Source organism: Hydrogenophaga sp. (assembly GCF_030373245.1).
Classification (GTDB): domain Bacteria; phylum Pseudomonadota; class Gammaproteobacteria; order Burkholderiales; family Burkholderiaceae_C; genus Hydrogenophaga.
The window spans coordinates 447,671-504,462 of the sequence record NZ_JAUCZF010000001.1 but is presented as its reverse complement, the minus strand read 5'-3'; the positions used below and the strand labels follow the sequence as shown (position 1 = coordinate 504,462).

Sequence of the window (56,792 nt, the reverse complement as noted above, 5' to 3'; positions counted from 1 at the left end):
GCGTGGCTTCATCTGAAGCGCCGCGTCGGGGTCGTGCCTTAAGGGATTCCTAAGGGTTTGGGCGTCCACTGAATGCCCATTTGGCCCCAGCTTGAGGAACCCCCGTGAACCACGACATCCTGCCCTCGTTCCACTTCCCTGCCGGCACCCGTTTTGCCCAGTCGAAACCAACGACCGCAGAGAGCGTCACCCTGGCCTCGCCAGCGCTGTCGGTCATGACCGACCTTGCGTTGGTGCGTGCGGCGACGGTGCGGCCAGAAGAGTCGCTCCTGATGGCGCGCGAGCACATGATCCACCAGGGCGTGCGCTTGCTGTTCGTGGTGAGCGAAATGCCGTGTGTGGACGGGCTCATCACCACCCTCGACCTGGACGGCGAGCGGCCGATGCAGGTGATTGCGCGACGAGGGGTGCTTTACGACGATCTGGTGGTGGGCGATGTGATGTCGCCGCTGAGCTCGCTCGACGCGGTGGGCATGGAGCAGCTGCGCCATGCCACGGTGGCCAAGGTGATCGCCACCATCCGGCACCTGGGTCGGCGTCACATGCTGGTGGTCGATCATGGGCAGGACGGGCAGACCCCGGTGCTGCGCGGGGTGATTTCGCAGGCGCAGATCGAGCGCCAGCTCGGGCATCCAATCGACGTGGTCGAGCACGCTCACAACTTCGCTGAGATCAGCGCATCGCTGTCGAGGTGAATCGCTTCATGCAGTCAGTTCGTGCCTAACCGGCGTCGAGTTCCTTGAACGACTGCAGCTTGGCCAGTGAGGTGAACTGGCCAGCACGCTTGTCTTTCAAGGCCACGATGGATTCGCGCACATGCTGGTTGCTCCAGATCGCACCCTGCAGCCAGCCCATCTGGCGCAGGCTGTCCTCCACCGAGTGGTCCCGTGCGTAGGTCACAGCCTGTTTGGTGCCCCAGATCGCGATCGGGGGCTTGCTGGCGATCTCTTTGGCGCATTGCAGCGCGGCGCTCAGCATCGCTTCAGGCGTTTCGAACACCTCGTTGACCAGGCCATAAGCCAGCGCCCTGCTCGCGGGCAACCGGCGCCCGGTGTAGGCGAGTTCCTTCACCACCGCGAACGGGATCAGCTTGGGCAGGCGCTGCAGCGTACCCACGTCGGCCACCATGCCGATGTTGATTTCCTGGATGCAGAAAAAGGCGTCGGCCGTGGCGTAGCGGATGCAGGCCGCGGTGACCATGTCGACCGCGCCGCCGATGCATCCGCCCTGGATGGCGCAGATGACCGGGATGCGCAGGGCCTCGATCTTGCTGAACGTGGACTGCATGTCGGTGAGCATGTCGAACATCGCTGCTCGGCCCTCGGGGCTCTGGTCGTCCATGGCGATGGCGCCAGCAAACGTCTCGAGCGCCATGCCGGCGCTGAAGTGCTTGCCGGTGCTGCTGATGACCAGCGCGCGCGCCGAGCCATTGCGGTGCAGCTCGCTCAGGATGTCGTCGAGCTCGCGCCAGAAGGTCGGGTGCATGGTGTTCATCGCCTCGGGGCGGTTGAGCACCAGATGGGCCACCTGATCGGTGGAATCGAGGGTGAAACACGTGGGGGTCATGGCAAGGCTTTCAGGATCGTGACGATTCGGGGGATGCGACCATTGTGTTCAAGATCGCGCGTCGCGATCTGTCTCATTCGCGCCAATAGATTCTTGCTATCTACTTGATTCATCAAGTTTTGACGGGTGAGGTCGAAGCAGGGTGAGTGCCGTGACGCGAAGCCGTCAGGGCACTTCCAAGCGTCGAGATCATGGGGGTCCCGTGCGTTCCGATCCTTTCAAATTGTTCACGGATTCCAACATGACTTTCTTCAGTTCCATGACGGTGGCCAAGCGCCTTTACCTGGGCTTCGGCCTGATGCTGGCGATTCTGATGGGGGTGGCCCTGGTGGCCATTGCCAAGGTCTCGGCCATCAACGGCGCGCTGCAAGCCAACAGCGGCGAACACGCTGCCCTGCAGCGCCACGCCATCAATTTCCGTGGCTCGGCGCACGATCGCGCGATCGCCGTGCGCGACGTGGTGCTCAGCGCTTCCAGCGCCGACCGAGCGAAGGAGGTCGCCACCATCGAAGCGTTGGCTGGGTTCTACGCCAAGTCCGCCGGCCCGCTGGAGGCCCTGGTGCAGAAGTCGGCCGATGTGGCCGAACTGAACGTGCTGTACGGTGCAATCAAAGACATTGAAAACCAGTCTGTTGCCACCACCCAGGCGGTGATTGCCAAGGTGGAGGCGAGCGACAACGCGGGAGCCCAGGCGCAGCTGTGGAACGAAGCCAAGCCGCAGTACGTGGCCTGGCTCGGCGCCATCAACAAACTCATCGACTATGAAGAGTCGCGTATTCAGGCCATGAACAGCGTCGCCATGGATCAGGCGAGCAGCTTTCTCTACGTGATGATGGCGGCCCTTGCGGGCGCACTCGGCTGCGGCATGGTGCTGGCGTGGATCATCTCCCGCAGCCTGGTTCAGCAACTGGGTGCCGAGCCAGCCGAGCTCGGACAGGTGGCGCAGCGCGTGTCACAGGGTGATCTGAGTCCGGTGCTTGGTGCCAGCGGTGCGCCCGCGGGCAGTGTGCTGGCATCGCTGGGCGCGATGCAGGCCAGCTTGGCGAACGTGGTTGGGCAGGTGCGAAATGCCTCCGACTCCATCGCGACCGGTTCGTCGGAAATTGCCAGTGGCAATGCCGATCTTTCGTCGCGCACCGAGCTTCAGGCCAGCAGTCTGCAGCAGGCTTCGAACGCCATGGCGCAAATGAACAACACGGTGCAAGGCAACGCCGACACCGCGCGCCAGGCCGCCCAGCTGGCCGGCGCAGCGAGCGGTGCCGCGGTCAAGGGCGGTGAGGTGGTGGGGCAGGTGGTGGCGACCATGGACGACATCACGACCAGCTCGCGCAAGATCGGCGACATCATTGGTGTGATTGATGGCATCGCTTTTCAGACCAACATCCTGGCGCTCAACGCGGCGGTCGAAGCCGCTCGCGCCGGCGAGCAAGGCCGGGGCTTTGCGGTGGTGGCGGGCGAGGTGCGCAGCCTGGCCCAGCGCAGCGCCGAGGCCGCCAAGGAAATCAAGGCGCTGATCGGTGCCAGCGTCGACAAGGTCGAGGCGGGATCGCGCCTGGTGAGCGACGCGGGCCGTGCCATGGAAGACATCGTCAGCCAGGTGCGTCGCGTGTCCGATCTGATCAACGAAATCAGTGCGTCAACCATCGAACAGACCGAGGGCATTGGTCATGTCAGCGAGTCGGTGACCTCACTGGATCACAGCACGCAGCAAAACGCCGCGCTGGTTGAGCAGAGTGCTGCCGCTGCGGCGAGCCTGGAACAGCAGGCCGCCAGGCTGACCGACGTGGTCAAAACCTTCCGCCTGGCCCACAGCAGCTGAATCAGAACAGCCACGCGTTGAGCGTCTGCTGCTCAGCGTCCGGATCTGCCTCGCTGGCCTGACCCTCAGCAGCAGCCCCTGGCTTGACCAGTTTGCCCACGCGCACGCCCAGCAGGCGGATGCGCCGGCTCAGGTCCACCCGTTTCAGGCACAGCCCGGCCTGGCGCCGTATGGTGGCTGCATCGGCGGTGAAGCTGTCGATGGTGATGTCTCGCGTGACGCTCTGAAAATTGTCGTAGCGCAGCTTGATGCCAATCGTTTTGCCCGCGTAGCCTTTGCGCTGCAGGTCGGCAGCGACCTGTTCGCACAGGCGGGTAAAGATGGCGCCCAGCTCGTCGCGGTCGCGCACCGCGTGCAGGTCGCGTTCGAAGGTGGTTTCCCGGCTCATGCTGACCGGCTCGCTCTCGGTCACCACCGGGCGCTCGTCGCGGCCCCAGCTCACCTCATGCAACCAGGCGCCGTAGCTTTTGCCAAAGTGCTCGATCAGCCAGCCGCGCTCGCGCTCGGCGAGCTCGCCAATGGTATGGATGCCGTGGCTTTGCAGGCGGGCGTCGGCCTTGGGCCCCACGCCGTTGATCTTGCGGCAGGGCAGCGGCCAGATCAGCGTCTGCAAGTCCTCAGGCATCACGATGCTGATGCCGTTGGGTTTGTTGAATTCACTCGCCATCTTGGCGATCAGCTTGTTGGGCGCAACCCCGATCGAGCAGGTGATGCCAGTGGCCTGAAATATGCCGCGCTGGATCAGTCGCGCCAGTGCCCTGCCGTTTTCGCGCTGGCCACCCGGTACCTCGGTGAAGTCGATGTAGACCTCGTCGATGCCGCGGTCCTCCATGACAGGCGCGATTTCGGTGATGGTGCTCTTGAACAGGCGCGAGATGCGGCGCACCTCGTCGAAATCGACCGGCAACAAAATGGCCTGCGGGCAGAGTTTGGCGGCCTTCATCAACCCCATCGCCGAGCCGACGCCAAACTGCCGAGCCGCGTAGGTGGCGGTGGTGGCCACGCCGCGACCGGTGTAGCCAGCCAGGCGGGGAAAAAAGTCGACCGGTATGCGGTCCAGTGTGGTCTCGCTCCAGTCGCGCTCGGGGTAGGTCTGGCGCAGCTGCGCCAGCAGGTCGTCGGCGCGCCGCCGGCCGCCGCCGATCACCACCGGCAGGCCCTTGAGCTGCGGGTAACGCAGCAGCTCGACCGACGCAAAAAACGCGTCCATGTCCAGGTGGGCGATGCGCCGGGGCGGGTGTTCAAGGGTGGCCACGGCACAAGCATACGGCCAGGCCAAGCGCATGGCCTAGAGCAGGAAATCCAGCCAGTCCGAGAGAGGTGCGGTCAAGCGCATGAGTCGCAAGCTGGTGGCGTCGGCATCGCCCATGAGCGCCTCCATGCCACCGGGCGAGGGGCCACCGATCACCGCCTTCGAGTTGGCGATGCGCGTCTGCATGCTGACCTTCATGGCGCTTGCCAAGTCGGGGTTGCCGCGGCAGATCACAATCAGCTCTGAGTTCAGGTTGGCTGAACGTGGGTCGATGTTGTAGGTGCCCACGATCACGGTGTCCTCGTCAAAAACAGCGCGCTTGGCGTGCACACCCCAGCGCTGCGACGACCCGGGCCGGTGATGGATGCCCGCGCCTTGGTACGCCCAGGCTTGCAGGCCCGGCAGTTGCAACTGCTCTAGGTGACTGGCCAGGTGCGAGACGGTGTAGAACGCATCGGTGGAGTGCAGGCTGTTGGTGAGAAAGCGCAGCTGCACGCCGCGCGCCAGCACGCTGCGAACCACATCCACCCCGTCGTCGAGCAAAACCAGGTAGGGGGTTTCAACCGTGATCTCGCGCTGCGCCTCCAGCGCGAGCTTGCTCACCGCCGTGAACACCTTGCGCCGCTCCACGCCCGAGCCTGGGTAGTCGGTGATGAACTCCATGTCGTTGCAGGTGGAACTCCTGAGATCGGACTGGTGCTGTGCCAGTTCGCGCGACAGCTCGGTCTCGGTGAGACTGAGCTCGGCGAGCAGATCTTGAGTGGCCGGGGCACTATCGGGCAGTGTGTTGGGGTGGGTGACCCATGCCGAGTTCCAGTAGAGATCAAAGCTGTCGGTGATGGCGCCTGCGATCGGGCCTTGAAGCGCAAGATCACTGTCGAGAAAGTTGTAGTGCGGCGAGAGATCAAAGTACTCGTCGCCGATGTTGCGCCCGCCGACGATGGCGCGATCGCGGTCGGCCACCAGCAGCTTGCGGTGGGTGCGGTGCTGGGCTGCAAAAATGCGCTGAATGCCCGCGGTGTTGTAGTAGCGCACCTGCACCCCAGCGGCCTCCAGCGTTTTCACATACTGCGGCGCCAGCTTGAAAACTGGCATGGCGAAATCCACAAGCATGCGCACCTGCACACCCTGCTGCGCCTTGCGAGCAAGCGCCTGGGTGAGCAAGCGACTGGAGGTGTCGATCTGGTAGATGAAAAACTCGAGTTCAATGCTTTTCTGCGCCGACTCGATCAGCCGCAGGCGCTCGGCCAGAGAATCGAAGCCCACATCGAGCAGTGCCACGCGGTGCGGCGCCTTTGAACGCGCTGCAATTGCTTCGCTCTCCGGGGCTTTTCCCAGCCATTGGCGTTCGGTGGCTTCTTGAATGCCCAGAAACACCAGAGCAAAGACCAGTGGAATGCCCACCAACACCACCGCCAGGCCGATGCCCAGCCATTTGAACAGCCGCCTCACCAGCCCACTTTTGACAGCCATGCTTGCCTCTCCACCCCGCATTTTTGCGATGCGCGCAAGGGTACTCGAAAGGCGGGTCGGTTGTTGTCGGTTGGAGCGCTGGCCTCGGCAGACATCGCTTGATCCGCGTGGCCCGCTCTGCGCAGCAAAGCACAGCACAGCGAAGGGATAGCACCCTCGCTTAGGGTTGCCAGCTTGTCACGAGCAGGTCCACCCGAGGGGGCTAAACTCCCCTCACAACGCGGCGTGTTCGCTGGCAGCAGCGCCGCCCAGACCGGGAGCACTCCACCATGAACCACATCGCCCGTTTTCTCACCGCCCTGCTGGTTGCCGCGGGCATCGCCATCGCCGGCTTTGCCGTCAGCCAGGGCCTGGAGCGCTTTCGCATGGCCGACCGCTCGGTCACCGTCAAAGGCCTGGCCGAGAAGGATGTGGAGAGCGACTTCGCCATCTGGACGCTGAGCTTTCGTCGCGCGGGCGCTGAGTTCAGTGGCGTGCAGCAGGCCCTGGCTGCCGACCGAGAAAAGGTGCTGACGTTTTTGAAGGCGCGCGGCTTTACCGATGCGGAACTGGAGGCGCGGCCGTTGCAGGTGCAAGACCTGCTGGCGCGCGAGTACGCGCAAGGCAATGTTCCGTTCCGCTTCAACGGCACTGGCCAGGTGCTGGTGAAGTCGGCCCGGGTGGCTGAGGTGGAGCAAGCCGCGCTGGCGGTGGACCCGCTGATCCAGCAGGGCATTCAGCTCGGTGGTGAGAACGAGGGTGGGCGCAGTGGCCCGCGCTTTCAGCTGCGCGGCTTCAACGACGTGAAAGCCCCGCTGCTGGCGGAAGCTACCCGCAACGCGCGCGAGCAGGCCGAGAAGTTCGCTGCCGAAGCCGGCGCCCAGCTCGGCCCGCTGAAGAACGCCAATCAGGGTGTGATCCGCATCACGGGCGATGACGGCAACGACTTTGATGACGGCAGCTCACGCGGCAAGCGGCTGCGGGTGGTGAGCACGTTCGAATACGAGCTGCGCTGAGACCCCTGCTGCTCAGATCGATTTCTGCACCCACCAGCCCTTGAACAGCCAGGGCAGACTGGGGCCGGCGCCGGCGGGTACGCCACCCTTGTTTTCGGCGCTGATCGCGAGTTGCGTCACGTGCTTGAGGTCTGTCTCGGCCACCGGCATTTCCAGCGTCTGGTACTTGCTGGTGATCACGCCGAGCGAGCGCGGGGCATCTTCACCAGCCAGGGCCCAGAGCTGCATGCTGTCTTCACGCCCTTCGCGCACTTCATTGAGCCGCTGCAGCAACAGCTTGCCCTGTTGCGGGTCGTGCGTGACCAGCATGGCGGGCCGTTGTTGATCATCCAAGAGCACCGCCACCTGCCGCACCTGCGGTACCTGGACCAGCCGACCCTGCAGGTGGGTGATCTGGGCTTTGAGTTGCTCGGTCATGCTGGCGCTGGTGGCCCAGCCCAGCAGCAGGGCGATCAACAGCAGGATGGACAGGGCGCGCCACCACGGGCTGACGCGGCGATCGCGGGGAACAGAGGTCTCGGTCATCGGGGGCAGGTCAGGGGCAAAGCATCAGGTTGGGTAGGTACCGGGGAGGAGTATGCCTTTGTCCACCGTGCGGATGTCGGTGTGGCCGCAAAACGCCATGGTCACGTCCAGCTCCTTGTGGATGATCTGCAGCGCTTTCAACACGCCTTCTTCCCCCATGGCGCCCAGGCCGTAAACCATGGCGCGCCCGATCATGGTGCCGCGCGCGCCTAGAGCCCAGGCCTTGAGCACGTCTTGGCCGCTGCGGATGCCGCCGTCCATCCAGACCTCGATCTGATCGCCCACCGCAGCCACGATGGCGGGCAGCGCATCGATGCTGCTGGGCGCGCCGTCGAGCTGGCGGCCGCCGTGGTTGCTGACCACGATGGCATCGGCCCCGCTGGCCACAGCCAGCTTGGCGTCTTCCACGTCCATGATGCCCTTGAGAATGAATTTACCGCCCCACTGCTGCTTCACCCAGGCCACGTCTTCCCATGACAGGCGGGGGTCGAACTGTTCGTTGGTCCAGGAGGCGAGCGAGGCCATGTCGCTCACGCCTTTGACGTGGCCGACCAGGTTGCGGAAGGTGTGTCGGCGCGTGCCCATCATGCCCAGCACCCAGCGCGGCTTGGTGGCAATGTCGACCATGTTGCCGAGCGACGGGATCACCGACGCGCGCATCTTGTTTTTCAGGTCTTTGTGGCGCTGGCCAATCACCTGCAGGTCAAGCGTGAGCACCAGCGCGCTGCACTTGGCGACCTTGCAGCGCTCGATCATGCGCGCCATCGCTTCGCGGTCACGCATCATGTAGAGCTGGAACCAGAACGGCGCCGTGGTGTGCTCGGCCACGTCTTCAATCGAGCAGATGCTCATGGTCGAGAGCGTGAAAGGAATGCCGAAGCGCTCGGCCGCTTTTGCTGCCTTGATTTCTCCGTCTGCGCTTTGCATGCCGGTCAAACCCACGGGCGCAATGCACACCGGCATCTTCACGGCCTGTCCAACCATCTCGGTGGCGGTGCTGCGGTTTTCCATGTTGACCGCCACGCGCTGGCGCAGCTTGATCTTCTGGAAGTCTTCGCTGTTGGCGCGGTAGGTGCCCTCCGTCCAGGAGCCGGAATCGGCGTAGTCGTAAAACATGCGCGGCACGCGCTTTTTCGCCAGGACGCGCAGGTCTTCAACGGTGGTGATCACGGACATGGTGGCTTGTCTCCGGGGGTGTTGGAATGTGTCGATCTGCGACGATGTTAGCGAGAGCCGGCGCCGCTGGCTTGTGAAACCCCGCCGAAGGGGTTTGAAATTTCTTGGTGTCGCCGTCAGTCTGGCGTGGGCCAGCATTGGGCGCGCTCGGCCTCGTTCAGCGGTTCGACCCAGCCCAGCTGTTGTTCCAGGACGCTCAGCGTGGCCTCAGAGGCATCGCCGCCACTCGCCTGGCGCGCGGCGATGCGCTCGCGCAGCACGGCGACCGAGGCCTCGGGTGCGAGGATGTGAAACGGACATGCGATGGACTGGGCCAGCGCTGCGAAAGCCTGGCGCTCGGCGTGGCGCAGAAAGGCCGCATCCACCAGCACCGTCCAGCCTTCGCCCAGCAGCATGCGCGCCCGCGAGAGCAGCGAAGCGTAGGTCTCGCCATGGGCCTGGGCACTGTAGAGGCCGGCGTTCAGCCCTGAGCCGCTGCTGGCCAGCGCGCTCAAACCATGCAGGCGTTTGCGTTCCACGTCCGAGCGCAGGCGGATCACGCGACCGCTGGGCTCGGCCTGCAGCCAGCGGCTCGATGCCCAGGTTTTGCCGCTGCCCGAAAGGCCGTGGGTGATGAGGAGTTGCGGTCTGGGCGGGTGGGCCATGTCCTGCATCAGTGCCAGGTAGCGGCGCGCTTCGGCCAGGCTGGCGTTGGCTTCGGGCGAAGCACCGGCGCCGCCCAGCTGCCCCAGGCGGATCGCCGCCACCTTGGCGCGCACGCCGGCGCGGTAGCAGGCGAAGAAGGTCCACACGGTGGGCGCCGACACATCGCCGCTGGCATCGAGCCAGTCGCTCAGCAGCTGGTTCGCCAGCCCGGGTTGGCCGTGGTTCAACAAGTCCATCCAGGCAAAAGCCATGTCGTTGGCCACATCGATCCAGCGCAGCTCGTCGTTGAATTCGATGGCGTCAAACGGCAGCACTGCGCCGTTGATCAGCACCGCGTTGGCCAGGTGCAGATCGCCATGGCCCTCGCGCACCCGACCCTTCTGGCGGCGGCGCGAGAGCAGCGGCTCGATGGCGCTGAATCGCTGCTCGGTCCAGGCCGACAGCGCCTCCAGCAGGGCGGCATCGGCCGGATCGACAAGCGCAGTGCGCAGTGTGCTGAAGTTGTCTCTTGGCCAGCGCATGGCGGCTGCAGCATGGCCCCAGCGGCTCTCGGCGCCGGCGGTGGCGACGCCGGCCTGGAACGCCGCCATGCGCCGCGCCAGCGTGGTGATGTGAGCTGCCGCGAGCGCGCCGCGCTGGCACAGGTGGTCCAGGCGGGCTGCTTCGTCAAAACGGCGCATCTGCACCGCGAACTCGATGGCGCGGGCGTCGTCTGAGCTGCCCGGCTCGCCCCAGCGCGGCTGGCTGGGCGTGCCCACGATGGGCCGCACGCCCAGGTACAGATGGGTGGCGGGCTGGTCGGGCAACTGGAAGCGCCGGTTCACCCGGATCTCGGTCTCGCAGGCCCGATGGCGCAGCGCCAGGGTGCTGAAATCCATGAAGGCAAAGCGCACCGGCTTCTTGATCTTGTAGGCAAACTCGCCCGCTAGCAGCACCCAGGCGCCGTGCGTCTCGACCAGCTCCACCTGGTCCACCGGGTCTGGCTGCAGCCCGGCGTAGCGACCCGGGTCCAGCAGGGCGTCGATCAGGGGAGGCAGCGCGTCGGTCATGCCGCTCACTGTAGTGGGGCACACCCCCAAGCAGCCTGACGACCGTCAGCGACAGCGGCCGGACCTGTGAAAATCAGGTCACAGTAGCTCAAGTGATCGACACCGCCCGACGGAGACCCCATGAACCTCGCCCACCTGCTGGAGCGCGCCGCGCAGCAGCACCGCGCACGGCCTGCTCTTTTCAGCGGCAGCCAGTGTGTGGCCACTCACGGCCTGTGGGCAGAGCGCGCTGCGCGAGTGGGTGCGCATTTTCTGACCGCCGGTCTGGTGCCGGGTGACCGCGTCGCGCTCTTCATGCGCAACCACCCGCGTTACCTGGAGCTGCTGTTTGGCGCTTGGTGGGTCGGGCTGGTGGTGGTGCCGGTCAATGCCAAGCTGCACCCTAAAGAGGTGCAGTGGATCGTGGACAACGCCCAGGCGCGCTGGGCTTTCGTGACCGGCGACGTGCTGCCCGACCCCGAAGCGCTGACGGGGCTGGACGGCGTGATCGATGCCGACTCACCCGCCTGCACCGCCTGGCTGGAAAACGGCGCGGGTCTGCCCGCCGTGGCCGAGCGAGCGCCTACCGACACCGCCTGGCTGTTCTACACCAGCGGCACCACCGGCCGCCCCAAGGGCGTGATGATCACGCACCGCAATCTGATGACCATGGGGCTGACCTACTTCAACGACGTCGATCAGGTCGATCCACAAGATGCCATCGTCTACGCCGCGCCCATGTCGCACGGCGCCGGTCTCTACGCCATTCCCCACCTCATGGCAGGCGCGCGCCATGTGGTGCCGGCCTCGGGTGGATTTGATGCGGCCGAACTGTTCGACCTCGGCCGGCAGATCGGGCCGCTCTCGCTCTTTGCCGCGCCCACCATCGTCAATCGCATCGTGGACGAGGCCGAGGCGCAGGGCCTCACGTCCGAGCAGTGCGGCCAAAGCTTCAAGACCATCGTCTACGGCGGCGCGCCCATGTACGCCGCCGACATCCGCCGCGCGCTGCGCACCATGGGCCCGCGCTTCGTGCAGATCTACGGCCAGGGCGAAAGCCCCATGACCGGCACCGCCCTCGGCCGTGCCCAACTGGTTGACACCGCGCACCCGCGCTTTGAAGCGCGCATCGCCTCCGTCGGTGTGGCGCAGACGCCCGTGCGCATCCGCGTCGCGGGGCAGGACGGCCTGCCACTGCCTGTGGGCGAGGTGGGCGAAGTGCTGATCCAGGGCGACAGCGTCATGGCCGGCTACTGGCGCAACCCCGAGGCCACCGCCGCCGCCATCCGCAACGGCTGGCTCTGGACAGGCGATATGGGTGCGCTCGACGTCGACGGCTTCCTGACCCTCAAGGACCGCAGCAAGGACCTGATCATCAGCGGCGGCAGCAACATCTACCCGCGCGAGGTGGAAGAGGTGTTGCTGCACGCCCCCGGCGTGGCCGAGGTGGCCGTGGTCGGCGCGCCCGATGCCGAGTGGGGCGAAATCGTCGTGGCCTTCGTGGTGCCACAGCCCGGTGCGGAACTGGATGCGAAGACACTCGACGCCTTCTGCCTGGACCAGATCGCCCGCTTCAAGCGGCCCAAACGCTACGAATTAGTCGAGGCGCTGCCCAAGAACAACTATGGGAAGGTGTTGAAGACGGTGTTGCGGGAGCGGGTCTGATCCCCTCTGGGACCTGGCCCCGTCAGGCCGCCTGCGTGCCCAAATCCTGGATCTGCTTCACCCAGCGATTCACCTGTTCGGGCTTGGCCTCGCTGGCTGGCCCGAGGTGCGTCAGCCTGGTGGGCTTGAGGCCGATGAACTCCAGGATCTGCCGGCGCAGCTGCCAGATCAGGGCATTCTTGTAGGCCAGCCGCATGAACCAGCCCGGGGTATCGGAGGTGATCACCACGCGCGCGCTGCGCCCCGTCAGCATCGGCAGCGGCAGGCCGAGCAGGCTCTTGTTGCGGGTGTCGAAGGCCCGGCCGGGAAGCAGCGCCCGGTCAAACAGGCCCTTGAGCTTGGCGGGCAGCCCACCCCACCACATGGGCGTGGACATCATGAAGTGTTCGCTCCACGACAGGTCTTGCAGCAATTGCTCCAACGCGGGCTCCAGTGGCTTGGGCTGCTCGAAGTTGACCCAGCCGAAGTCGGCATCGAAGTGCAGATCGTGCAGGTGGGTGAGGCGAACCTCGTGCCCGGCCTGGCGCGCGGCGTCGGCATAGGCCTCCACCAGGGTGCGGGACAGCGAGCGTTCGGCCGGGTGACCGTTGAGAATGAAGATGCGTTTCACGGCGGTGGTTCCTATAAAATTGACCGGAGTCAAATTTATAGGTCAAAAAATGACCAAGGTCAATATAAATTGACTGAGGTCAGTTTATGATCACCCGGGCACCATGAAAAAAGCCGTCCAGCAGCGAACCCTGGAAACCCGTTCCCGACTGACCTCGGTGGCGGACGAACTCGCCGCCGAAAAAGGCTTCGAGGCCCTGCGCATCGAAGAGGTTGTGCAGCGCGCAGGCGTGGCCAAAGGCACGTTCTTTGCGCACTTCAAGGACAAAGACGAGCTGATGGACCTGCTCGTCGGCGAGCGCATCAACACCTTGCTCGACCGCATGGCGGCCGGCCCCGCGCCGAGTGACGCCGACCAGCTGGCCCGGCGCTTGATGCCGCTGGTGGAGCTGATGTCGTCCGAGCGCTATGTGTTCGACGTCATCCTGCGCCGCTCGGGCGCGATGGCCGTGGAAGAGATCGGCCCCATTGCCAGCACCTTCGGCCGGCTGGCCGAACTCATGGGCCAGTGGCTGGCCCAGGGAGCGTTTCGCAAAGACGTGCCGCTCGAGATCCTGGTCGAGGGCGTGGAAGCTTTTCTGGTGCAGACCCTGGCGCTGAACTTCTGCGCCTTGCACAAAGACAAGTCCATGAAGGCCCGGTTGCAGCCCTATCTGCGCGCTTGGCTGGCGCCAGGGGTGGGATGAACTGGCAGTAGACCGGGGAACAAGGGCGTACTCGACGCCGACATCGTCCTCGACCTCAAGGACCGCAGCAAGGGACTGCTCATCAGCGGCGGCAGCAACACCTACCCGTGCTGTCAGCTGCAGCTCACGCTGCCGCACCCGCTCATGCTCGCGGGCCGGATCACCGAAGGGTCAGCCAGGGTTTCGGTGGTGGTGTCGAAGCCCACCTGCTGCAGGTGTTGGGCCAGGCCGGCGTCCATGCTGGCGGCGTGTTGCGGGAACCATTCGGCCAGCGCCTCGGCCAGCCGGGTGATGATTTCCGGGTCGTCGTTCTCGAAGAGCGGGATCACCGCGTGCATGGTGTCCAGGATGGTGGCGTGGTGGCTGGCGTGGCAGTTGTCGGTGGCAAAACCCGTGGCCAGCATCCAGCGCTCCTCTTGCGCAAAGTGCTCCACCGTGTGCGCCAGGAATTCGCGGTACAGCGGCAGTTGCTGGTCCACCGGGGTGGCGAGCAGGGCGTTGAGCTGGTCGACGAATTCGGCGTGGGTCTCGTCCATGCGCGCATCGCCTACTTGAAGCTGGTCTGTCCACACCAAGCTGGCGGCGGGTGCTGAAAGGGTTGTTGAGGAGGCGGTGGGGCTGTCGGTGTGCATGGGCTGGGAGCTTAGCGGCGGGCGGGGCGGTGGGGCTTGACGCACGTCAAGCGAGGCGGTAGCTGGTGAAGTCGGGCTGGCGCACGGCCTTCACGTACTCGGCGGTGAAGCCGGGAAAGATGGCGACGATCTTGCCGCTGTCCATGCGGTACCAGCTGCGGCACTGGCTCCAGACCGAACCATCCAGGCGCAACTGCAGTTCGCGGTTGTAGGCCACCATGGCTTGCTGGGTGACCTCCACGGTGCGGTACCCGCCGGCGCGCACCGCCTGCATGCAGGCGATGGCGTGTTGCACCTCGGGCTCGATGTAGAGCAAGGTGGAGGTGTGGCCGGTGGCGGTGTTGGGGCCGAGCATGAGAAAGAGGTTGGGGAAGCCCGCCACGCTCACGCCCTGATAGGCCTCGGGGCCGGCCTGCCAGGCCTGCGACAGCGTCTGTCCGCCGCGCCCGGTGACGGTGATGCTGGACAGCAGATGCTGGGTGTCGAAGCCGGTGGCGCAGACCAGCACATCGATTTCGCGCTCGGTGCCGTCGGTGGTGACGATGCCGGTTTCGGTGAAGCGCTCGATGGGTGTGGTGACCAGCTCCACATGTGGCTGGCCCAGCGCGGGGAAAAAGTCGTTGGAATAGATGATGCGTTTGCAGCCCAGCGGGTAGTCGGGCGTGAGCTGGGCGCGCAGCGTGGCATTGGGTACCTGGCGCTTGCGGTGCGCGGCAGCGGTCTTGAGCATGCCCTTGCGCGCCAGCGTGCCGTCGTCGAAGCCGCGACGGCCCCATTCGAGGAGGTGCATCCAGCTCCAGCGCGTGATGCGGTTGTACAGCGTGAACTGAGCCAGCGCGCGGTCGAGCGCGCCGTAGCGGCGGTCCAGCCGCGGCATGACCCAGTTGGCCGTGCGCTGGAATACAAACAGTTGCTTGGCCCGCCCGGCCACCGGGGCAACAAGCTGCGACGCGGTGGAGCCAGTGCCGATGACGGCCACGCGCTGGCCCGCCAGCGGCACCGCGTGGTCCCATCGCGCGGAGTGCAGGCGCCGGCCCTGGAAGCTGTCCAGCCCGGGAATGTCGGGCCAGCGCGGCTGGTTGAGCGGGCCGGTGCTGCACACGAAGAAGCGCGAGCGCAGCTGGCGCCCGTCTTCGGTGGTGAAGTGCCAGCGGCCGCTGGCTTCGTCAAAACGCGCCTCGGCCAGCCGGGTGCTGAAGCGGATGCGCTCGGTGAGGCCGTGGCGCTCGGCGAGCTGCTGCATGTAGGCCTGGATTTCGGGCGCTGAGGCGAAGCGGCGCGTCCAGCCCGGGTTGGGCGCGAACGAAAACGAATAGACCGGCGACGGCACATCCACATGCGCGCCGGGGTAGGTGTTGTCCCACCAGGTGCCGCCCAGGCCGGGCTGTTTTTCCAGGATGACGAAGTTGTGCATCCCGGCCTTCTGCAGCTGGATCGCCATGCACAGGCCGGACATACCGGCACCGAGGATGACGATCTCGTGTTCGGCTGTACCGTTCGCCTCGAGCGGCAGGTGCGCATGGGCAAAGCTGGCCAGGCGCAAGATGGCCTCGTCCGCGCTCTTGAGCACGCCGCCGTGCAGCTGGAACACGTGCCAGCGGTGCTGGGTGATCTCGCAACGTACGTGCACGCCAGCGGCCACCAGGGCGGTTTCCAGCGCCAGCGCCTGGTCGTGCAGCAGCTCGTCGGTGCCGGCCTGGATCAGCGTGGGTGGCAGGCCGTTCAGGTCGCCACGCAGGGGTGAGATGCCGGGCTCGGCGGCGCTGTGCTGGCCGCGGTAGAAGTCCACGCAGGCTTGCGCCCAGGCGGTGCTCAGCATGGCTTCGCCGGGCGGCGGCACCGGCAGCGGGTCGGGCGTGACCGCATCGCCCAGAGGCGAGAGCAGCAGCAGCGAAGCGGGTCCGGGCTCGTCTGCGTCGCGCAAGGCCATCGCCAGCGCCAGCGCCAGGCTGCCGCCGGCCGAGTCGCCACCGACGATCACCGGGCCTTCTGTGCGCAGCGCACGGAAGACGGCGAGCGCATCCTCCAGAGCAGCGGGGTAGGGGTGTTCGGGCGCGAGCCGGTAGTCGAGCGCGAACACCGGCAGGCCGCTGGCCAGGCTCAGGCGCGCGGTGAGCGAGCGGTGGGTGCGCGGCGAGCCGATGCAGAAAGCACCACCGTGCAGGTAGAGGATGGCGGCGGGTGGAGTGGTGTTGCTGCTGTTGCGCAGGCGCAGCCATTCGCCCGGCACACCGCCCACCTGGTCGGCTGTGGCCACCGCGGCGCGCGGTACCGGCAACGAGAGCCTGGCGAGCAGCGACAGCCAGCGGCGCTGAAAGCCGATCGAGAAGCGTGGCGAAAACACCGGCTTGATCAGCGCCTGCAGCAACAAGCGTTGCAAGCCGGCCAGCAGCTTTTCCAGCCAGCCCTCGGGGGTGAACACCTGCATGGAACGGCCCTCTTGAATCGAGGGGGCAGTTTAGGGCCTGCTCACAGCAGTTTTCTGAGATGCGATGCAGATCAGCAAGGCCACGCCGCTTTGCGAAGCCTGGCCATCGGCTGCGAAGGCCAGCGCGGGCGAGCGGCTTACTGCGCCCGGGGTGCGTTGTTCAGCATCAGCTGCAGCGCGGTTTGCAGCTCGGGCGCTTGCAGGGCGGCGTTGAGGCCGGCAAGCGCGGGGTGGGCGAGGCAGCTGCGCAGGTGGTGGGTGTCGGGGCCGATGTCTTGCGCGGCGTCGTAGTTGGCCAGCCCAGTCTGCTGGCCCAGCGCCAGCCGCTCGCCCAGGCGCGCACACAGGTAGCCCAGCGCCAGCCGCGGCAAGCGCGCCGGGTCGACGCTGGCCACCGGCGTGACCAGCAGGCGGCTCATGTCGCCCACCTCGTCGATGAGGGCCTCTGGCAAGGACCACGACTGGAGCAGCAGGCTTCCGATTTCGCTGGCGTTCAGGTCCATTAGGGCCTGCTCGTGTTCGGTGCGCTCCACGCGGTTGCGGGTCAGCCAGCCCTCCAGCTCAGCGGGCGGCATGAGCGAGGCGGTGGCGAGGTGGCCGACAAAGCCGAGCACCACCTGGGTGGCCAGGCCGCCCTGGTCGGGCAGGTTCAAGGCCTTGCTCAGGCGAACGCTGAGTTCGCTTGCGATGGCGCTGGCTTTCCAGATCTCGTCAAACACCCGCTGCGAAGAGGCCAGGCGCGGTTTGAACGCTTCGGCCAGCATGTATTGCAGGCAGATGTTGCGCACCGTGTTCATGCCCAGAAAAGTCACGGCCTGACCGACGCCATTGACTGGACGGTGCAGACCGTAAAAAGGCGCATTCACCGTGCCCAGCACCTTGGCGGCGATCAGGGGTTCGGCCATGACGAGCTCGCTGAGTTCGGTCGAGCCGGCACGGGCCACAAACTCGGGCGAGAGCAGCTGCTGCAGCGAGCCCGGCGGACGGGGGATGCCGCTGACGGTGGCCAGCAAGGTAGCGCGCCGCGGCGCCTCCAGATCGGCTTCGCGCCGCCACACCAGCGCGGCCAGCTCGGGAGGCACTGGCTCGGCAGGTGCAGCGGGGGCCTGGGTCGTAAGCGGTGCGGGGATCGGGCGCGCGGCGCGGGGTGCGCGGGTGGGCTGGGGGGAAAAAGCGGTCAGGGTGGAGGCTGGAGCCGACATCGGGCGCGACGCCGGGCGCCGCCAGGCCCACCAGCCCAAGGCGGCGGCAAACACCAGGGCGATCCAGAGGTAGAGGGTTGACACGCGGAGACTCCAGTTACAAAAAGGGCACCAGGGCAGGGCAAGCCTGGGTTCTCCTCATGTCATCGGCTCGCCGGGCCCGATCTTGAGTCTGAAAAGGGGCGGTTTCAGTCCCGTTTGCGTGCCTCGGCGAGGGGTTCAGGCCAGACGCTGGCGGTGGCGCTGGATCTGAGCCCTGACCTGCACCGGTGCCGTACCCCCTAGGGTGTTACGGGCGTTTAGGCTGCCGCGCAGGCTCAGGCATTCGTACACGTCTTTTTCGATGCTGGCGTGAAAGCCTTGCAGCACCGCCAGCGGCAGCTCGGACAGGTCGCACTGGTGCGACTGCGCAGCCTTGACGGCGTGGGCCACGGTTTCGTGGGCGTCGCGGAAGGGCAGGCCTTTCTTGACCAGATAGTCGGCCAGGTCGGTGGCGGTGGCGTAGCCCTTCTTGGCGGCCTCTTCCATAGCGATGGCGTTGACGGTGATGCCGCCTTCCTTCTGCCCGGTGGCCGGGTTGAGCTGGCCGCCCACCATTTCGGCAAAGATGCGCAGTGTGTCCTTCAAGGTGTCCACGGTGTCGAACAGCGGCTCCTTGTCTTCCTGGTTGTCCTTGTTGTAGGCCAGTGGCTGCCCTTTCATGAGCGTGATCAGCGCCATCAGGTGGCCGACCACGCGACCGGTCTTGCCGCGCGCGAGTTCGGGCACGTCGGGGTTTTTCTTCTGCGGCATGATGGAACTGCCGGTGGTGAAGCGGTCGGCGATCTTCACGAAGCCGAAGTTCTGGCTCATCCACAAAATCAGCTCTTCGCTGAAGCGGCTGATGTGCACCATGCACAACGAGGCAGCCGCGGTGAATTCGATCGCGAAGTCGCGGTCGCTCACGCCGTCCAGGCTGTTCTGGCAGACCTGTGGGTTGCCTTGCTCATCGACCATGCCCAGCGTGCGCGCCACGCGCTCGCGGTCCAGCGGGTAGGTGGTGCCTGCAAGGGCCGCCGAGCCCAGCGGCAGGCGGTTGGTGCGGCGGCGCACGTCGGCCATGCGCTCGGCGTCGCGGCTGAACATCTCCACATAGGCCAGCAGTTGGTGGGCAAAGCTTACCGGCTGGGCGACCTGCAGGTGGGTGAAGCCGGGCAGGATCACGTCCACGTTTTTGTCGGCCACGTCCACCAGCGCCTTTTGCAGTTCTGTCAGCAGGTCCGAAATCAGGTCGATCTCGCCGCGCAGCCACAGGCGCACGTCGGTGGCGACCTGGTCGTTGCGGCTGCGGCCGGTGTGCAGGCGTTTGCCCGCGTCGCCCACCAGCTGGGTCAGGCGCGCCTCGATGTTCAGGTGCACGTCTTCCAGGTCGAGCTTCCACTCGAACGTACCGGCTTCGATTTCCGAGCGGATCTGCGCCATGCCGCGCTCGATGTCGGCGCGGTCCTTCGCGGCGATGATGCCCTGCGCGGCCAGCATCTCGGCGTGGGCCAGGCTGCCGGTGATGTCGGCCAGCCACAGGCGTTTGTCAAAGAAGACACTGGCGGTGTAGCGCTTGACCAGCTCGCTCATGGGCTCGGAGAACAAGGCGGACCAGGCTTCGGATTTCTTGTCGAATTGGTTGGGGTGGCTCATGTTGGAATCGGTATTCGGCGCCGCGGGGTCAGGCGGGTGTGTGAGGATCGGGTCGGCGCAATCGTCGGTCAGTGGCCCCTTGGTCCAGGGGATGTGTTTCAAGGTGCGTCGACGCGGCTGGACGCGCGGCGCGGTGCGCCTATAGTGTGCAGCCATGAAGGATTCGAAGATTTTATCGAGCTACCAGGACCTGCACCCGACGATTGGCGCCCTGCCGCTGTCGGACATGCCGCAGGTGGTGCGCGAGCTGGTGTTCGACACTTGCAAGGTGGGCGTGGTCCTGCGCGCGGTGCTCTTCGTGCAGGCGGTGGTGGCGGTGGCTGCGCTGTTTGGTGCGCCAAGCGCCTGGGGCTGGCTGACGCAGATGGCGGTGCTGACCGGCGCCGCGCTGCCCGCCACGCTGGCCTGGCTGCTGAGTGCTTGCGCGGTGAAAAAGCCCATCAGCCGGCTGCCGCTGCCGGCGCAGTGGGCGGTGGGCATTGGCCTGGGTCTGCTGGCGGGGTTGTACGGGTGTGGCCTGCTGAGCTGGATGGGCCTGGTCGACCCGGCGCCCTGGCTGGCGAGTTCGGCCGCGGGGGCCCTGCTGGCTGCGGTGCTGGTGGCGGCGCTGGTCTGGCGCGCCAAGGCGCGCATGCCTGCCGGCACCACGGCGCAGCTGGCCGAGCTCCAGGCCCGCATCCGACCGCACTTTTTGTTCAACACGCTCAACACCGCGATCGCCCTGGTGCGCGAGGAGCCTGCCAAGGCCGAGAGCCTGCTCGAAGACCTGAGCGAGCTGTTTCGCCACGCACTGGCCGATACCCAGGAATCCGTGCCGCTGTGGCAGGAGCTGGAGCTGGCCGAGCACTACCTGGCGATCGAGCAGGTGCGCTTTGGCGATCGGCTCAAGGTGGAGTGGAGCGTGGATGAGGCCGCGTCGCGGGCCAAGCTGCCGCCGCTGATCTTGCAGCCGCTGGTGGAAAACGCGGTCAAGCACGGTGTCGAGCCCAGCCCGGGCGGCGCCATGGTGCGCATCAGCACCAAACGGCGCGGCGGCGTGGTGATCATCAAGGTGACCAACACCGTGCCTGCGGGCAGCGGACGGCGCGGCCACGGGCTGGCGCTGGACAATGTGCGCCAGCGGCTGACCTTGCTGCACGATGTGCAGGGGCGTTTTCAGAGCGCGCTGGTCAAGGATGTTTTCCAGGTGCGCCTGGAAATCCCGGTATAAGGTGCATGTAAGACGGCAACGGAGCACGGTATGACACTGAGGGTATTGATCGTTGACGACGAAGCGCACGCGCGAAGCCGCTTGCGCACACTGCTGAGCGAATGCACCGAACCGCGTGCCGACGTGGTGGCCGAGGCGGCCAATGCGGTGCAGGCGGTGGAACAGATGCAGCGCACGGCCTGTGACCTGATCCTGCTCGACGTGCGCATGCCGGGAGTGGACGGTGTGCAGCTCGCCAGCCGTCTGCGCGAAATGGGCGCGCCGCCTTCCATCGTGTTCGTCACCGCCTACGCGGAACATGCGGTCGAAGCGTTCGAGCTGGAGGCGATCGACTACCTCACCAAGCCCGTGCGCCGCGAGCGCCTGCAGCAGGCGCTGCAAAAGGTGCAGCGGGCCCGCAGTGCATCCGAAAGCGGCACCGACACCGGCGGTGCCACTGAGCACCTCATCATCCAGGAACGCGGTCGCAGCGAGCGTGTGGCCCTGACGGAAGTGGTCTACCTCAAGGCCGAACTCAAGTACATCACCGTGCGCACCGCCGACAAGGAACACATCTACGACGGCGCTCTGAATGACCTGGAGCAGCGCTACGCCCACCTGTTTGTGCGGGTGCACCGCAACGCCCTGGTGGCCCGCCGCGCCGTGCGCGCGGTGGAGAAGCACAACGACCCGGTGGAAGGCGAGGGCTGGACCGTGCGGCTCGATGGCGTGGACGAGCGGCTCGCTGTCTCACGGCGGCAACTGGCGGCGGTGCGGGAAGCGTTGATGACCTGAAGTAGTGACCCCCCGCGCCGCCTGCGGCGTCACCCCCCAGGGGGCAACGCTGGCCGACCGGCAGAGCCGGATCGGCGGCGTTCTGAGCTGAGACATTGCGCGCCGGAAACCAGCCTCGTGAATCGAAGGGAAGCCTTTCAAGGGCACCGCGGAACTGGCTTTGCCAGGCCGCCAGTGCCGCCCCCTGGGGGTGACGGCGAAGCCGGCGCGGGGGGCAACTAAATCTCCGCAGCTTCCACCAGAAACCGCACCCGTCGCTGACCCTGCCACTCATCTGCGTCGAGCCGGAAAGCGAGCCTGACGCGCTCGGGCAAGGGATCGGTATGGCCAAACCAGATGCCGTCGACCGGCTCGCCCTGGTGCTTCATCTTCAAGGCCAGGTGTTTCTCGCCGACCAGGCGCTGGCTGACGATCTGCAGCTCTTCGCAGAACACCGGTGGCGCAAAGCCCTGGCCCCAGACCTCCTTGTGCAGGGTGTCGACCAGATCGGTTCGGCGGTACTGCTTGTCGAGCACGCCATCGGCCTCCAGTCGGCGCTGGAGCGTGGCCGCGTCCAGCCATTCGTGGGCCACCTGCTGCAGGGCAGCTTCGAAAGTCTCCAGGTGCTCTTCTTCGATGGTGCAGCCCGCGGCCATGGCGTGGCCACCGAATCGCAGCAGCACGCCCGGGTGGCGTTTGGCCACCAGATCGAGCGCATCGCGCAGGTGGAAGCCGGGGATCGAGCGACCCGAGCCCTTGAGCTCGTGTTCCTTGCCCTCGGCGCGGCTGGCGGCGAAGACGAAGGTGGGGCGGTGCAGCTTGTCCTTGAGGCGCGAGGCCACGATGCCGACCACGCCTTCGTGGAAATCGGGGTCGAAGACGGTGACCGCTGGCGGTGGCTCTTCTGAGGCGTCGAACAGGTCTTCGGCCAGCGCCAGTGCCTGCTCGCGCATGTCGCCCTCGATGGCCTTGCGCTCGCGGTTGATGCCGTCGAGCGTGCGGGCCAGCTCGTCGGCGCGCAGCGCGTCGTCCGTGATCAGGCACTCGATGCCCAGCGTCATGTCGGCCAGGCGGCCCGCGGCGTTCAGGCGCGGGCCGAGCGCAAAGCCGAAGTCGAAGCTGGTTGCCATCTCGGGCCGGCGCGCGGCCACGTTGAACAAGGCCCTCATGCCGGGCGGCATGGCGCCGACGCGCACCCGCTTCAGGCCTTGGGCCACCAGTCGGCGGTTGTTGGCGTCGAGCTTCACCACATCGGCCACGGTGCCCAGTGCCACCAAAGGAAGCAGTGCGTCGATTTTGGGTTGAGTTTTCAGATCGAACACAGCGCGCTCGCGCAACTCGGCGCGCAGCGCGAGCAACACATAAAACATCACGCCCACACCGGCGATGCTCTTGCTCTCGAAGTCGCAGCCGGGCTGGTTCGGGTTGACGATGATGCAGTCCTCGGGCACAACCACCGCGCCGTCTTGCAGCGCGGGCAGGTGGTGGTCGGTCACGATGACTTGCAGGCCGAGCTCACGCGCAGCGCTCACACCAGCGAGGCTGGCGATGCCGTTGTCCACAGTGACCAGCACGTCGGCGCCGCTGGCCTTGACGCGCTGCGCGATCGAGGGCGTGAGGCCGTAACCGTCGGTGACGCGGTCGGGTACCAGGTAGCGCACCCGGTCAAAGCCCAGGGGCGCTCCCAGCAGTCGCAGGCCACGCACGCCCACGGCGCAGGCGGTGGCGCCGTCGCAGTCGTAGTCGGCCACGATGCAGACGGTTTTGTTCGCGGTCACGGCCTCGGCCAGCGCTCGGGCAGCTTCTGCCGCGCCTTTCATGGACGCGGGCGGCAGCAGCAGCGACAGCGCGTCGTCGAGCTGTTCTTTGGCGGTGATGCCGCGCGCCGCAAACAGGCGCGCCAGCAACGGGTGCACGCCGCCTTGCTCAAGCGCCCAGGCCGCGCGCGGGGGGACATCTCGGGTGATGATTTTCATGAGACTTGATTCACAGGGGTTCAAGGTGTTTCCAGGCGGACGGTGCACCGCCCAGCCACTGCATGACAAGGCGGACGCGCTGACCCAGGCTGCGCGGTCGCCAGGCCCATTGCGTCCAGCCGCGTTCGCCGCACAGGGTGAGGGTGACGGGCTCGCCGGCGCGCGCGCGCGCCAGCAGTTCGGCGATGGGGCCGCTGTCCAGCGCCTCCCAGGCGCGCTGCCAGCTGGCCCAGTCGCCGAGCAAAGCGGCTTGGCGCAGCGCATCGGGTTGCGTGGGCCAATGGGGCTTCGCGATGGGTTGCGAGAGCGCGCCTGCGCCGTGTACCCAGAACCCGTTCACGATGGGCTGGCGCGCGGCCTCGCGGCGGTCGTTCACCGGGTGGGTGTAGAACAGCATCTGCGCTTCGCTTTGCAGACGGGTGATGAGGGGGTGGCGCCCCTGGGCGGGCGTCCAGTCGGCCACCGATCGGCCGCTGACGCGGTCCAGGCTGGCGCACGCCAGCTCGCGCAGCGGCTCACCGGTGGCGCGCCAGCGGGTGGCCGATTCGTAGAGCAGCTCAATGCCGTCTTCCGCAGCAAAGGGCGCGAGCGCGTCGAACAGCGGGCGCGCATCGGTATCCGCCAAAGCCAGCCGGTCGCCTGGCAGCAGCGTGACCTGATCCATGCCGACCTGGAAGTGGCTGGGCGTGAACCAGGCTTGAGGCTGCAGTGGCTGCTCGCTGGCCGCAGCGGCCCAGGGATAACGTCCTGGGCGAGCCTCGCCGGAAGCCTGCAGGCCTATGGCCAGCGCGAGCGCACGCTCGTGCGGTGCATCCAGGTGCTGATCGTCACCGATTTCACTGGCTACTTGCGTCAGTTCGGCCAGCAGGGCGGTCAGACCGGGCAGGGCCAGACCGCTGAGCAGGGCGCGGCATTCAGGCGCGCTGGCGGTGGCGAAGGGAACCAGCAGGTGGTGAGCGGACTCAGGTGCTGGGTGGGAAGCGGGCATGACGCGATTGTCGGGGATGCCACAATCTCTTGGCTCAACCCCATTTATGCAAACTCCCTACGAACTCATTCTCGGCTGGCGCTACACCCGCGCCGGCCGCGCCACCCGGCGCAACGGCTTCATCTCCTTCATCTCGGGCGTGTCCATGCTGGGCATTGCGCTGGGCGTGGCGGCGCTCATCATCGTGCTCTCGGTGATGAACGGCTTCCAGAAGGAGGTCCGCGACCGCATGCTGGGCGTGCTCTCGCACATCGAAGTGTTTGAACCGGGCGGGCAGGCCATTCCCAACCTGGCGACGACGCTGGCCACCATCGAGCGCCATCCCGAGGTGCTGGGCGCCGCGCCCTTCGTCGGCGCGCAGGCGCTGATTGCGCGCGGGGAAGATATGAAGGGCGCGCTGGTGCGCGGTATCGACCCCGCACTGGAGCCGCGCGTGACCGACCTGGTGCGCGAGATGGCGCCCACGCTGCTGCCCCAGCTGGCGCCCGGCGCATTCAACATCATCCTTGGCGGCGAACTGGCGCGCAGCCTGGGCGTCATCCCGGGCGACACGGTGACGCTGATCGCGCCCAGCGGCCAGGTCACACCGGCTGGCGTGGTGCCGCGCATCCGCAGCATGACGGTGGTGGGCACCTTCGACTCCGGTCACTTCGAATACGACTCGGCGCTGGCGCTGCTGCACCAGGACGACGCCGCGCGCATCTTCCGGGTGGAAGGGCCGACCGGCGTGCGCATCAAGATCAAGGATTTGCACGCCGCGCGCGAGGTCGCGATCTCGATCGCCGCCGACCTCGACCCCGGTCTGCTGGTGCGCGACTGGACGCGCCAGAACCGCACCTGGTTCGCCGCCGTGCAGCTCGAAAAACGCATGATGTTCATCATCCTCACGCTGATCGTGGCGGTGGCCGCGTTCAACCTGGTGTCCACGCTGGTCATGACGGTCACCGACAAGCGCGCCGACATCGCCATCCTGCGCACCCTGGGCGCCAGCCCGCGCAGCATCATGGGTGTGTTCATGGTGCAGGGCGCGATGGTGGGCGTGATCGGCACCGGGCTGGGCCTGCTGCTCGGCCTGGGCGTGGCCTTCAATATCGATACCCTGGTGCCAGCGCTGGAGCGGATGCTCGGAGCAAGCTTCCTGCCGCAGGATGTCTATCTCATCAGCCGCATGCCCAGCGATCCCCAGCGCACCGACATCCTGCCGGTGGCCATCATTTCCCTGGTGCTGTCGTTCGTGGCCACGATTTACCCGAGCTGGCGCGCGAGTCGCGTGAACCCAGCCGAAGCGTTGAGATATGAATGAGGCCCCCACGCTCCGCCGCTGCGCGGGTCGCTGCCCCCCGAGGGGGCTGATTTCCCTTGGGGCGGCCCGGCGGGAAATCCTCACCCCCACGCTGCGCCGCTGCGCGACTGCGAAATCCGTATGACCGATGTTGTTCTCCAGGCCCAAGGCCTGACCAAGCGCTTCACCGAAGGCCGGCTGGATGTGACCGTCTTGCAGGGTGTCGACCTCATCGTGCGCGCGGGCGAAACCGTGGCCATCGTCGGCGCGTCGGGCTCGGGCAAGAGCACCTTGCTTCACCTGCTGGGTGGGCTGGACGCCCCCACCAGTGGCCATGTGACCCTGATGGGCCAGCGGCTGGACGGTCTCAATGCGTCGAGCCAGGGCGTGTTGCGCAACCAGCACCTCGGTTTTGTCTACCAGTTCCACCACCTGCTGCCCGAGTTCAGCGCGCGCGACAACGTGGCCATGCCGCTGTGGATCCGCCGCCAGCCGCGTGCCCAGGCCAGCGAGCAGGCTGCCAAGGTGCTGGCCCGCGTGGGTCTGGGTGAACGGCTGCACCACCGGCCCGCCGAGCTCTCGGGTGGCGAGCGCCAGCGCGTGGCGATCGCGCGCGCCCTGGTCACGAAGCCCGCCTGCGTGCTGGCCGACGAGCCCACCGGCAACCTGGACCGCAGCACCGCCGACGGCGTGTTCGCGCTCATGCTGGAACTGGCCCGCGACCAGGGCACGGCGTTCATCGTCGTCACGCACGACGAATCACTGGCTGCGCGCTGCAGCCGTGTCTTGCGCCTGACAGCGGGCGTACTGAGCGCAGGCTGAGCCGCTCTGCAGCTTGCGCCGCTGCGCTCACTTCACGCGCACGAACCGCAACGGTGGCTCGCCGCCCGCCAGATGCAGCGTCAGGGTGTCGCCCTGACGCTGCATGCGCTGCGCCTGCAGGAGCGCGGCGAGGTAGCGGCTTTCCTGTTCCATGGCGTCGGGCTGGCAGGCCATCCGGGTTGCGCCCAGCTGGTCGAAGCGCACGCGCTCACCCGAGAGGCTGACCGCGCCAAAGAACCGGTTGCAGGTGCCAAGGCCGGCCACGCGCCCCGCCTCGGGAAACGCCAGCGTGGCCGGTGCCGTGGCCAACACCGGCTCACCTCCCAGCATCTCCAGGCGCCATTCGGTTCCCCAAAGCGCCTCGGCAGTGGGAATTCTGGGCATGGCACAGCTGGCCAGACCCAGCAGCGGTAGGGCCAGGCAAAGCAGCGCCTGGCGGCGTCGAGACAACGGCCATGGGTTTGCGAGGGTCATGAAACGCTTCCTGAAGCAGGGTTGGGAGATGACATGCAGCGCGAGCACACCACCCCTGGGCACAATGGGGAGGATGTGGATCGATACCCATTGTCACCTTGACGCGCCCGAGTTCGGCCCCGATCAAACGCTGGCCGTACAGGCCCGTGAGCGCGCTACCAGCCTGGGGGTGGAGCTGTGCGTGATCCCTGCGGTAGCACGCGCCAACTTCGATGTTGTGCGTCGCCTGGCGCACCGCCTGGGTGATGCCTACGCGCTGGGTATTCACCCTTTGTTCGTGCCGCAGGCGAAAGAAGACGATCTGCTGGCGCTCGACTCCGCGCTCAGCGAACACCGCGACGATCCGCGCCTGGTGGCGGTGGGCGAGATTGGGCTGGACTTCTTTGTGCCAACGTTGTGCGAACCTGCGATGCGCGAGCGCCAGACGTTTTTCTACCGCGAGCAGTTGCGCCTGGCGCGCAAGCACCGGCTGCCGGTGATCCTGCACGTGCGCCGCAGTGCCGATGTGCTGCTTAAGCACATTCGCGAGCTGCCTACCGGGAGTGGCATCGCGCACGCCTTCAACGGCAGCGCCCAGCAGGCGCAGGCCTTCATTGACCTCGGTTTCAAGCTGGGATTTGGCGGTGCAGTGACCTTCGAGCCCGCCTTGAAGCTGCGTCAAATGGCGGTGGATCTGTCGCTGTCGGCGCTGGTGCTGGAAACCGACGCGCCCGACATCCCGCCGCAGTGGCTGTACGCCACCGCCGCCGAGCGCGCGGCAGGTCGGGCGCAAGGGCTCAACACGCCGGCCGAGTTGCCGCGCATCGCTGAAGTGGTGGCGGGTCTGCGCGGCATGGACCCGCATGAGCTGGCGCGAGCCACCCGCGCCAACGCCTGCGCGGCCTTGCCGCGTCTGACGGCCTTGCTGGCCCAGGCGGGCTGAGATGACGCGACTGTTCGGTTTGCCTCCGGTGCTGGACGCAAACACGCGCCTGCTGGTGCTCGGCAGTTTCCCGGGTGTGGCGTCGCTGCGCGCGCAGCAGTACTACGGGCATCCGCAAAATGCGTTCTGGAAGATCCTGGGTGCGCTCTGGTCGCAGGACCTGATGGCCTTGCCCTATGCGCAGCGCATCGAAGCTGCGCAGGCACACGGGCTGGGCATCTGGGATGTGTACCGGGCCTGCGAGCGCGAGGGCAGCCTGGACACCGCCATTCGCCGCGCCGAACTCAACGACTTCGCGCGTGTGCTGCGCGAATGCCCGCTGCTGCAGGCCATCGCGCACAACGGCGGCGAGAGCTTCAGGCACGCGCGCCACACGCAGGCGCTGGGTCTTCCCGTTCACAAACTACCCTCGACCAGCCCCGCCAACGCGAGCTGGTCTTTAGAGCGAAAGCTTCACGCTTGGCGAACGGTGCTCGAAGCCGCAGGCGTTGCAGGGGCACCAGAAGCAGCAGTAATGGCAGTAAGAGCAGGAACTGCAGATGACCCAGGCCGCCAGCGCCGCCACCCGTGAGGGTGACGTGCGAAGCGCGGCGCGGTGGGGGTTACACCGTCCGGTGTGCCACTGGCGTCTCTGGCACAGGGTAGCCGGCCGCACCAAAGGTGTTGACGATGGCTTTGTGGGTGTCGAAGTAGACCTGCCAGTAGTGGTCTGTGTGGGTGTAAGGCCGCACGCAGAGCTTGGGGCCTTCGGGCGTGAACTCCAGGATTTCGATGTCGGGGGCTGGGTCGGTGCGCACGTTGGGGATGGCAGCGATCGCCGGGCGCAGGCGCGCCATGGCGTCTTGCACATCCACGCTGTTGGCGACCTTGGCCACACAGTCCACGCGCCGGAAGGGCTCGGCACTGAAGTTCTGGATGTTGTCGCCAAACACCTTGTTGTTGCCCACCACGGTCAGCACGTTGTCGGGCGTGAGCACAGTGGTGGCGAACAGGCCAAGTTCCTTGACCGTGCCCAGTGTGCCACCGGCGTTGATGAAGTCTCCCACTTTGTAAGGGCGCAACACCTGCAGGAACAGGCCGGCGGCAAAGTTGCCGAGCATGCCGCTCCAGGCCGCGCCGATGGCCAGGCCTGCGCCAGCCAGCAAAGCTGCGAAGGAGGTCGTCTGGACACCGAAGATGCCCAGAATGGACAGGATGAGGACCACCGTCAGGCCCACCGAGACGATGGACTTGAGGTAGGTGATCAGCGTGGCATCCAGCTTGTTGGCGCGCTCCAGGGCCTTGCCCATCAGCCTTGTCGCCAGCCCGATGAGCCAGCGGCCGATGATCCAGGCGACGATGGCCCCTACGATCTTGAGCGCGAAGTCGGCGCCCTGGGTGGTCAGAAAGTTCAAGATCACTTCGGTGTTCATAATTCAGCCTTTCATGGTGACGTTCAACTCTATGTCTCTGTCTGCTGCTATCGGATGCGCTCGCTCAGCTGCTCTACGATGCGATGCGTCAATCGTGGGGTTGTACCCGCGAATGTTGCATTCATGCCATAGACAGGCGGCAGCGTGAAGGCTGGCGCCAACGCGGCAGCTCGGCGGCGCAGCGGTCCGCAGACCCTGCCCGAGGTGACCCTTTCAGAAGATGGCGAGGTCCGCTTTCTCCACCTCGGCACCGAATGGATTCAGGGCTCGATGCTGATCGACGCGCCCTTTGTCATTGAACTCGACTATGTTCAGCGCATGATGGCCTGGCTGCTGTTTGTCGAGCCCGACTCGGTGCCCAAGCGCCGCGCCATGCAGCTCGGGCTGGGCTCTGCGGCGCTCACCAAGTTTTGTTTCAAGGCCTGCCGAATGGATACCACAGCGGTGGAAATCAACCCGCAGGTGCTGGCCGCTTGCCGCGGCTGGTTCAAGTTGCCGGCCGACGGCCCGCGCCTGCGTGTGGTGCTGGCCGATGCGGCAGAGGAGGTTCGAAAGCCCGAGCACACGGGCCGCATCGACGCCTTGCAGGTTGACCTCTATGACCACGAAGCGGCGGCGCCCGTGCTCGATAGCCCTGACTTCTACGTCGACTGCCGCTCGGTGCTGAGCGACGATGGGCTGATGACCGTGAACCTCTTTGGCCGCGACGCCAGCTATGAGCGTTCGCTGCAAAGCATGGCCACCGCGTTTGGCGAAGACGCGCTTTGGGCCTTCAAGCCCACGCGCGAAGGCAACACCATCGTGCTGGCGCAGCGCACGCCCGAGCGCCCCACTCGCATGCAGCTGCTGGCGCGCGCCGAGGCGGTGCAGTTGCGCTGGGGTTTGCCGGCGGTCAAGTGGCTCAAGCTGTTCAAACCGGTATCCTGAGGACTGCATGAAAACCCAAGCCTCTGCCCAAGCCGCCGCCGAAGTCCCCCCGGGTCCGCTGGACTGGCGCATGCTGGTCGACTGGCTGCGCACCGATCAGGTGATCTCGGCCGACGAAGCGCGCCGCACCATCGCGCGCTGTTCGTCCGCCCACAGCGCCCAGCACCCGCTGCAGCGCCTGGCCGTGGTGGCCATGGCACGCGCGGCGGATGGTCGTGTGCTCGACGTCGAATCGCTCACCCAGTGGCTGGCCGAGCGCGCGGGGCTGAGCTATCTGCGCATCGACCCGCTCAAGGTAGACGTCGGCAAGGTGGCCGACGTGATGAGCGCCGCCTATGCCGAGCGCCACAAGGTGCTGCCGGTGCAGGTGAGTCCGACCGAGGTGGTGGTGGCCACGGCCGAGCCGTTCATCCGCGACTGGGTGCCCGAGGTGGAGCGCCAGACCCGCAAGACCGTGCGCCTGATGCTGGCCAGTCCGCTGGAGATCACCCGCTACACCGCCGAATTTTTTGCGCTCGCCAAGTCGGTGCGCGCGGCCAACAAGAGCGGCGGCCAGGCCGGCTTTGGCAGCTTCGAGCAGCTGGTGGAGCTGGGCAAGGCCAACAAGCAGCTCGACGCCAACGACCAGAGCGTGGTGCAGGTGGTGGACTGGCTGTGGCAGTACGCGTTTGACCAGCGCGCCAGCGATATCCACCTGGAGCCGCGGCGCGAGCAGGGCGTGATCCGCTTTCGCATCGACGGCGTGTTGCACCCGGTGTACCAGATGCCCATCGGCGTCATGAACGCCATGACGGCGCGCATCAAGCTGCTGGGCCGCATGGACGTGGTCGAGCGCCGCCGCCCACAGGACGGGCGCATCAAGACCTTGCGCCCCGGCGTCGGCGCGGTCAAGGGCGATGAGGTGGAAATGCGCCTGTCCACCCTGCCCACCGCGTTTGGTGAAAAGCTGGTGATGCGCATCTTCGACCCTGACTCGACGGTGAAGGATCTGAGCGCGCTGGGATTTGCGCCGCACGACGCGCAGCGCTGGGAAGGTCTGACCAAGCGGCCGCATGGCATCGTGCTGGTGACCGGGCCCACCGGCTCGGGCAAAACCACCACGCTCTACGCCACCTTGAAGCGCCTGGCCACCGAAGAGGTGAACGTGAGCACGGTGGAAGACCCGATCGAGATGATCGAGCCTGCGTTCAACCAGACCCAGGTGCAAGCCCATCTGGACCTCGATTTCGCCCAGGGGTTGCGCGCTCTCATGCGGCAAGACCCGGACATCATCATGGTGGGCGAAGTGCGCGACCTGCCCACCGCCGAGATGGCCGTTCAGGCTGCGCTCACCGGCCATCTGGTGTTCACCACGCTGCACACCAACGACGCTCCCAGCGCCATCATGCGGCTGATGGAGCTGGGCATACCGCCTTACCTCATCAACGCAACGGTGCTCGGCGTGCTGGCACAGCGCCTGGTGCGCACCCTGTGCCCGGCCTGCCGCACGCGCGAGGACGAGGCCCAGACCAAGGCCTCGCGCGAGGCACTGGCCGAATTGGTCAAGCCGTGGCAAGTCAGCGGCAAATACAAGCCCTACCGGCCTGTGGGCTGCGTGGACTGCCGCATGACCGGCTTTCGCGGTCGCATGGGTCTTTACGAGCTGCTGGTGGTCACCGAAGAGTTCAAAGACCAGGTCAACCGCGAGCCACGCGTCGAAACCCTGCGCAAGCAGGCGGTGAAAGACGGCATGCGCCCGCTGCGCCTGGCCGGCGCGGCCCGCGTGGCAGAAGGCCTCACCACGCTGGACGAGGTGCTGGCAACCACGCCGCCGGTCAGTTGATGCCCCCACGCTCCGCCGCTGCGCGGGTCGCTGCCCCCCGAGGGGGCTGGGCCTGCCTTGGGGCGGCCCGGCGGCTGGCCCGTTCATTGCCCCCACGCTGCGCCGTTGCGCGGGTCGCTGCTCTACAGTGCGATGTTCTTTCCGACCCGATGCAACCCACCGCATGATCCCCGTCAAAACCGAATCCGCCTGGCGCGGCACCGCCGACTGCCGCAGCTGCGGCATCCGCGACATGGTGCTGTTTGCCGACCTGCACGAAGAAGACTTCAAGCTCATCCACGCGCCCATTGACGACCTGGAGCACCCGGCTGGCCACGCGCTGGTGCGCATGGGCGAGACCGCGACTTCGCTCTACACCCTGCGCGCGGGCGTGGTCAAGCTGGTGCGCAACACCCTGGACGGGCGCCAGCGCATCGTGCGTGTGCTGCGCGCGGGCGACGTGATCGGGCTTGAAGCGCTGATGGCGCCCACCTACGAGTCTGACGCGATCGGCCTGACCAGCATCAAGGTCTGCCGCCTGCCGCTGCAAGTGATCCAGCGCCTGAACCGCGAGACGCCGCGCCTGCACCAGCGCCTGCTGGAGCGCTGGCACCGCAGCCTCAAGGAGGCCGACGACTGGCTGGCCGACCTCAACTTCGGCACCGCCCGCCAGCGGGTGGCCGGACTGATCCTGAAGATGCGAGCCGACCACGACGCCTCGGTCAGCACGCTGTTTTCGCGCGAAGACATGGGCGCCATGCTCGACCTCAAGCTGGAGACCGTGAGCCGCACCCTCAACGCCTTCCTTCGAGAGGGTAGCCTTGAGGCGCTCGACAACCACGGCCGCGTGTACCGGGTGGTGGATGCCGAAGCGCTGGTGGCACCCAAGCCCTGAACGCTGACGCAGGATGGCTGGGCGACAGCCGCCGCGCGATGGACTGCGGATAATCGCGCGATGACCGCCGCCGTGCATGTGCCGCCCTCCCACCTCGCCAGCGGCCTGCTGCTGGCCGGCCTGGGGTCGATCGCGTTCAGCGGCAAGGCCATCATCGTGAAGCTGGCTTACCAGTACGGGGTGGATGCGGTCACGCTGATCATGTACCGCATGCTGTTTGCGCTGCCGCTGTTTCTGGCGCTGGCCTGGTGGGCCAGCCGCGGCAAGCCGCCGCTCACCCGCAGCGACTGGCTGGGCATTCTGGGCCTGGGTTTCACCGGGTACTACCTGGCGAGTTTTCTCGATTTCTGGGGTCTGCAGTACATCACTGCCAGCCTGGAGCGGCTGATTCTTTATCTCAACCCCACGCTGGTGCTCCTGCTCGGCTGGTTCATCTACAAGCGGCGCATCACGCAGCTGCAGGCCACCGCCATGGCGATCAGCTACGCCGGCGTGTTGCTGGTTTTTGGCCATGAAGCTGGCCTGCAAGGGCCTGACGCAGTGGTCGGCGCGATGCTCGTGTTCGGCAGCGCGATCAGCTACGCGATCTACCTAGTCTACAGCGGTGAGCTGGTGAAGCGACTCGGTTCATTGCGGCTGGTGGGGCTGGCCACCAGTGTGGCCTGCGTGCTGGTGCTGCTGCAGTTTGTGCTGCTCAGGCCCATGAGCGCTGCGCTGGTCGCGCCCGAGGTGATCTGGCTCTCGCTGCTCAACGCCACGCTGTGCACCTTCGCGCCGGTGCTGATGGTGATGATGGCGATCGAGCGCATTGGCGCCAGCCTGGCCGCGCAGACCGGCATGATCGGGCCGATGTCCACCATCGCCATGGGGGTGGTCATCCTGGACGAACCGTTCAACGCCTGGATCGTCGTTGGCACCGCGCTGGTGGTGGCGGGCGTGTTCTTGGTCACGCGGTTTGGCAGGGCGCCAGCGAAGTAGCGCTTCAGGTTTTCTCAACTCATTTTTTCAAGGAAACACGATGGATCTCGGCATCAAAGGCAAATGGGCGCTGGTGTGCGGCGCCAGCAAAGGGCTGGGGCTGGGCTGTGCGCAGGCTATGGCGGCTGAAGGCGCCAACCTGGTGATCGTGGCGCGGGGCGCGGGCGACCTGCAGACCGCAGCGGCTGGTCTGCGCGAGGCCAGTCCCGGCGTTCAGGTGATCGCGGTGGCCGCCGACATCACCACCCCGGAGGGCCGCGCAGCGGCGCTGTCGGCACCGCTTGGGCCAGGCAGTTCGTTTGACATCGTGGTCACCAACGCGGGCGGTCCGCCACCGGGCGACTTCCGTGGCTGGGACCGCGAGATCTGGCTCAAAGCGCTGGACGCCAACATGATCACGCCGATCGAGCTCATCAAGGCCACGGTGGACGGCATGGCGCAGCGCGGCTTTGGTCGCATCATCAACATCACCAGCAGCGCAGTGAAGGCGCCGATCGACATCCTGGGCCTGTCCAATGGCGCACGCAGTGGCCTCACGGGTTTTGTGGCGGGTGTATCCCGCAGCGGCCTGGCGGCGCAGGGCGTCACCATCAACAACCTGTTGCCCGGCGCCTTCGATACCGATCGTCTCAAGACCACGCTGGAAAGCGCTGCGACCAAAACCGGTCAGCCGATCGAGGCGGTCATGGACGCCCGTCGCAAGACCATCCCTGCGCGCCGCTTCGGTACGCCCGCCGAGTTCGGTGCGATCTGCGCGTTCCTCTGCAGCGTTCACGCCGGCTACATGACCGGCCAGAACGTGCTGGCCGATGGCGGGGCCTACCCGGGGACGTACTGAGGTTTCAGCGCCGTGAGTTCACCAGGATGCCACCCACGATGAGCGCGAAGCCTGCTGCGTGGTAAAGGCGCGGCGCCTCGCCGAGCAGGGTGGCCGAGAGCACGGCAGCAAACAACGGCGTGAGGTTGGAGAAAAACCCTGCAATGGTTGGTCCCACCCGTCCCACGCCGGCGCTCCAGGCCCGGTAAGCCAGCAGCGACGGGCCTACGGCCACATAGACCAGCGCCAGCAACAGCGGCCAGCCCCAGACGATGTGTGGCTGGCCAGCAGGCGCGGGGGGAAGCACCAGCCACTCGCCAGCGCTCATCAGGCCCGACCAAGCCACGCCGAAGACCACCTGGGCGAGCAGGAAGGCCGCCCAGTCGGCCTTGATTGCTGCAGGCTCGGCGCCAGCAGGCGGTTTGGCGAGCTGCCAGCTGTAGGTGGCCCAGACCAGTGAGGCCAGCAGCATCCAGGCGTCGCCCGGCACCAGCTTCACACCGATCAGTTGCGTCACCTCACCACGCGACAGCACCACCGCCACACCGCTGAGTGAGAGCGCGGCACCGAGCGCGGCGCGGCGCGAAATGGCCACGCCGTAGAACACGCGGCCCAGCAGCAGCATCCAGATGGGGGTGGCGGCCGCGACTAGGGTCACGTTGATGGGGGTCGAGGTCTTCAGGGCCAGGTATTGCAAGGCGTTGTAGAGCCCGGCACCAAGCAGGCCCAACCAGGCGAAACGGCGCCAGTGGGGCCACATGCCGCTGTCGCGGCGCAACACCCAGCCCGCCAGCGGCAGCAACAGCAGCAAGGCCAGCGACCAGCGCGCGAAATTGAGCGTGATCGGTGGGATCACGCCCTGCATCATCCGGCCCACCACCGCATTGCCGGCCCACATCAGGGGCGGGATCAGCAAGAGGGCGGCGGTGCTGGCGGTGAGCTGACCGGAAGAAGGCGAGGACATGGCAGGCACTGTAACAACGCAGCGCCGCGTTCCCACGCCGAGCGCGATGGGTGCTGTCGCACAGGCGCGGCGATTTCGTGGCAGCATGTGGGCCCTTTTCCCCACAACACATTGCCGGACCACCGGCCAGGAGACCTCATGACCCAGACCAGTCGCGCCGTGCGCATCCACGCCACCGGCGGCCCCGAGCAGTTGGTGATCGACAACGTGCCGGTGGGCGAGCCCGCAGCGGGCCAGGTGCGCATCCGCCACCACGCCATTGGCCTGAACTACATCGATGTGTACCAGCGCAGCGGCCTGTACCCCAACACCATGCCGCTGGCGCTCGGCATGGAAGGCGCAGGCGTGATCGAAGCGGTGGGCGAGGGTGTGACTCACCTGAAAGTGGGCGACCGCGCCGCCTACGCCGCCAACCCGCCTGGCAGCTACTGCGATGTGCGGGTGATGCCGGCCATGAACGTCTGCCAGCTGCCCGATGGCATCGATTTCGAAACCGGCGCGGCCATGATGCTCAAGGGACTGACGGTTCAGTACCTGCTCAAGCGTTGCCCGCCAGTCGAGGGCTTGAAGGCGGGCGATTTTGTGCTGTTCCACGCCGCCGCCGGCGGCGTCGGCCTGATCGCCTGCCAGTGGGCCAAGGCCCTGGGCCTGCGCCTGATCGGTACGGCAGGATCAGATGAAAAGTGCGCGCTGGCCCGGGAGCATGGCGCCGAGTTCACCATCAACTACCGGACCGAAGATTTCGCCGCCCGGGTCAAAGAGATCACCGGTGGCAAGGGTGTGAAGGTGGTCTACGACTCGGTGGGCAAGGACACGTTCGACAAATCGCTCGACTGCCTGATGCCCTTTGGCTTGATGGTGAGCTTTGGCAACGCCAGCGGCCCGGTGGCGCCGTTTGCGCCGGGGATTCTGGGTCCCAAGGGCTCGATCTATGTGACGCGGCAGACGCTGTTTTCCCACATCACCAGCCGCGAGCGCACCCAGTCCATGGCCGACGATCTGTTTGCGGTGGTGCTGAATGGTCAGGTCAAGATCCGCATCGACCAGCGATTCCCGCTGACCGAGGTGCAGGCTGCGCACAAGAGCCTGGAGGCGCGCGCCACCACCGGCTGCACCGTGTTGCTGCCCTGACCTGCCTGATCCAGAACAAAGGCCTCGCTGCGGCGGCAGCGAGGCCTTTTCATTGACTGGATGCCGAGGCGTTCAGGCCGACACGGCAGCGGGTGCGACCTCGGCCAGCGCCGTCTCCAGGTGTTGCAGAGTGGTCGGCACGTCGTGCCACTTGTCCAGCCCGAACAGGCCGATGCGGAAGGTACGGAAATCGGCCGGCTCGTCGCACTGCAGCGGCACGCCCGAGGCGGTCTGCAGGCCCACAGCGAGAAATTTCTTGCTCGACTGGATGTCGGGATCGGTGGTGTAACTCACCACCACGCCGGGTGCCTGGAAACCTTTCGCGGCCACGCTGGGGAAACCGTGGCGCTCCACCAGATCGCGCACCCCCTGACCCAGCGCCACCTGCTCTTCGCGTACCCGGGTGTAACCGTAGGCTTCGGTCTCGTTCATGGTGTCGCGCAGGCGGACCAGCGCATCGGTCGGCAGCGTGGTGTGGTACGCGTGGCCTCCACCCTCATACGTTTCCATGATCTGCAGCCACTTCTTCAGATCCATGGCGAAGGTGGTGCTTTGCGTTGCGTCGATGGCTTTTCTGGCCCGTTCGCTCAGCATCACCATGGCGCAGCAGGGCGAGCTGCTCCAGCCCTTCTGAGGCGCGGAGATCAGCACGTCCACACCGGTGGCGGCCATGTCGACCCACATGGCGCCGGAAGCAATGCAGTCCAGCACAAACAGACCGCCCACCGCGTGCACCGCATCGGCCACTGCGCTCAGGTAGTCGTCGGGCAAGATCATGCCGGCCGAGGTTTCCACGTGTGGCGCGAACACCAGTGCGGGCTTTTCCTTGGCAATCGTGGCCTTCACTTCCTCGATGGGTGCCGGCGCCCAAGGGGCCTGTGAGCCCTCGCAGGTGCGGCGCGCTTTCATCACGGTGTGGCTGGCGGGAATCGAGCCCATGTCGAAGATCTGCGTCCAGCGGTAGCTGAACCAGCCGTTGCGGATCACCAGCACGTGTTTTCCGTGCGCAAACTGGCGCGCCACCGACTCCATGCCGAAGGTTCCGCTGCCTGGCACCAGCACGGCTGAGTGGGCCCCGTAAACGCGCTTGAGCATGGCCGAGATGTCGGTCATCACGCCCTGGAAGCGCTTGGACATGTGGTTGAGCGCGCGGTCGGTGTACACCACCGAAAACTCGAGCAGGCCGTCGGGGTCGATCTGGGGCAGCAATCCGGGCATGGGTGTCTCCTGAACGTATGGCGGTCGGGTTGACAGCGCCATGGTGGCTGCATGGCAGCCTGGCCGGTCATTCTGGCACGACTTGGGTGCCGTGCGCCACCCTGCTCACCGGGAACGACGCACCCTCAGGATTTCATCCAGGATGAGGCACATCGCGCCGATGGAGATGCCCACGTCGGCGATGTTGAACGAGGGGAAGTGACCGCCGTGGAAGATGCCGGACAGGAAGTCGAAGTGGAAGTCCAGCCAGTCGATCACGTAGCCATGCACCACGCGGTCAATCACGTTGCCGATCGCACCACCCAGGATGCAGGCCAGGGCGAATGAAAACAGCTTCTGCCCGCTGTGCGACCTCAGCATCCAGACGATGAAGATCGCCGCACCGATGCCGATGGCGGTGAAGAACCAGCGTTGCCAGCCACCGGCACCTGCCAGAAAGGAGAACGCAGCGCCCGAGTTGTGCACCCGAACCACGTTGAAGAACGAGGTCACGTAGGTGCTGTCGCCCAATTGGTAATAGCCCAGGATCAGCGCTTTGGTGAACATATCGGCCAGCAGGATTACCGCTGCCAGGCCGATCCAGGGCCAGAAGCTGCTGTGGTGTTTCGAAGCCATCAGGCGACCTTTCGAACTTCACCCGCGCCGCCGCCTGCCGCTTCGGCCAGGTTGCTCACGCAGCGGCCGCAGATCGTGGGGTGGGCTGGGTCGGAACCCACGTCGTCGCGGTAGTGCCAGCAGCGCTCGCACTTGGTGGCGCCGCTGGGTTTGACGGCCACGGCCAGCTCGGTCCCGTCGTTCACCTCGACCGCCGAGGTGATGGTGACAAAGCGCAGGTCCTCACCCAATGAGCGCAACAGCGCCGCATCGTCGGCGCCAGCGGTGATGGTGAGCGTGGCCTGCAGCGAGGCGCCGACGCCACCGGTGCTGCGCACGGCTTCGATTTCCTTGTTGGCCAGATCGCGGATGGCGCGGATACGCGACCACTTGGCCAGCAGCGCCTCGTTCGGCGACGGCAGTGGCGAGAACGTTTCGAAAAAGATGGAACCCCGGGTCTGGTCGCCTGCCAGCACTGGCCAGGCCTCTTCGGCGGTGAAGCTGAGGAAGGGCGCCATCCAGCGCAGCATGGCGTGGGTGATCTGGTGCAGCGCGGTCTGCGCACTGCGTCGTGCCAGGCTTTTGGGTGCGGTGGTGTAGAGCCGGTCCTTGAGCACGTCGAGGTAAAACGCGCCCAGGTCTTCCGAGCAGTACACCTGCAGCTTGCCCACCACCGGGTGGAATTCGTAAGCGTCGAAATGCTTCAGGATGTCGGCTTGCAGTTCGGCCGCGCGCGCCAGCGCGTAGCGATCGATCTCCAGCATCTGGTCCAGCGGCACCGCGTCTTTGGCCGGGTCGAAGTCGCTCACGTTGGCCAGCAAAAAGCGCAGCGTGTTGCGGATGCGGCGGTAGCTGTCGACGACGCGAGCGAGGATCTTATCGTCGATGTTGAGGTCGCCCGAATAGTCGGTGCTGGCCACCCACAGGCGCACGATTTCGGCGCCGAGCTTGCTGGTCACGCTTTGCGGGTCGACCGTGTTGCCCAGGCTCTTGCTCATCTTGCGGCCCTGGCCGTCAGTGGCGAAGCCGTGGGTCAGCAGGCCTTTGTAGGGCGCGCGGTCGTGCAGCGCACAGCCCAGCAGCAGCGAGCTGTGGAACCAGCCACGGTGCTGGTCGTGGCCTTCGAGGTAGAGGTCGGCCTCTGGGCCGCTGGCGTGGAAGGCCCCGTTGGGGTAAGCCTTGGCGTGGCTGCCGCGCAGCACGTGCCAGAAGGTGGAGCCGGAGTCGAACCACACCTCCAGGATGTCGGTGCTCTTGGTGTAGTTCGGGGCGTCGACGGCGCCGAGGATCTCCTCCGCCGTCACGCGGCTCCAGGCTTCGATGCCGCCCTGCTCCACGATGTCGGCCGCCTGATCGAGGATGGCCATGGTGTTGGGGTGCAGCTCGCCCGAATCCTTGTGCAGGAAAAACGGCACCGGCACGCCCCAGCTGCGCTGGCGCGAGATGCACCAGTCGGGCCGGTTGGCGATCATGTCGCGCAGACGGGTCTTGCCGTTCTCAGGGTAGAAGCTGGTGTGGTCGATGGCGTCGAGCGCGAGCTGGCGCAGGGTCTTGGGCGCCTTGTCTTGGGTGAACACGCCTTCGCCCTCGTCCATGCGAACGAACCACTGCGCGGCGGCGCGGTAGATCACCGGCGTCTTGTGGCGCCAGCAGTGCGGGTAGCTGTGGGTGATGCCTTGGGTGGCCATCAGGCGACCGTGCTCGCGCAGGGTATCGATGATGACCGTGCAGGCCTTCCAGATGTGCTGGCCGCCGAACAGCGGCAGCTCCTCGGCGTAAACGCCGTTGCCCTGCACCGGGTTGAGGATGTCGTCATAGGCCAGGCCGTGGGCGACGCAGCTGTTGAAGTCGTCGACGCCGTAGGCAGGGGCCGAGTGCACGATGCCGGTGCCGTCGCTGTCGCTGACGTAGTCGGCCAGGTACAGCGGCGAGAGGCGTTTGTAGCTGTAGGCGCCAACGCCGCTGTCCAGATCGTGCAGCGGGTGGCGGAACACCTGACCACGCAGCGCTTCGCCATGGACCGTGGCCAGCACGTTGCCGCTCAGGCCGAAGCGCTCCAGGCACTTGTCGACCAGGCTGGCCCCCAGCAGCAGCACGCCCTTGGGCGTGTCCACCAGGGCGTATTCCAGCCCGGGGTGGGCGTTGAGCGCCTGGTTGGCGGGGATGGTCCAGGCGGTGGTGGTCCAGATGACCGCGAAGGCTTGCTTGCCGACCGGCAGGGCGCTCAGGCCGAAGGCTTTGGCCAAGCCAGCCGCATCGTTCGACTCGAAGGCCACGTCCAGCGTGTCGCTCTTCTTGTCGGCGTATTCGATCTCGAACTCGGCCAGCGACGAGCCGCAATCGAAACACCAGTACACCGGCTTGAGGCCACGGTAGACAAAGCCGCGCTCGATCACACGCTTGAAGGCGCGGATTTCACCGGCTTCATTGGCGAAGTCCATGGTGCGATAGGGGCGTTCCCAGTCGCCGAGTACACCCAGGCGCTTGAAGTCTTCGCGCTGTTGGTCGATCTGTTCGGTGGCGAAGGCGCGGCTCTTGGCCTGCATGTCGTCGCGCGACAGGTTGCGCCCATGCAGCTTTTCGATCGCGTTTTCGATTGGAAGGCCGTGGCAGTCCCAGCCGGGGATGTACTGCGCGTCGAAGCCGGCGAGCTGCCTGGACTTGACGATCATGTCTTTCAGGATCTTGTTCAGCGCGTGGCCGATGTGCAGCTTGCCGTTGGCGTAGGGCGGGCCATCGTGCAGCACAAACAGAGGTGCGCCCTTGCGCGCCTCGCGCAAACGCATGTAGAGACCCTGGTTGCCACCGCTGGCGTTCCAGTCGGCCACCCAGGCCGGTTCGCGCTTGGGCAGGTCGCCGCGCATGGGGAAGGCGGTGTCGGGCATGTTGAGCGTGGCGCGGTAGGCGCTCGCTTCGGGCTTGCTGGCAGTGGGTGCAGCCGCGGTGTGTGGTGTGTCGGACATGGGCTCGGCTCGGTGAAGGCTTTGACAGGCTCAGCCCGGTCGCTGGGATAGGGCGGACAAGTGGGAAGAGGGTGAACCGTTCGCCCTGAGCCTGTCGAGGGCGGCGACCGGGCGGACCAACCGGTCTAAATTCGGTCGCGCGTGGTCTGGCGGTGAGTCTGGCCGTAGGCTTGTTCGGGCAGGGTGGCAAAAAACTGGCGCGCTGCATCGCAGTCCTGAGCGATGCCTCGGGTGAGGGCGTCCAGACTGTCGTACTTCAGCTCGTCATGCAGTTTGTGCAGCAGTTCCACGCGGATGATTTTACCGTAGGCCTCTGCGCCGGCCGGGTGCTGCGCCAAGGCTGCTGGCCATTCCAGGCAGTGGGTCTCCAGCAGCACCCGGCCACCGTTGACATCTTGCGGGTCCAGCGAGGGGCGAACACCCAGGTTGGCCACACCGGTCAAGGCCTGGCCGTCGGGCAGCAGTCCGTGCACCAGCACCGCAAAAATGCCGCTGGCTGCAGGCTTCCAGTGGGCGAAGCGCAGGTTGAGGGTGCGAAAACCGTCGCCCGCACCGGTCGCGGTGGCGCCCAGCTCGCGACCGAGCTTGCGGCCGTGCACCACATGGCCACTGATGGCATAGGGCCGACCGAGAAGGGCCGTGACCCGCTCCATGTCGCCACGGGCCAGCGCCTCGCGCACCGCCGAGCTGGAGACCCGCGTGCCGTGCACCTCGTAGCTCTGCATGCGCGCCACATCGAACCCCAGGCGTTGGCCGGCGGCATCGAGCATGGCGTAATCGCCAGCCCGCCTGGCCCCAAAACGGAAATCGTCGCCCACCAGCACGTAGCGCACACCGAGCTGCCCCACCAGGATGTCTTCGATGAAGGCCTGCGGCGACAGGGCGGCCAGCGTGGAGTCGAACGGCATGACCACGCACTGGTCAACGCCGCAGCGAGCCAGCTCTTCGAGCTTGTCTCGCAAGGTGGCGATGCGCGCAGGTGCGAGCTCTGGCTTCTGGTGCAGGGCGGCGAAGTGGTCGCGCGGATGGGGCTCGAACGTCATCACGCAGCTGGGCACACCCCGGTGCCGGGCCTCGTTGTTGAGCAAGGCCAGCATGGCCTGGTGGCCCCGGTGCACACCATCAAAATTGCCGATGGTGAGGGCGCAGCCGGCGCCACCTGGAGAAGGCAGGCCGCGCAGGCCTCGGATGATGTTCATGACCAGAGGGAAATCGCCAGCGAGCGGCGGATGGGCTTGGAAGCACGGTATATTGACACACGCAAATGCCTGCGCCCTGTCACCGGGTCAGCGGGCGGTCGCGAAGACAGATTGTCCGGTTGGTATTCAGTATTCAACATGGAGGTGGGTCTTGAAGGTCTTGAAATTGTCCGCGCAGGGCTTGCCCCAGTCGTGGATCAGCCTGGAAGAAGCTGTGCTGCATTACGCGGCGCAGGAAGTGCGCTGGGAAATGGGCGCCGAGGTGGCCGTTTTCCACGGCGGTCACAACGCGCTCACCGGGCTTCAATCCATCATCACCGTCAACTCCATCATCGGCACCCACGGCGTACCGCGCATCAACCCGTTTGAACTGAGACCTTCGCTCACCAACAGCAAGCTGTTTTCTCGCGACCGCTGCCTGTGCGCCTACTGCGGTGGGCACTTCCACGAAGACGAACTGACGCGCGAGCACATCGTGCCGTTGGGCCAGAACGGGCGCGATCTCTGGATGAATGTGGTCACAGCCTGCAAGTCGTGCAACCACCGCAAGGGCAACCGAACCCCCGAGCAGGCCCACATGCCGCTGCTCTACGCGCCCTATGTGCCCAGCCTGTGGGAAGACTTCATCCTGCGCAACCGCCGCATCTTGGTCGACCAGATGGAGTTCCTGATGTCGCACCTGCCCAAGACCTCGCGGCTGCACGCCTGACCCCCTCGTAAGAACCAAAAGAAAGAACCCGCCTAGGCGGGTTCTTTCATGGGTCAGAGAGATCGAGGAACCGTCACGGCACGCCGTTGGCGGTCACGCCGCACGTGACCACAAAGCTCAGGCTGGAACTTGCCGGGAAGCTGGCGAGGGGCACGCCTGCCGGCGACTGCAGGTTGGCGAGGCTGAGCACGGGTGCCACCGGGCAGACGGCTGCTCCGCCGCTGACGATGCAGCTCACGGCCGTGCAGCTGAGGCCTGTGGCAGCCGGGTCTCTGAGCACGGCGTTGGCCGCAGCAGAAGGTCCGCCGTTGGCCACGGTGATGGTGTAGCTGGTGGTGGTGCCGGCGGTCAGGGTGCCCACCGCATTGGTCTTGGTGATGGTCAGCAGGGTGGTGGCGGTGATCGACACGTCTTCCTGGATGCTGGCGCCTGAGGCGTAGTTGGAGCCTCCCGCTGTGCCGCCGCCGGTGGCGTAGGTCGCGCCCGGCGTGGTGGTGCCATTCGCGACACTGCGCGTGGGGTCGCTGTAGAGGGTGTTGGCCGGGTTCTGGTAGGTGCCTGGCGCGGCGTTGTTGAGGTTGACCACAAAGGTGGCCGTCAGGGTGCCTCCCGGGGGAATGGTGAAGCTGTTGGCGTCGCTGCCGCCCGGGGTGCCGATGATCACGGTGGAGGTGCCCGAAGCGGGTGCCGCAGTGGGTCCGGAGGCGCCTGCGCCCAGCGCCACGGTGGCGGTGCTGCTGGCCAGCGTGAAGGGGACCGGCAGCTCGTCGCTCAGGGAGACGCCCACTGCATCGCCCCCACCCCCCGTGTTACTGACCCTGATGGCATAGACCGCGGTGGGCTGAGCCGGCAGTGTGCGCGTGGGCGTCGAGGTGCTCTTGATCACGGTGAGCGCCGGGAAGCAGCTGGTTGGGTTGGGAAACTGCGTGCCCGAGAAGGTCACGTTGGCCTGGCCACCCGCGCCGCCCGAGGCGCCGAAGGTGTTGGAAACGCCGCTGACCGGTACGTTGACTCCGGCAATACCCCCGGCAAAGGTGGTCGCGCCGACGGTGACGCCGGTCGAGCGGATAAAAGCACCGCCGCCACCGCCGGCGCCAGTACCCTGGGTTTCGTTGCCTCGAAGCGGCAGACCGGTGTTGCCGCCTGCACCGCCAGAAACGTTGACCTGAAGGCCCGGTACCGACGTGGATTCGGTCACCAGCACCACCGTTCCCCCGGCGCCGCCGCCGCCCGCCGCGTCCCGTCCCGCTGGTTGCCCGCTGCCACCGCTGGCGCTGAACTGACCACTGCCGGTGATGTTGCGAGCGCGTACGAAAATCAGGCCGCCGCCGTTGCCGCCGCTGCCTTGCGCCAAGGTCGGATTGTCATTGGCGTTGTTGTTTTCGCCCGCTCCGCCGCCGCCCCCCAGAAACAGGCGGGCCGCGGTAGGCGTCACACCCAGCCCGCCGAACCCGCCCATGGCCCGAGCGCCATCACCGCCACAAGCAAAGAAGCCTGGGCCAAATTGAACACAACCGCCGGTGTTGGTGGTGCTGAAAACAGCAAACGTGTTGCCGCCACGACCGCCAGTACCGGCATTGCCACCGCCACCGCCGCCCGCGTTGTGCTGCGTACCACCGCCGCCTGCATTGCCCGCGGCACCACGTGCGAGATCCAGGCCATTGGGGTAGCCGGAGGTGCCCAGGTTGAGACCGCTGAAGCCAGCGTTGATGACCGTGTCGGAGCGCACAAAGCGAGGGGTGCCGGCGATGCCTTCGCCCTTGGCTGCTCCGAGGTTGGCGGGTGGCGTGCCTGTTGTCTGGGCACTCGCATAGGTGGTGACGTTGCTGCCAGAGATGACGGTCGCATTTTGCGAACCACCGCCGCGAAAACCCGTGGCATTGGCATTGACGGTCGTGCCGTTGAGGTTGAGCACGCCCGACGCATCAAGCACAAACAGGCCACCGGTGCTGCCGTCCCAGGGGGTCACGTTCAACGTGCCGCCCGGCAAGGACACAGAGGCGAACTGCGGTACGCGCACCACCTGGAAGCGGCGATTGCCTGAGGTGGCGTTGGCGCTGGCGGTGGTGTAGGTGTTGGCCAGCGGGCTGTCCAGGGTGATCGAGCCTGCGCTGGCCACAACCACCTGCTTGAACTCGTAAAAGCCCACGCTGCGCAGGTTGGTCGATCCGGTGGCGGGATCGCCGGCGACACCGTCGCCATAGGCACCCGAATCGGTGTTGTTGATCAGTGCGTCCTGCATCTGGATCACCAGGGCCAGATCTCCCGCCGCGAAGGCGGTCGACGCGGCATTGGTGTCGGTTCGCGCTGCGCCGAAGTTCACCACACTCGACCCAGCACTGGCTGTACCGCTGCCCGGGAAGTAGGTGTTGCGGGAGAAATTCACGCCGTCCTTGCCGGGGGCCGCGCAGACCTGTGCCCAGATCGGTGCGGCAAGACCAGACAGGCCTAGCGCCAGCGTGACTAGGCGCAAAGACTTCAGGAAGCGGTGCATCGTGGTCTCTCGGAATCGATCAGGAGCATGCCCAGGCGGGATGAAGCGAGACCGCCAGGATGCATGAATTGGTACTAATGCGAGTGTAGCCGGACCTACAAAAGAATTTGAACCTGAGCCCGATAGGTGCGGAAAAGTACCGGGATAAGCGCTCAAGAACGCTGGCCAAAGACCGAAGACTGAAGGAAAGGCAGGTCAGGCCGGTCCACCCGGACGAAGTTGAAGCCACGTCCAACCAATCAGATCAAGGGGAAGTTCATGTCGGTATCACTCAGCGAATTGCGTGCGGGCGGCATCGTGGTCGTGTTGGGCGCCCTGCTGCTGGCAGGCTGTGGCGGTGGAGGCGAAGAGCTCACCACGCCGGTCGCGAACGACCCTGTTTCGCCGCCCGTGGTCGATTTGAGGCCGACGGCAGACGCCGGACAGCTGGGTTCGGTGGCGAACCGGTGTGGCGTGAACAGTTTTGAGGACTTTGGCGCGACCACCATCAACAGCGGCAGCTTTCTGGCGACGTTCAACGGTCTGTCTCAGGTCGTGGGCTACCTGGCCTCAGGAGACTACTTTGACACGTCGGTGCGAATGGATGTGGCCATTCCCCAGACCGACTTCCGGATGGCCAGCCTCAGCCAGGGGCATGACACCCACCGGATGGGCGTGGCCATGAATGGTCCGTTTCTGGTCGGTGCACTCGCCTGCGTCAAGGGTGTGGGGCGCGTGACCGTGGTGGATGGCCGCACCGAGGTGCACTGGTTCAGCGACGCCTGGCCGCAACTGCCCGTCCAGAGTTTGCCGGGCACACCGGTGGCGGGGCTTGAGTGGTTCGGCAACTTCGAACCCGGCAACCCCACCATCTACTTCACGCTGGACGCCAGTGAAGTTGCACGACCCGAAGCCCTGTCTTTGTGTCAACTGAGCAGCGCAGATGCGTGGACTTGCGAAAGTGTTGGCAGCGTCTACAACGGCGTCAGTTACACATTCTCCTCGCCGGTGACAGGTCATGGTGTGTATGTTCTGACAGAGCTGCAACAGCCCGGCAGCTGATGAGCCATCAGGAGTGCACCTGACCCTGCCAACAAGAAACCCGCCGAGGCGGGTTTTTATTGGCATTGCGCAGGCGGAGCGCTATGGCACACCGGTTGCCGTGACGGTGCATGTCACGGAGAAGCGAACGCCTGAAGAACTATTGATCAGGGGTATGGGAACACCGGGTCCTTGCAGATTGGCAATGGTGAGAGTCGCTGGTGCCGGACAAGTCCCTGCGCCCAACGGTGCACAGGTCACCGCCGTGCAGCTCAAGCCAGTTACTGCGGGGTCTCGCACGACCGCATTGGCCACGTTGGCAGGACCGTTGTTGAATGCGTCAAGGGTGTAGGTAGTGGTCTGACCTGTCGTGAGCGTGCCGACGGCATTCGTTTTGAATACGGTGAGGTTGGCTGCCGGCGTGATGGTGGCGGTCGCGGTACCGATGTTGTTGTTCGGGTTGGGGTCGGTCACCGGCACGGTGATGGTGGCCTGACCCACGTTGGTCAGGGTGCCCGAGAAGGTGTTGCTCAGCGTGGCGGTGACGTTGTAGCGCAGGGTGGCGTTGAGCGACAACGATACGGTGGTGTTGATGTTGCCGGTGCCAGTGGGTGTGGTGCCGCAGCTCGTGGCGACGAGGGTCGCACTGCCTGGGTTCTGAACGGCGCAGGCCCAGCTGGCGTTGGCGACACCGGCCGGAAACGCGTCCTGGATGAGGATGTTCTGCACCACGCCTGGCCCCGGATTGGTTGCGGTCAGGGTGTAGAACACCGTCTGACCTTGCAACGCGGTGGTGGGCGTGACGGTCTTGGTGAACGACAGATCGACCGGGAACGAGCGGGACAGATCGGTCAGACCGTTGTTGGTGGGTCCCACCACACTCGCCGCACCCGTGGTGCTGTTGATGCGCCACAGATCGTTGGTGCTGTTGCTGGCGTAGAGACACGGCGCCGGGGACGCGGCACAGCCCGCACCAGTCGGACCTTCGGCAATGCCGTTGGGCACGCCAGTCAGAGCCAGGTTGGCACCAATCTGGGTCACCGGCACAGCGGAGCCACTGGGAACAGTCGCAAAACTGGCGGCATTGGCCCGGTACAGACGGTAGGTTGCACTTCCGTTGGTGATGGGGGCCACGGAATACAGGTCACCGTTGTTCACGCAGGCGAAGTCGCCGCTGCCGCCGGTGGGCAGGCCCGTCCAGGTCAGGGAGCGAAGCGTCGCGGCGTTGTTGGCGTTGATCTCGAAGAACTGGCCGACGTTGGTGGCTGCGTAGAACCGACCGTCCGGGCAGTGGGTGGCGCGCAAGGTGACGTCGCCCAGCACAGCCGATGCGGCCCCCGTGATGTTGCCGACGAAGGTGTTGGCGCAGGTCAGCGGGTTGATGCGGTAGAGCTTGGGCACGCCGGTGCCATCCCGGTCGATGTAGTAGGCCTGCCCGTCGATGCTGGAGACCGAAACCGCGGTGGACGGGCTGCTGAGTGCGCAGATGTTGGTGGCTGCGCCGGTGGTGGTGTTGATGCTGAACAAGCGGTTGGAGCCTGGGATCGTGATTCCGGCCGTTCCTGCCTGACCAACGCCGTACACCACCTGGGCATGGCCAGTCGACGCGAAGGTGAGCGCAATGCTCAGCGATCCCAGGCCAGTCAGGAGGTGGCGCAACAGGTTGTTCATACAGCGGTCAGCGAGAAATTGGGCACATCAACGTTTCGGGGCAACGCTGGATAAAAAAGTACTCAAATTTTATCTCGAACGCAGCCATTCAAAGGCTGTTTTCGACCGCATGCGCGCCATTTCTCACGCCTTGGGATCCATCGACAATCGCCGGTCGAGGTCTGTCCCAACAGGCTCGGCCTGAGGCCGGGTCGGCATCAGGCCGAGTGCCTCAGGCGAACACGCCAGCGGTGTCCTGCATGCAAGCGCTGACCTCACCGAGGTGGTGCAAGGTGTCGCCAAAGCTCATTTCCATCTGGGTGAGCTTTTTGAAGTAGTGGCTGGCGATGTACTCGTCGGTCACGCCGATACCGCCATGCAGCTGCACGCTTTGTTGCCCGACAAAGCGCATGGACTGTCCCAGCTGTACCTTGGCGCGCGACATGGCGGCGCGGCGCTCCGGCGCAGGGGCATTGAGCTTGAGCGAAGCGTAGTAGCTCATGGAGCGCGCCAGCTCCAGCTGCATCTTCATGTCAGCGACGCGGTGGCGCAGGGCCTGGAAGCTGGCGATGGCCACGCCGAACTGCTTGCGGGTGTTCATGTACTCGACGGTGATCGCCAGCGTCTTGTCCATCACGCCCACCGCCTCGGCGCAGGTGGCGGCGATGCCGATGTCCACCGCGTGTTCCAGCGCGGCTGCACCTTCGAGCGTCACGAGGATGGCGCCTGCCTCGTCGAAACTCACGTCGGCCGCACGGCTGCCGTCCTGGGTGACATAGCCCCGAGCCGAGACGCCTGGGGTCTTGCGGGCGACCAAAAACAGCGCCATCTTGCCTCTTACCTGGGCCGGTACCAGGTAGCCGTCGACCTGGTCACCGGCGGGCACGAGGTGTTTGTGACCGGTCAGATTCCACGCGTCGCCGCTGGCCTGCGCCTGGGTGGTGCAGACATCGAGCCGATACCGGGCACCCCGCTCCTGGTGTGCCAGTGCCACCAGGGCCTCGCCGCTGGCGATTCGGGGGCACCAGTCGGCCTGCACGCCTTCGGGTGCGTAGCCTGCCAGCACCGCGCCACTGATGAGGGTCTGGGTGAGGGGTTCGAGCACGATGCCCTGGCCCAGACCCTCCAGCGTCACCATGGCTTCAACCGGGCCCATGCCCATGCCGCCGAGGGCTTCGGGAATGTACAAGCCGGTCAGCCCGAGTTCGGCCAGCTCGCCGTAGGCCGAGCGGTCGAAACCGCCCGCGGCAACGATGGACCGGCGGCGCTCGAAGCTGTAGCCCTTTTCCACCCACTTGGTGCAGGCATCGCGCAGCTGTTCCTGATCGTCAGAAAAGTCGAAATCCATCTCAGCTCCTTGAGGTCAACCCAGAACGGTCTGGGCGACGATGTTGCGTTGCACTTCGTTGCTGCCACCGTAAATCGTGGTCTTGCGCATGTTGAAGTAAGTCGAAGCCAGTGGCGCATTGGCCACCTCGCCACCAGGGAAGTCGCCCTGCCAGCCGGCTTCCATGGCTTCTTCGATGAAGGGCAGGCTGTAGGGGCCGGCGGCGAGCATCATCAGCTCGCTGTAGCGTTGCTGGATTTCGCTGCCGCGGATCTTGAGCAGTCCGGCGATGTCGAGCGAGTTCTTGCCCGATTTTTCGGCCGACAGCACGCGCAGCACCAGCATCTCCAGCGCCACCACGTCGACCTCCAGCAGCGCGATCTGGTCGCGGAAACGAACGTCACCCCACATCCCTTCGGCCTTGGCGATGCGCTTGAGTCGCTCCAGCTCGCGCTTGGCGCGGTTCACATCGGCGATGTTGGTGCGCTCGTGGCTGAGCAGGTGCTTGGCGTAGGTCCAGCCCTTGTTCTCTTCGCCGATCAGGTTTTCGGCTGGCACCTTGACGTTGTCGAACCAGACCTCGTTGACCTCGCATTCGCCATCCAGCAGTTTGATCGGCCGCACGCTCACGCCGGGCGAGCTCATGTCGATCAGCAGAAAGCTGATTCCAGTCTGTGGTTTGCCTTCGCTGCTGGTGCGCACCAGGCAGAAGATCCATTCTCCATATTGGCCGAGCGTGGTCCAGGTCTTCTGGCCGTTGACGATGTAATGGTCGCCCTGTCGCTCAGCCTTGCACTTGAGCGAGGCCAGGTCCGAGCCCGAGCCAGGCTCGCTGTAGCCCTGGCTCCACCAGACTTCGCCGCTGGCGATGCCCGGGAGAAACCGTTCTTGCTGTGTCTGGTTTCCAAAGGCCATGATCACTGGCGCCACCATCACCGGTCCGAAGGGCACCACCCGCGGTGCACCGGCCAGCGCGCACTCTTCCTCAAACAGGTGTTTCTGCACGGCGTTCCATCCTGGACCGCCAAACTCCTTAGGCCAGCCGTGGCCGAGCCAGCCCTTCTTGCCCAGAATCTTGGCCCATTGCTGCATGTCGTCGCGCGACAGGCGCAGAGCGTTGTGCACCTTTTTGGCGATGTCGGCCGGCAGGTTGGCCTTGACCCACGAGCGAATTTCTTCGCGAAACGCCTGCTCTTCGGGCGTGAATGCCAGGTCCATGCAATGTCTCCTTGTTCGGTGGCCGGCTCGCTTGAGCCGGTATCACTTTCCAGTTTCGCACGACCGTTCGTTTCACTCCTGTCCGGGCTGCGACAGACCTAGTTGTTCGTTCAAGCTTTGCAGCTGGTCCTGCAGGGTGGCGACCTTGTCTTCCAGCGCGGCCACGCGCCGCGTCAGCCGGATCACGTCATCTTCGGTGGCGCTGGTACCAGAGGTGCTGGCCATGGCGTCGGCCACGGTCAGGTCCACCGGTCCACACAGCAGGTGGGCCCAGCGCTGTTCCCGCGCACCGGGCGCACGGGGCAACTTGACCACCAGCGGGCCGCCCTTCTCGTGCGCTCTGTCCTGCAGTTCTTCCAGAAACGCATCGACCGACGCGATGTCGAGAAACTTGTACCAGCGTTCGGTATTGAGCCGCAGCTCGCCCGCTGTTTGGGGCCCGCGCAGCATCAGCATGCCCAACAGCACGGCCGACTGCTCTGGCAGACCCATTGCACGAAGGAAGTTGTGCTCGTAGCGAGTGACCCGGCCACCGCTGCTTTCGAAGACCAGATGGAGTGCGCGCAGGTCGTCCAGGGCTTCAAGCACCGCGGCATCGGGCAACTGCATCACCGGATCGCGACTGGACTTCTGGTTGCAGCCGGTCACCAGCGTGTTGAGCGTGAGCGGGTAGCTGTCGGGAACGGTTCGGGCCTTTTCCATCAGCGTGCCCAGCACCCGCGCCTCGACCGGGGTGAACGGGCGCTGGGAGATGCTGTGCCGGTGCGAGGCTGGGGCGGTGGAGTCTTGGGTCATTACACTTCTGGCCTTTAGAAAGAACTTGCACGCTGGCGCGTGCGCGCTGGCGTGAATAAAAACATCGTGATTCTGATCTCGGGCAGTGGCTCCAACATGGCGGCCATCGTTCAGGCGTCTCGGCGTCAGCACTGGGAAGAGCGGCACGGCGCGCGCGTGGTTGCAGTGTTGAGCAACAAACCCGATGCGCCTGGCCTGTCGCTTGCGCGGGAGCTGGGCCTGGCCACCACCGCACTCGACCACCGAGGCTACCCCAACCGCGAAGCGTTCGACGCCGCGCTCATTGCCGCAATCGATCGCCATGCGCCCACGCTGGTGGTGTTGGCCGGCTTCATGCGCATCCTCACGTCCGGTTTTGTGGCGCACTACGCCGGCCGCCTGATCAACATCCATCCCAGCCTGCTGCCAGCCTTCACCGGATTGCATACCCACCAGCGTGCCATCGACGCGGGCTGCTGCTTCGCTGGCTGCACGGTTCACCGCGTGACCCATGATCTGGATCATGGCGAGATCCTGGACCAGGCCGTGGTGCCGGTGCTGCCGGGCGACGATGCGACCACCTTGTCGGCCCGTGTGCTCAGTCAGGAGCACATCGTCTACCCCCGAGCGATCGAGCGCTTGCTGGCCAACGAAGGGTAGTCCACCGGGAACGCGGCGAAACCGGCTCCGCCGGGCCGCACGCGTTGCCCCCTGGGGGGAGACGCCGCAGGCGGCGCGGGGGGTTACATACTCTTGTGGAACACCAGGCCCGCATGCTCCCGCATCGCGTGGAACTTGATCTTGGGCCAGTTGGCTTCGACCGCACGCAGGGTGGCCGCATGGTCCACCAGCAGAGTGGGCGCATCGACCGCATCCAGCGCCACCCGGTGGCTGTTGGCATCGATGAATTTCTTGAGCTCGATCTCGCCGCCGTCTTCGGGCGCGCAGGTCACCCAGCGCGCCACCTGGTAGGGGCTGTTCATGATGCGGGCCTTGACGCCGTACTCATGCTCCAGCCGGTGCGCCACCACCTCGAACTGCAGCTGGCCTACGGCCCCCAGCAGCAGCACTGAGCCCGCCACCGGACGAAACACCTGGATCGCACCCTCTTCGCCCAGCTGGGTCAAGCCAGCGCGCAGCTGCTTGCTGCGCAGCGGATCGGCCACTTCCACACTGCGAATGATCTCGGGCGCAAAAAACGGCAGGCCAGTGAACTGCAGGCTCTCGCCTTCGGTCAGCGTGTCACCGAGCTGAAGCACGCCGTGGTTGGGGATGCCGATGATGTCCCCAGCAAAGGCCTCGTCAAGCAGTTCGCGGCGCTGTGACAGGAACGACACCACGGTGTTGGGCCGCAGGTCTTTGCCCGAACGCACCACCTTGAGCTTCATGCCGCGTTCAAAATGACCGCTGGCCACCCGCACAAAAGCGATGCGGTCGCGGTGAGCCGGGTCCATGTTGGCCTGAATCTTGAACACCACACCGGTGAATTTGGGTTCTTCGGGGTGCACCACGCGCTGCAGGGCGGGCCGGTCGCCAGGCGGCGGCGCCAGGTCCACCAGCGCATCCAGTACCTCACGCACGCCGAAGTTGTTGACCGCCGAGCCAAACAGCATCGGCGTCTGTTTGCCGGCCAGGAACTGCTCTTCGTCGAACGGTGGCGAAGCACCTTCCACCAGCTCCAGCTCGCCTTTGGCCTGTTCGAACTCGGCACCAAAGCGCTTCACGCTCTCGGGGTTGTCGAGGCCGGCCAAAACGTCTTCATCGCCACCACGGCGGTCATCTCCGGCGGCGAACACGCGCATCTGATCGGTGCGGCGGTCGAACACGCCTCGAAAAGTCTTGCCCATGCCCACCGGCCAGGTGAAGGGCACGACCGTCATGCCCAGCTCGCGCTCGATCTCGTCCATCAGGTCCAGCGGGGCCTGCACCTCGCGGTCCATCTTGTTGACGAAGGTGAGGATGGGCGTGTTTCGCGCGCGGCAGACCTGTAGCAGGCGCCGGGTCTGCGGCTCCACGCCGTTGCCGGCATCGATCACCATCAGCGCCGCGTCCACCGCGGTCAGCACGCGGTAGGTGTCTTCGCTGAAATCCTGGTGACCGGGCGTGTCGAGCAGGTTGATCACGCAATCGCGGTACTCCATCTGCATCACTGAGGAGGCGACCGAAATGCCACGCTGCTTCTCAATTTCCATCCAGTCGCTGGTGGCGTGCCGGGCCGCCTTGCGCGCTTTCACGCTGCCGGCGATGTTGATCGCGCCTGAAAACAGCAGCAGCTTTTCGGTCAGGGTGGTCTTGCCTGCGTCGGGGTGGGAAATGATGGCAAACGTGCGCCTGCGGCGCACTTGGTCGGCAATTTGAGACATAACCCATGATTATCGACTCCCCCTGCGCCGCTGTTCGGCTTCCCCCAGAGGGAGACGACACCAGCGCCCTGGCAAAGCCAGTTGCGCGGTGCCTGCTGGCACAGGCTCGTCCGGCGTGAAGGGTTTTTGTCTCAGAGATGCCGTGGGATCGGCTTGGCCGGGCCACAGGCAATGTCCCCTTGGGGGAAGCCGCGCCGCGGCGCAGGGGGGACAATCCTGTTATGCACCCCAAAGCCCTGATAGAAGCCTGCGCCACGCTCATCGAGCGTGTGTTCAAGTTTGACCACCCCGCCGACGCTGTGGTCGCGCGTTACTTTCGTGAGAACCGATCGCTGGGCCCGCGCGAGCGCGCCACCCTGTCCGACACCGTCTACACCGCGTTGCGTCAGCGCCTGCGGCTGGAATGGTTGGCGCGGTCGGGCAGCGGGTCCAAGTGGCGGCGGCTGGCGATCCTGGCTTTCCCCGGCGATGTCGACTTCCTCAAAAGTGTGCTCACTGATGTGGAAAAAACCTGGCTGGACCACTGTCATGCAGCGACCGACGCCGATCTGCTCGCTCCTCACCGGCACAACCTGCCCGAGTGGCTGGCCAGCGCCGTGCGCGAGCAGCTGGGTGAGGAATTTGATGACTTCGTGGCCAGCCTGGACCAGCCTTCGGTGCTCGATTTGCGTGTCAACACGCTGAAGAAAAAGCGCGAGGCGGTGCTCGCGGACTTGCGCGCGGCGGGTCTGGTCTGTGAACCCACACCTTTTTCACCAGTGGGCATTCGCGTGACCGGCAAGCCCTCGTTGGCCAAGCTGCCTGCATTTGTGCAGGGTGATGTCGAGGTGCAGGACGAGGGCTCACAGCTGCTGGCGCTGCTGGTCGATGCCAAGCGCGGCGAGATGGTGGTGGACTTCTGTGCCGGGGCTGGCGGCAAGACGCTGGCCATGGGCGCGAGCATGCGCAACAGCGGCCGACTCTACGCGATGGACACGTCGGGACACCGGCTTGACGCACTCAAACCTCGGCTGGCCCGCAGTGGCCTGTCCAATGTGCATCCGCTGGCCATTGCCCATGAGCGAGACGAGCGCATCAAGCGTCTGGCCGGCAAGATCGACCGGGTGCTGGTCGACGCTCCTTGTTCGGGCCTGGGCACGTTGCGCCGCCACCCAGACCTGAAATGGCGCCAGACACCTGAGACCGTGGCGGCGCAGACGGCGTTGCAGCGCGCCATCCTGGACAGCTCGGCGCGCCTGCTCAAGCCGGGCGGTCGCCTGGTCTATGCCACCTGCAGCCTGCTGCGGGAGGAGAACGAAGCGGTGGCTGAGGCCTTCGGGGCCGCTCATCCCGATTTTGAGGTGGTCGCCGCTTGCGATGTGCTGGCAGGCGCCCAGGTGCCTGACCCAGAGCGGCTGTGTGCTGGCGAAATGCAGCAATGGCTGCGTTTGTGGCCTCAACGGCACGCTACAGATGGCTTTTTTGCTGCTATTTGGCGGAAAAAGCCTTGAAACCGCAGCGATTGACGCAATGTTTCATACAGTGCCAGGGGTCGACCGACCCCTGGCTTGGTGATTTACACCCCGGCCAGTAAAATTGCGACATCCGTTTCCCTGATCGGAGATGGTCTGCATCCCCATCCGTCCTGAGGGCGGTCGAATAGGAATTTCATGATTGCATCTGATCCCGGCCTTCTGGTCGTTTTCTGGGATGGACTGGTCCAGTTTCTGGCCAACGGTCTGACGGGCGCCACTTGGTGGCAGGCGATGATCGCCGCGCTGGTGATGACGCACATCACCATTGCCAGCGTCACCATTTACCTGCACCGCCATTCGGCCCATCGCTCCCTGGACCTGCACCCGGTAGTGTCCCATTTTTTCCGTTTCTGGCTCTGGATGACCACCGGCATGGTCACCAAAGAGTGGACGGCCATCCACCGCAAGCACCACGCCAAGTGCGAACACGCGGGTGACCCGCACAGCCCGGTGGTGTTCGGGATCAAGAAGGTGTTTTTTGAAGGCAGCGAGCTCTACCGTGCCGAGGCCAAAAACCAGGAAACTCTGGATCGTTACGGTCACAACACGCCAGACGACTGGGTCGAGCGCCAAATCTACACCGGTCGCTCCCGCCTGGGTGTGAGCCTCATGCTCATCCTCAATGTGTCGTTGTTCGGCGCGATCGGTCTGACCGTTTGGGCGATCCAGATGGCCTGGATCCCGATCACCGCCGCCGGCATCATCAATGGCATTGGTCACTGGTGGGGTTACCGCAACTTCGAGGCGGCCGACGCCAGCACCAATGTGTCCCCTTGGGGCATTCTGATCGGCGGCGAAGAGCTGCACAACAACCACCACACCTATCCGACCTCGGCCAAACTGTCGGTCAAGCCCTACGAGTTCGACATCGGCTGGATGTACATCACCATGCTGAAGTCCGTCGGGCTGGCCACTGTGAAGAAGCTTCCGCCCAAGATGGCGTATGGTGCCGTCAAGCCCGTGGCCGACGAGAAGACACTGGAGGCGATCATTGCCAATCGCTATGAAGTGATGGCCGGATA

Annotated in this window: 48 protein-coding genes (1 of these 48 cut by a window edge); 22 read left to right on the top strand and 26 right to left on the bottom strand. The window is 65.8% G+C overall.

Annotated elements, in window-relative coordinates; genetic code table 11:
• The first annotated feature begins 104 nt into the window (after positions 1–104).
• Positions 105–695, top strand: coding sequence for a hypothetical protein (locus tag QUV25_RS02460; RefSeq protein WP_300861048.1), 591 nt, complete (start codon positions 105–107; stop codon positions 693–695).
• Between the two features lie 25 nt (positions 696–720).
• Here the strand turns inward: QUV25_RS02460 and QUV25_RS02455 are convergent, their stop codons facing one another.
• A complete protein-coding gene (locus tag QUV25_RS02455; RefSeq protein ID WP_300861047.1) occupies positions 721–1,566 on the bottom strand; it encodes an enoyl-CoA hydratase-related protein in 846 nt (281 codons plus the stop codon).
• A gap of 241 nt (positions 1,567–1,807) precedes the next feature.
• On the opposite strand from QUV25_RS02455, the gene QUV25_RS02450 reads away from it, so the two are divergent.
• Positions 1,808–3,385 carry a methyl-accepting chemotaxis protein gene (locus tag QUV25_RS02450; protein WP_300861046.1) on the top strand — a complete coding sequence of 526 codons (1,578 nt, stop codon included), beginning with the start codon at positions 1,808–1,810 and terminating at the stop codon, positions 3,383–3,385.
• A 1-nt stretch (position 3,386) separates the two neighbouring features.
• Here QUV25_RS02450 and QUV25_RS02445 read toward each other — a convergent pair whose 3' ends face one another.
• Together QUV25_RS02445 and QUV25_RS02440 are read right to left on the bottom strand one after the other, a co-directional pair.
• Positions 3,387–4,595: a DNA polymerase IV gene (locus QUV25_RS02445; RefSeq protein WP_300861990.1), complete on the bottom strand. Its 1,209-nt coding sequence runs from the start codon at positions 4,593–4,595 to the stop codon at positions 3,387–3,389.
• 78 nt (positions 4,596–4,673) lie between these two features.
• Entirely contained in the window at positions 4,674–6,110 is a 1,437-nt protein-coding gene (locus QUV25_RS02440) for a phosphatidylserine/phosphatidylglycerophosphate/cardiolipin synthase family protein (RefSeq protein WP_300861045.1), read from the bottom strand.
• 269 nt (positions 6,111–6,379) lie between these two features.
• Between QUV25_RS02440 and QUV25_RS02435 the strand changes: the two genes are divergently transcribed.
• Entirely contained in the window at positions 6,380–7,105 is a 726-nt protein-coding gene (locus QUV25_RS02435) for an SIMPL domain-containing protein (RefSeq protein ID WP_300861043.1), read from the top strand.
• 12 nt (positions 7,106–7,117) lie between these two features.
• Here QUV25_RS02435 and QUV25_RS02430 read toward each other — a convergent pair whose 3' ends face one another.
• The 3 genes from QUV25_RS02430 to QUV25_RS02420 form a co-directional block, all read right to left on the bottom strand.
• A complete protein-coding gene (locus tag QUV25_RS02430) occupies positions 7,118–7,630 on the bottom strand; it encodes an anti-sigma factor (protein WP_300861041.1) in 513 nt (170 codons plus the stop codon).
• A 24-nt stretch (positions 7,631–7,654) separates the two neighbouring features.
• Entirely contained in the window at positions 7,655–8,806 is a 1,152-nt protein-coding gene (locus QUV25_RS02425; RefSeq protein WP_300861039.1) for an alpha-hydroxy acid oxidase, read from the bottom strand.
• Positions 8,807–8,922: 116 nt separating this feature from the next.
• A complete protein-coding gene (locus tag QUV25_RS02420) occupies positions 8,923–10,500 on the bottom strand; it encodes a bifunctional aminoglycoside phosphotransferase/ATP-binding protein (protein WP_300861038.1) in 1,578 nt (525 codons plus the stop codon).
• Between the two features lie 120 nt (positions 10,501–10,620).
• On the opposite strand from QUV25_RS02420, the gene QUV25_RS02415 reads away from it, so the two are divergent.
• Positions 10,621–12,144 carry an AMP-binding protein gene (locus QUV25_RS02415; RefSeq protein WP_300861037.1) on the top strand — a complete coding sequence of 508 codons (1,524 nt, stop codon included), beginning with the start codon at positions 10,621–10,623 and terminating at the stop codon, positions 12,142–12,144.
• Between the two features lie 22 nt (positions 12,145–12,166).
• Here the strand turns inward: QUV25_RS02415 and QUV25_RS02410 are convergent, their stop codons facing one another.
• On the bottom strand, positions 12,167–12,754 hold the full coding sequence (locus QUV25_RS02410) for an NAD(P)H-dependent oxidoreductase (RefSeq protein ID WP_300861035.1): 588 nt from the start codon (positions 12,752–12,754) through the stop codon (positions 12,167–12,169).
• A 103-nt stretch (positions 12,755–12,857) separates the two neighbouring features.
• Here QUV25_RS02410 and QUV25_RS02405 point away from each other — a divergent pair, with 103 nt between their 5' ends.
• Entirely contained in the window at positions 12,858–13,439 is a 582-nt protein-coding gene (locus QUV25_RS02405; protein ID WP_300861033.1) for a TetR/AcrR family transcriptional regulator, read from the top strand.
• A 113-nt stretch (positions 13,440–13,552) separates the two neighbouring features.
• On the opposite strand, the gene QUV25_RS02400 is transcribed toward QUV25_RS02405, so the two are convergent.
• From QUV25_RS02400 to argH, 4 genes are all read right to left on the bottom strand, one after another.
• Positions 13,553–14,071, bottom strand: coding sequence for a hemerythrin domain-containing protein (locus QUV25_RS02400; protein ID WP_300861031.1), 519 nt, complete (start codon positions 14,069–14,071; stop codon positions 13,553–13,555).
• 46 nt (positions 14,072–14,117) lie between these two features.
• A complete protein-coding gene (locus tag QUV25_RS02395) occupies positions 14,118–16,499 on the bottom strand; it encodes an alpha/beta hydrolase fold domain-containing protein (protein ID WP_300861030.1) in 2,382 nt (793 codons plus the stop codon).
• A gap of 137 nt (positions 16,500–16,636) precedes the next feature.
• Complete coding sequence (locus QUV25_RS02390; protein ID WP_300861028.1) at positions 16,637–17,785, bottom strand: HDOD domain-containing protein; 1,149 nt, start codon at positions 17,783–17,785, stop codon at positions 16,637–16,639.
• 135 nt (positions 17,786–17,920) lie between these two features.
• Positions 17,921–19,375, bottom strand: coding sequence for an argininosuccinate lyase (gene argH / locus QUV25_RS02385; protein WP_300861026.1), 1,455 nt, complete (start codon positions 19,373–19,375; stop codon positions 17,921–17,923).
• Positions 19,376–19,529: 154 nt separating this feature from the next.
• Between argH and QUV25_RS02380 the strand changes: the two genes are divergently transcribed.
• Together QUV25_RS02380 and QUV25_RS02375 are read left to right on the top strand one after the other, a co-directional pair.
• Positions 19,530–20,585, top strand: a complete 1,056-nt coding sequence (locus QUV25_RS02380) for a sensor histidine kinase (RefSeq protein WP_300861025.1) — start codon at positions 19,530–19,532, stop codon at positions 20,583–20,585.
• Positions 20,586–20,615: 30 nt separating this feature from the next.
• Positions 20,616–21,359, top strand: a complete 744-nt coding sequence (locus QUV25_RS02375) for a LytTR family DNA-binding domain-containing protein (RefSeq protein WP_300861023.1) — start codon at positions 20,616–20,618, stop codon at positions 21,357–21,359.
• Positions 21,360–21,577: 218 nt separating this feature from the next.
• On the opposite strand, the gene recJ is transcribed toward QUV25_RS02375, so the two are convergent.
• Together recJ and QUV25_RS02365 are read right to left on the bottom strand one after the other, a co-directional pair.
• Positions 21,578–23,314 carry a single-stranded-DNA-specific exonuclease RecJ gene (recJ, locus tag QUV25_RS02370; RefSeq protein ID WP_300861022.1) on the bottom strand — a complete coding sequence of 579 codons (1,737 nt, stop codon included), beginning with the start codon at positions 23,312–23,314 and terminating at the stop codon, positions 21,578–21,580.
• 10 nt (positions 23,315–23,324) lie between these two features.
• Positions 23,325–24,302: a phosphoglycerate mutase gene (locus QUV25_RS02365; RefSeq protein WP_300861020.1), complete on the bottom strand. Its 978-nt coding sequence runs from the start codon at positions 24,300–24,302 to the stop codon at positions 23,325–23,327.
• Between the two features lie 46 nt (positions 24,303–24,348).
• Between QUV25_RS02365 and QUV25_RS02360 the strand changes: the two genes are divergently transcribed.
• On the top strand, positions 24,349–25,605 hold the full coding sequence (locus QUV25_RS02360) for a lipoprotein-releasing ABC transporter permease subunit (RefSeq protein ID WP_300861018.1): 1,257 nt from the start codon (positions 24,349–24,351) through the stop codon (positions 25,603–25,605).
• A 120-nt stretch (positions 25,606–25,725) separates the two neighbouring features.
• Positions 25,726–26,406, top strand: coding sequence for a lipoprotein-releasing ABC transporter ATP-binding protein LolD (lolD, locus tag QUV25_RS02355; protein WP_300861016.1), 681 nt, complete (start codon positions 25,726–25,728; stop codon positions 26,404–26,406).
• 27 nt (positions 26,407–26,433) lie between these two features.
• Here lolD and QUV25_RS02350 read toward each other — a convergent pair whose 3' ends face one another.
• Positions 26,434–26,880, bottom strand: coding sequence for an META domain-containing protein (locus QUV25_RS02350; RefSeq protein WP_300861014.1), 447 nt, complete (start codon positions 26,878–26,880; stop codon positions 26,434–26,436).
• A gap of 73 nt (positions 26,881–26,953) precedes the next feature.
• Between QUV25_RS02350 and QUV25_RS02345 the strand changes: the two genes are divergently transcribed.
• Together QUV25_RS02345 and QUV25_RS02340 are read left to right on the top strand one after the other, a co-directional pair.
• A complete protein-coding gene (locus tag QUV25_RS02345; RefSeq protein ID WP_300861012.1) occupies positions 26,954–27,802 on the top strand; it encodes a TatD family hydrolase in 849 nt (282 codons plus the stop codon).
• Position 27,803: 1 nt separating this feature from the next.
• Entirely contained in the window at positions 27,804–28,373 is a 570-nt protein-coding gene (locus QUV25_RS02340; protein WP_300861011.1) for a DNA-deoxyinosine glycosylase, read from the top strand.
• 31 nt (positions 28,374–28,404) lie between these two features.
• Here QUV25_RS02340 and QUV25_RS02335 read toward each other — a convergent pair whose 3' ends face one another.
• Positions 28,405–29,214, bottom strand: coding sequence for a mechanosensitive ion channel family protein (locus tag QUV25_RS02335; RefSeq protein WP_300861010.1), 810 nt, complete (start codon positions 29,212–29,214; stop codon positions 28,405–28,407).
• Positions 29,215–29,358: 144 nt separating this feature from the next.
• Between QUV25_RS02335 and QUV25_RS02330 the strand changes: the two genes are divergently transcribed.
• The 5 genes from QUV25_RS02330 to QUV25_RS02310 all read left to right on the top strand — a co-directional run bounded on the left by QUV25_RS02330 (position 29,359) and on the right by QUV25_RS02310 (position 34,653).
• Complete coding sequence (locus QUV25_RS02330) at positions 29,359–30,141, top strand: spermidine synthase (RefSeq protein WP_300861009.1); 783 nt, start codon at positions 29,359–29,361, stop codon at positions 30,139–30,141.
• 7 nt (positions 30,142–30,148) lie between these two features.
• Complete coding sequence (locus QUV25_RS02325) at positions 30,149–31,963, top strand: GspE/PulE family protein (RefSeq protein ID WP_300861008.1); 1,815 nt, start codon at positions 30,149–30,151, stop codon at positions 31,961–31,963.
• Between the two features lie 163 nt (positions 31,964–32,126).
• Positions 32,127–32,837, top strand: coding sequence for a Crp/Fnr family transcriptional regulator (locus QUV25_RS02320; protein ID WP_300861007.1), 711 nt, complete (start codon positions 32,127–32,129; stop codon positions 32,835–32,837).
• 60 nt (positions 32,838–32,897) lie between these two features.
• Positions 32,898–33,815 (top strand): DMT family transporter, encoded by a 918-nt coding sequence (locus QUV25_RS02315; protein ID WP_300861006.1) that lies wholly within the window; start codon positions 32,898–32,900, stop codon positions 33,813–33,815.
• 40 nt (positions 33,816–33,855) lie between these two features.
• Positions 33,856–34,653, top strand: coding sequence for an SDR family oxidoreductase (locus tag QUV25_RS02310; protein WP_300861005.1), 798 nt, complete (start codon positions 33,856–33,858; stop codon positions 34,651–34,653).
• A gap of 4 nt (positions 34,654–34,657) precedes the next feature.
• Here QUV25_RS02310 and QUV25_RS02305 read toward each other — a convergent pair whose 3' ends face one another.
• Positions 34,658–35,596: a DMT family transporter gene (locus QUV25_RS02305; RefSeq protein ID WP_300861004.1), complete on the bottom strand. Its 939-nt coding sequence runs from the start codon at positions 35,594–35,596 to the stop codon at positions 34,658–34,660.
• A gap of 138 nt (positions 35,597–35,734) precedes the next feature.
• Between QUV25_RS02305 and QUV25_RS02300 the strand changes: the two genes are divergently transcribed.
• A complete protein-coding gene (locus tag QUV25_RS02300) occupies positions 35,735–36,727 on the top strand; it encodes a quinone oxidoreductase (RefSeq protein WP_300861003.1) in 993 nt (330 codons plus the stop codon).
• 72 nt (positions 36,728–36,799) lie between these two features.
• Here the strand turns inward: QUV25_RS02300 and QUV25_RS02295 are convergent, their stop codons facing one another.
• The 4 genes from QUV25_RS02295 to QUV25_RS02280 all read right to left on the bottom strand — a co-directional run bounded on the left by QUV25_RS02295 (position 36,800) and on the right by QUV25_RS02280 (position 42,701).
• Positions 36,800–37,945, bottom strand: coding sequence for an aminotransferase class V-fold PLP-dependent enzyme (locus tag QUV25_RS02295; RefSeq protein ID WP_300861002.1), 1,146 nt, complete (start codon positions 37,943–37,945; stop codon positions 36,800–36,802).
• Between the two features lie 105 nt (positions 37,946–38,050).
• A complete protein-coding gene (gene lspA, locus QUV25_RS02290) occupies positions 38,051–38,560 on the bottom strand; it encodes a signal peptidase II (protein WP_300861001.1) in 510 nt (169 codons plus the stop codon).
• Positions 38,560–41,502 (bottom strand): isoleucine--tRNA ligase, encoded by a 2,943-nt coding sequence (gene ileS, locus QUV25_RS02285; protein ID WP_300861000.1) that lies wholly within the window; start codon positions 41,500–41,502, stop codon positions 38,560–38,562. The genes lspA and ileS overlap by 1 nt, the downstream gene beginning before the upstream one ends.
• A 125-nt stretch (positions 41,503–41,627) precedes the next feature.
• Entirely contained in the window at positions 41,628–42,701 is a 1,074-nt protein-coding gene (locus QUV25_RS02280) for a bifunctional riboflavin kinase/FAD synthetase (RefSeq protein WP_300860999.1), read from the bottom strand.
• A gap of 151 nt (positions 42,702–42,852) precedes the next feature.
• Here QUV25_RS02280 and QUV25_RS02275 point away from each other — a divergent pair, with 151 nt between their 5' ends.
• On the top strand, positions 42,853–43,410 hold the full coding sequence (locus tag QUV25_RS02275) for an HNH endonuclease (protein ID WP_300860998.1): 558 nt from the start codon (positions 42,853–42,855) through the stop codon (positions 43,408–43,410).
• A gap of 73 nt (positions 43,411–43,483) precedes the next feature.
• Here QUV25_RS02275 and QUV25_RS02270 read toward each other — a convergent pair whose 3' ends face one another.
• Positions 43,484–45,904: a hypothetical protein gene (locus QUV25_RS02270; protein ID WP_300860997.1), complete on the bottom strand. Its 2,421-nt coding sequence runs from the start codon at positions 45,902–45,904 to the stop codon at positions 43,484–43,486.
• 258 nt (positions 45,905–46,162) lie between these two features.
• Here QUV25_RS02270 and QUV25_RS02265 point away from each other — a divergent pair, with 258 nt between their 5' ends.
• Complete coding sequence (locus QUV25_RS02265) at positions 46,163–46,945, top strand: hypothetical protein (protein ID WP_300860996.1); 783 nt, start codon at positions 46,163–46,165, stop codon at positions 46,943–46,945.
• 81 nt (positions 46,946–47,026) lie between these two features.
• Here the strand turns inward: QUV25_RS02265 and QUV25_RS02260 are convergent, their stop codons facing one another.
• The 4 genes from QUV25_RS02260 to QUV25_RS02245 all read right to left on the bottom strand — a co-directional run bounded on the left by QUV25_RS02260 (position 47,027) and on the right by QUV25_RS02245 (position 51,914).
• Positions 47,027–48,595 (bottom strand): DUF11 domain-containing protein, encoded by a 1,569-nt coding sequence (locus QUV25_RS02260; RefSeq protein WP_300860995.1) that lies wholly within the window; start codon positions 48,593–48,595, stop codon positions 47,027–47,029.
• 211 nt (positions 48,596–48,806) lie between these two features.
• A complete protein-coding gene (locus QUV25_RS02255; RefSeq protein ID WP_300860993.1) occupies positions 48,807–49,922 on the bottom strand; it encodes an acyl-CoA dehydrogenase family protein in 1,116 nt (371 codons plus the stop codon).
• A 15-nt stretch (positions 49,923–49,937) separates the two neighbouring features.
• Positions 49,938–51,119 (bottom strand): acyl-CoA dehydrogenase family protein, encoded by a 1,182-nt coding sequence (locus QUV25_RS02250; RefSeq protein WP_300860991.1) that lies wholly within the window; start codon positions 51,117–51,119, stop codon positions 49,938–49,940.
• Positions 51,120–51,191: 72 nt separating this feature from the next.
• Entirely contained in the window at positions 51,192–51,914 is a 723-nt protein-coding gene (locus QUV25_RS02245; RefSeq protein ID WP_300860990.1) for a YceH family protein, read from the bottom strand.
• Positions 51,915–51,965: 51 nt separating this feature from the next.
• Here QUV25_RS02245 and purN point away from each other — a divergent pair, with 51 nt between their 5' ends.
• Positions 51,966–52,553 (top strand): phosphoribosylglycinamide formyltransferase, encoded by a 588-nt coding sequence (purN, locus tag QUV25_RS02240; protein WP_300860989.1) that lies wholly within the window; start codon positions 51,966–51,968, stop codon positions 52,551–52,553.
• Positions 52,554–52,636: 83 nt separating this feature from the next.
• Here the strand turns inward: purN and QUV25_RS02235 are convergent, their stop codons facing one another.
• A complete protein-coding gene (locus QUV25_RS02235) occupies positions 52,637–54,256 on the bottom strand; it encodes a peptide chain release factor 3 (RefSeq protein WP_300860987.1) in 1,620 nt (539 codons plus the stop codon).
• 221 nt (positions 54,257–54,477) lie between these two features.
• Here QUV25_RS02235 and QUV25_RS02230 point away from each other — a divergent pair, with 221 nt between their 5' ends.
• Positions 54,478–55,746 (top strand): RsmB/NOP family class I SAM-dependent RNA methyltransferase, encoded by a 1,269-nt coding sequence (locus tag QUV25_RS02230; protein WP_300860986.1) that lies wholly within the window; start codon positions 54,478–54,480, stop codon positions 55,744–55,746.
• 159 nt (positions 55,747–55,905) lie between these two features.
• On the top strand, positions 55,906–56,792 hold the 5' portion of the coding sequence (locus QUV25_RS02225) for a fatty acid desaturase (RefSeq protein ID WP_300860984.1). It continues 340 nt past the right edge of the window; only the first 887 of its 1,227 coding nucleotides appear in the window; it begins with the start codon at positions 55,906–55,908; its stop codon lies beyond the right edge, outside the window.

Bases quoted from the DNA above. Each gene is read 5' to 3' on its own strand.
- QUV25_RS02375 (WP_300861023.1), top strand. From the start codon at position 20,616: ATGACACTGAGGGTATTGATCGTTGACGACGAAGCGCACGCGCGAAGC.
- QUV25_RS02260 (WP_300860995.1), bottom strand. From the start codon at position 48,595: ATGAACAACCTGTTGCGCCACCTCCTGACTGGCCTGGGATCGCTGAGC.
- QUV25_RS02345 (WP_300861012.1), top strand. From the start codon at position 26,954: ATGTGGATCGATACCCATTGTCACCTTGACGCGCCCGAGTTCGGCCCC.
- QUV25_RS02300 (WP_300861003.1), top strand. From the start codon at position 35,735: ATGACCCAGACCAGTCGCGCCGTGCGCATCCACGCCACCGGCGGCCCC.
- QUV25_RS02340 (WP_300861011.1), top strand. From the start codon at position 27,804: ATGACGCGACTGTTCGGTTTGCCTCCGGTGCTGGACGCAAACACGCGC.
- QUV25_RS02245 (WP_300860990.1), bottom strand. From the start codon at position 51,914: ATGACCCAAGACTCCACCGCCCCAGCCTCGCACCGGCACAGCATCTCC.
- ileS (WP_300861000.1), bottom strand. From the start codon at position 41,502: ATGTCCGACACACCACACACCGCGGCTGCACCCACTGCCAGCAAGCCC.
- QUV25_RS02455 (WP_300861047.1), bottom strand. From the start codon at position 1,566: ATGACCCCCACGTGTTTCACCCTCGATTCCACCGATCAGGTGGCCCAT.
- QUV25_RS02325 (WP_300861008.1), top strand. From the start codon at position 30,149: ATGAAAACCCAAGCCTCTGCCCAAGCCGCCGCCGAAGTCCCCCCGGGT.
- QUV25_RS02280 (WP_300860999.1), bottom strand. From the start codon at position 42,701: ATGAACATCATCCGAGGCCTGCGCGGCCTGCCTTCTCCAGGTGGCGCC.
- QUV25_RS02350 (WP_300861014.1), bottom strand. From the start codon at position 26,880: ATGACCCTCGCAAACCCATGGCCGTTGTCTCGACGCCGCCAGGCGCTG.
- QUV25_RS02335 (WP_300861010.1), bottom strand. From the start codon at position 29,214: ATGAACACCGAAGTGATCTTGAACTTTCTGACCACCCAGGGCGCCGAC.
- lolD (WP_300861016.1), top strand. From the start codon at position 25,726: ATGACCGATGTTGTTCTCCAGGCCCAAGGCCTGACCAAGCGCTTCACC.
- QUV25_RS02250 (WP_300860991.1), bottom strand. From the start codon at position 51,119: ATGGACCTGGCATTCACGCCCGAAGAGCAGGCGTTTCGCGAAGAAATT.
- QUV25_RS02395 (WP_300861030.1), bottom strand. From the start codon at position 16,499: ATGCAGGTGTTCACCCCCGAGGGCTGGCTGGAAAAGCTGCTGGCCGGC.
- QUV25_RS02440 (WP_300861045.1), bottom strand. From the start codon at position 6,110: ATGGCTGTCAAAAGTGGGCTGGTGAGGCGGCTGTTCAAATGGCTGGGC.
- QUV25_RS02380 (WP_300861025.1), top strand. From the start codon at position 19,530: ATGAAGGATTCGAAGATTTTATCGAGCTACCAGGACCTGCACCCGACG.
- QUV25_RS02415 (WP_300861037.1), top strand. From the start codon at position 10,621: ATGAACCTCGCCCACCTGCTGGAGCGCGCCGCGCAGCAGCACCGCGCA.
- recJ (WP_300861022.1), bottom strand. From the start codon at position 23,314: ATGAAAATCATCACCCGAGATGTCCCCCCGCGCGCGGCCTGGGCGCTT.
- QUV25_RS02450 (WP_300861046.1), top strand. From the start codon at position 1,808: ATGACTTTCTTCAGTTCCATGACGGTGGCCAAGCGCCTTTACCTGGGC.
- QUV25_RS02405 (WP_300861033.1), top strand. From the start codon at position 12,858: ATGAAAAAAGCCGTCCAGCAGCGAACCCTGGAAACCCGTTCCCGACTG.
- QUV25_RS02270 (WP_300860997.1), bottom strand. From the start codon at position 45,904: ATGCACCGCTTCCTGAAGTCTTTGCGCCTAGTCACGCTGGCGCTAGGC.
- QUV25_RS02425 (WP_300861039.1), bottom strand. From the start codon at position 8,806: ATGTCCGTGATCACCACCGTTGAAGACCTGCGCGTCCTGGCGAAAAAG.
- QUV25_RS02230 (WP_300860986.1), top strand. From the start codon at position 54,478: ATGCACCCCAAAGCCCTGATAGAAGCCTGCGCCACGCTCATCGAGCGT.
- argH (WP_300861026.1), bottom strand. From the start codon at position 19,375: ATGAGCCACCCCAACCAATTCGACAAGAAATCCGAAGCCTGGTCCGCC.
- QUV25_RS02315 (WP_300861006.1), top strand. From the start codon at position 32,898: ATGACCGCCGCCGTGCATGTGCCGCCCTCCCACCTCGCCAGCGGCCTG.
- QUV25_RS02255 (WP_300860993.1), bottom strand. From the start codon at position 49,922: ATGGATTTCGACTTTTCTGACGATCAGGAACAGCTGCGCGATGCCTGC.
- QUV25_RS02310 (WP_300861005.1), top strand. From the start codon at position 33,856: ATGGATCTCGGCATCAAAGGCAAATGGGCGCTGGTGTGCGGCGCCAGC.
- QUV25_RS02320 (WP_300861007.1), top strand. From the start codon at position 32,127: ATGATCCCCGTCAAAACCGAATCCGCCTGGCGCGGCACCGCCGACTGC.
- QUV25_RS02400 (WP_300861031.1), bottom strand. From the start codon at position 14,071: ATGCACACCGACAGCCCCACCGCCTCCTCAACAACCCTTTCAGCACCC.
- QUV25_RS02295 (WP_300861002.1), bottom strand. From the start codon at position 37,945: ATGCCCGGATTGCTGCCCCAGATCGACCCCGACGGCCTGCTCGAGTTT.
- lspA (WP_300861001.1), bottom strand. From the start codon at position 38,560: ATGGCTTCGAAACACCACAGCAGCTTCTGGCCCTGGATCGGCCTGGCA.
- QUV25_RS02420 (WP_300861038.1), bottom strand. From the start codon at position 10,500: ATGACCGACGCGCTGCCTCCCCTGATCGACGCCCTGCTGGACCCGGGT.
- QUV25_RS02235 (WP_300860987.1), bottom strand. From the start codon at position 54,256: ATGTCTCAAATTGCCGACCAAGTGCGCCGCAGGCGCACGTTTGCCATC.
- QUV25_RS02445 (WP_300861990.1), bottom strand. From the start codon at position 4,595: ATGGACGCGTTTTTTGCGTCGGTCGAGCTGCTGCGTTACCCGCAGCTC.
- QUV25_RS02435 (WP_300861043.1), top strand. From the start codon at position 6,380: ATGAACCACATCGCCCGTTTTCTCACCGCCCTGCTGGTTGCCGCGGGC.
- QUV25_RS02305 (WP_300861004.1), bottom strand. From the start codon at position 35,596: ATGTCCTCGCCTTCTTCCGGTCAGCTCACCGCCAGCACCGCCGCCCTC.
- QUV25_RS02365 (WP_300861020.1), bottom strand. From the start codon at position 24,302: ATGCCCGCTTCCCACCCAGCACCTGAGTCCGCTCACCACCTGCTGGTT.
- QUV25_RS02265 (WP_300860996.1), top strand. From the start codon at position 46,163: ATGTCGGTATCACTCAGCGAATTGCGTGCGGGCGGCATCGTGGTCGTG.
- QUV25_RS02360 (WP_300861018.1), top strand. From the start codon at position 24,349: ATGCAAACTCCCTACGAACTCATTCTCGGCTGGCGCTACACCCGCGCC.
- QUV25_RS02430 (WP_300861041.1), bottom strand. From the start codon at position 7,630: ATGACCGAGACCTCTGTTCCCCGCGATCGCCGCGTCAGCCCGTGGTGG.